We start from the raw sequence: 46,331 nt of genomic DNA, 5'->3' as shown, positions 1-46,331 counted from the left end.
GTGCCATAGTCTCCTTGCGATTAATACCTGGAATTAATAATCAGCGCTTAGCCGCTGTCGAAATATTAATTAATACTCCTTATATTTCTGATTTGATTGAAAAAGGTAAAGTTGAAGAGATCAAGGAGGTTATGGCACGAAGTAATGAACAAGGAATGCAAACCTTTGATCAGGCATTACTTCGCTTATACAGAGAGGGTAAAATTACAAAAGAAAGTGCTATAAAATTTGCTGATTCTAAAAACAATGTTGGATTACAGATACGACTTAGTGAAGAAAAGAGTTTTGATTCAAATGATGATAATTTAACCATAGAATCAGATGATTTAAATAAGTTTTAGTTCTTAACCATCTAGATCTATTTGACCATTGTGGTAAAATTATGATCTTATTTTTTTCTGTATTCTTATGGCTACACCTTGTAATATTAATCATATCTCTCGTAGAGGGCGTTCAATTTCCGGGCATGAAGTATACCTGGATGCCGCATATTGCCCGCACGGTGAGAAAAACAATCGTGTAAATGTTATTTTCAAAAAAAATAAATACGGAGATCCTCAGTTTTCCCGATTTGAAGTAGCATTTAGTCATTTAGCTCGATTATTTTTGCCATACAATTCAACTCCATGGCAGAAGCTGGTAGTAGATGATTCTAATAAAATTCTTGGATTGGTAATTGAGCATCTTTGCTATGTCATTGAAAAAAATGAAGGTTTGGGAAGAGCTTTTTATTCTTTAAAAAATGCAGCATCGCCTTTTGAATTGAAAAAAAAGAAGGTGAGTTGTGCTGAAAAAATACCGATGTATTTTCTGGATAAATTACCTCATGGCTTTTTTCACTCATTGATAGATGCGGAACAATTAAATTTATTGAGTATTGATTATTCGTCTCTGGCAAATATTTTTACCAGTGCGTACACCCTGGAAGAAGATGATCTGCACAAGGGTAATTTTGGTTTCTATCTCGTAGAGCATGAAGAAAAGCCAAGGGCTGTATTTTTTAAAATTGATAATGATTTAATGTTTGCAGACAGTATTATGTCGTTTTACTCTTCAAGACCGACGCATTGGGGTAATAGTGATGATGCTTTTGATATTTCGGCATATGACTTACTCAATTTTCCCAATATTAAGGATTCCTGTAATTCATATTGGCCCACCAAATACAGTTTTTTCCCCAATCCCTGGAGTTGTAAGGAATATCACAACACTAAAGAAGTTCATGCTTTTTCTCATTTAAAAGATAAGCCTGAATTCAAGAGGGCCAAATGGCTGGCTTTTTACAAACATGTATTAGTCCCAGAAGAGCTGCTTGTTAGAGAATTAAAACAATGCCTTGATGAGAATGATTCTTGTGATAGAGCTCAGATAGCATTAATTGCTGAAGCAACCATTGTTCGCCAGGCACGCTTAAGGACCATGTTATTTTCATTGGATGAGTTTCGCTTGTTTGTTGCTGGTTTAAGTTTTGAGGATAAGTCTTCTTTGGTTGGAGAAATAACGCAGTCTTGTGTTGCTAGTGATAAAGAGCTTTTGAGTTCTCAACTCCAGAGCATTATTGCCCATCAACAAACGCTCTGTGTATCCGAGCATGGAATTAATGACGAAGACACCCCACTTCATATTGCGATTAAGCTGGGGGATTATCGATATGATGAAACTATGCAAAAATACGGCGGTTTCATTAACCAAAAAAGTAAAGGGAAGACTCCATTGGATGTTGCTTTAGCTATGCTGGATTCCAATACAACGGATTTTTCTGATGTGCGCCAAGATCTGCGTTTTACCATGCGACATTTGTTAAGGCATGGTGCCAAACAATCCCCTGAATTTAAGGCATTTAATCGTAACGAACAGGTGGAGCGCTATAACTTTCAAACCTCTTATATGCAAAAAACAGTTGAGGCTAAAACCTATCAGGAATTTAAAGACATTCTCAGGGATATCGGTGAGGATCATCGTTTTTGTTTGAAATATAAAAAGAATTTAGCTACAGAATGTGTCAGTAAGTATGTAAAAGAAAATCGAACGAATCCTGAGTCTAGGAAGAATCTGCTTCAGCTAAAAAAAGACATCGGTGGAGAATCAAGCAGGTCTGAACGGTCTGGTTTGCAATATATTCGGCAATTGAGTAGCAGATTTTGGATTATTAGACTCATTTACGGTTTATTTGGCTGGACACCGGCTCAAGGGGAAATTAATAATATTATTGACAGGGAGTTGGAAAAACTCAGACCACCAGAAGTCGATTGGTTTAGTTTCTTTAATTATAATACGCCACCTGACCCTCAAGATGCTCTCTCGTCTACTCTTAAATTGAACTGAGCCTTGTGCGTAAGCTTAACGGTTAATAAAACCGAAGTTGATTTTTGTTATCATTGTTTCATTGCTACGTAGTAAGCATGCCTGAAAAGAAACGCTTACCACGTGAGCGTTGATGGATTTTTATTAAATTAATCCATAGATGATTGCTGATATTGAAATAAGACCCATGACGGTAATAAATACATTACTGATTTGATTGCCGTATTTTTTCATTGCAGGTACTTTGGCAATGGCATACATGGGCATAATAAACAATAAAACGGCAATAACTGGCCCACCTAAGGTTTCAATCATTTTCAGAATGTTAGGATTGATGGTCGCAACAATCCAGCAAGTAATAATCATAAATACTTCAATTACCCGTTGCAAATTGCTTTTGCTGATTGTTTTTCCTGATGATTGCAGCGCTTTTACAATAATTCCGCTTAAACCTTCTTTGGCACCTAAATAATGCCCAAGAAATGATTTAGAGATAGCGATGAATGCAATAATTGGGGCAATGTAGGCAATCAGTGGGGTATCAAAATGATTGGCGAGATAAGATAAAATGGAGATGTTTTGTTGTTTGGCCTGCATTAGATCCTGCGGTGATAAGCTAAAAACACAGCTAAACACAAAAAACATTACTGAAAGTACCATTAATACATGGCTGTACTTCATAATTAAAGAACTGCGTTTGTCTGCCTGATTACCATGCTGTTGCTTCTGGCTCACAGCAAAAGAGGAAATAATAGGGGAGTGGTTAAAAGAAAAGACCATGACTGGAATAATCAACCATAAGGTCATTAATAATCCATGGCCTCCATTTGCCTGTAAGGAGTTACTTTGCTCTAAAATCGCGCTATTCCAATGTGGAATTAAATACAATGACAGCAGTAATAAGATAGTGGCAAAAGGATAAACTAATAAAGACATTGATTTTACTATAATTTCCTGGCCAAAACGCACTATTGCCATTAGAGCCAATATTAAAACCACGGCTAAAAGAGCTCGTGGGGGCGCATTGAGCCCCAATTGGTTCACAATAAAGCTCTCAGTCGTGTTTGTTATTGCTACACTGTACATTAAGAGGATGGGGTAAATAGCAAAGAAATATAAGGCAGTTAACATTCGACCTGCAAAAGAACCAAAATGTTCTTCTACCACCTCAGTAATGTCGTTATTAGGTTTTGAGCTTGATAAAACAAATCGGCATAAGGCACGATGAGAATAGTAGGTCATCGGGAAGGCGAGCAGGGTCATGATTATTAAGGGCACGATCCCATTCAGTCCAGCGTCTATAGGTAGAAAAAGAGTGCCCGCCCCAATGGCTGTCCCATAGAGACTTAACATCCATACTGTGTCCTGTTTTCCCCAGGAGGAAGATTTATTGTCTGATACAGGTGAGACTATTGCTGCGGATTCATTTAATGACATGAAAACATCCTCATTTCTTTGCAAGTATTTTAAGAGCCATTTCCCTATAGCTGTACAATAATAACACTAAGGGGGCCAGTATTTCAACAATTTTGGTATAAAGCATATCCAAGTAGTTTAAACAAAGCAAGCAAGGGCTAAGGGAAATATAGTGCAATTATATGAATAAAATAACGAATATTGTTCGAATGAGTTAAAAATCACTCATTCGTCAAGATTTTATTTTCCGATCCTTTTTTCATCACGATGATCGTGATACGGCGATTTTCAGGATTTAACGGATTGGATTTATCTAAAAGTATAGTAGATGAATATCCTGAAACGGTCATTACTTTATCTTCATTCATCCCGGCTTTAACGAGTGCCCTTCGTGCTGCGTTTGCTCTTTGAGCGGATAACTCCCAGTTCGTGTATTCCAGTTCCTCGGGGTTATTATAAGGGCTTGCGTCGGTATGTCCTTGAATGGTTACTTTATTAGGGACTGAATTGAGTAATTTAACAATATTGGCTAGTATGGGTTCAATTTCTGGGCTGATTTTATCTGACCCAACATCAAACATTGGTTTATTCTGATTATCTATAAGTTGAATTCGTAAGCCATCGGATACTACATCCATCCGTAATTGCTTCTTTAGTCCAGCCAGAGAAGGATCTTGCTCTATGCTTAGGTTAATTTCCGATTTTAATTCTTCCATTTTTTTTATTTCAGCCTTATTCGACTCAACAACCTCTTTGCTGGTGGCCTGTTTTTGCGTATAAAGTGGCTGTGTAGTGGCAGATACCTGCCCATCAGTTTGATCCAGATTTGGCCCGCCACCTTTAACATTGATTTGCCTGTTTCCCAGGCTTTCTCCGCCGAAGAGCGCTATTTTCATCGGCTGTTTGAAATATTCTGATATTCCAGCTTTTTGTGCTTTGTTTAGTGAAGAAACCAACCACATCAGTAAGAAAAATGCCATCATAGCGGTAACGAAATCTGCATAGGCAATTTTCCAGGAACCTCCGTGATGCTGGTGCTTGTGCTTTTTTATTTTTCGGATGATGGGGGTGGTTGCCGGTTTATCTTTTTTATCTTTTTTCTCTTTCTTATCACCCAGATCATCACCATCCAGATCGCTTATATCATTTATTTCACTCATGCTCTTCTCTAACTTGGAGTTGGTTCAGCTGCTTCAGCAGAAACAGCGGCGGAAGCGCCGGGTTTTGCATTCTTTATTTCATCATTTAGTTCATTAAACGTTGGTCGTTGAGCAGAGAACAATACTTTTCTCCCGAATTCAACAGCTATAATAGGTGGATTGTTATGTAAACTTGCTAATATGGTGACTTTAATGCATTGAAGCATTAAATGGGTTTGGTTTACTCTTTGTTCCATTGCTGTTGCAATGGGGCCGACAAAGCCGTAGCCCAGTAAGATACCCAAGAACGTTCCTACTAGCGCATGTGCAATTAATACCCCTAGTTCTGATGGTGGCAAACTAATCGACTCCATGGTGTGTACCACTCCGAGAACCGCAGCAACAATACCAAAGGCAGGCATCCCATCTGCAAGTTTGGTGATTGCATTCGCCGGGATCATTTCTTCTTCATGATGCGAATCAATTTCCATATCCATTAAGGCTTCAAGCTGGAAGGGCTGCATGTTGGAGGTAATGATTAATCTGAGATAGTCGCAGATAAATTCAATTACGTGATGATTTTTTAGTAATGCCGGATAATTGCTGAAAATGGGGCTATTTTCAGGGGCATCTATATCCGTTTCCAATGACATCAGCCCTTGTTGCCTTGCTTTATTCAATAGATTGTATAACAGTGACAATAAATCGATAGACGTTGTTTTTGCCGCTTTTTGGCCGCGAAACACACCAGGGAGTGCCTTTAAAACTGCTTTAATAACTGTAAGATTATTTCCCACGATAAAGGACCCTATAGCTGCCCCACCGATAATCAGCAATTCAAGGGGTTGAAAAATGGCAGCCAGATGTCCTCCTGATAGAGAAAAACCACCAAATACACACAATAAAATTACGATATAACCTACAATTATTAGCATCTTTTATCATCCTGAAGCAGTTGTTTGTTATTTGTCCATATAGTCATGAATGACTGTTCCATAGGGCAAGGTCAAATCGGACAATATGTGAACAGCACTCACTATACGGTGAACAGGCAAGCTCGCCACCGGAGCCAAAGCATGGTGTGCCAATTCAATCTGAGCGGGTCCTTGCCAGGCACCTTTCACTGAAATATCCGCCAGATGATATTCAACCAGCTCACACATCCGTGTTGTACCGTCGACATGTGGGATAATTTTCAGTAAATAATTTGGCGCTGCCATTGATTCTGCTACTTGTTTGGCATCAAGTGTTTCATATTTGTATCCCATAGTGGCTGTAGCAATACGACATGGGCCATATTCCAGAGTACCGAGCAGTGTTTCATTTACTACTTCAAGTCTGGGTTGAGCAAGTTTTTTGGGAAATCCCCAAATTTCTCGCCCTCCAGCAATTGGAGGCTGATCATCTAAGTACATAGCATGAGTATAGCCACCTTGTTTGCCTTTATAGCGTACGGGAATGACTTGTCCCGATTCGGTGTAATCGCCAAAGCCCGTTGAATCAGGCATGCGAATGAATTCAAATTTGACTAAAGGTTCTGTTACTTCCAGTGGAGCTGGAACAAACTCTTGCAGCAGTTCTATATCCGTTTCATAAGTAATAATAAAATACTCTCTATTTATAAAACGGTAGGGGCCACGGGGATAGGATGGGCTGGCAATGGGCATGGCAAAAGCTTTTTTTAGTACCTCTGCTTCATTCATTTTAAAACCTCCTTTAGTTTTTTGCTTTTCGACATGTCATATAATTTAATACCTTCGGTGATAGGAATATGTTTTAACCACGGTGATTGTTTCATTGCATGTATGCCATCCTGATACCCATGTGCTGCTCGTTCATGGATGGATTTACGTGAAAACTCATAGTCTTTTGAAGACAATTCCGTTTCATCATGAGTATATAAGAATCGCACTATAGAAATAGTAGATTCATGTCCTCTTGAAATGCATAATTTTATTTTGGGATCTGATTTTTTTTCTTTTGGCACATGTTGGGCTAACACATGAATGCTGTTTTTTAACTCTTGAATTTGCTTGTACAACTCCACCATTTTTGCAAAGCGACTGGAAAACTCTATATCTTTTTTTCGTTTAATGATTTCGTCAAGAGTGGTCGGGTTTAACCCATAGGAATCAAATAAATGCACCATAAAACACAGTAAATTCTTATTGTCCTGATGATTCAATACATAATTTATTGGGGTGTTGCTGGAAATACCCCCATCCCAATAAAACTTGCCATTGATTTCAATTGCAGGGAAACCTGGAGGTAATGCGCCGCTGGCCATAATGTGTTCGGGACCAATTTTTTGTTTAAAACTATCAAAATAGGTCATTTGTCCCGAGCTGATTTCAACTGCCCCCACACTTAATCGAACTATTTTATTATTGTTTATTCGATCAAAATCAATAAAGCGTTCCAGGTTATCGCGCAGGGGGGCTGTATCGTAATAGCTGATGTTATCTGGACGATTATGACAGCTTAGAAATGGTGGAGTCACACGCGGGGTAAAAAAGCCAGGCTGACCCAGCCACAGGGCAGCATGGGAGGATAAAAGATGATGGGCTTTCCTACTGAAGGGATCATCAGAAAAGAGTGAATCAATATCAACAATACACTCAGGGGTTGCAATAGAATCCCAAAATTGCATTATTTTTTCAACACGTATTTTTTCCGGATTTCCCGCAGCGATTGCGGCATTAATTGCCCCAATCGAGGTTCCAACATACCAATCAGGATAATATCCTGCTTCGTCCAAAGCACGCAAAACTCCAGCTTGATAAGCTCCTAAAGCACCACCTCCCTGGAAGGTACAGACAATACTTTTATATTGAGCTCGAGTTTTATGACTTTTGGTGTTTGCCATGTCTTACTCCATGAACCATCCATGACTGACTACCAGTGATTGGCCCGTCAGTGCGTTGGATTCAAATGATGCGAAAAACAATGCGGTCTGTGCTACATCATCTGTGGTAGTAAATTCACCATCCACGGTATCTTTAAGCATTACTTTTTTTATTACATCCTCTTCACTGATTCCTAGTTCTTTGGCCTGTTCCGGGATTTGTTTATCTACTAAAGGAGTGCGTACAAAACCTGGACAGATAACATTGGCTCTCACATTATGAGCAGCACCTTCTTTTGCCACTACTTTACATAACCCGAGCAATCCATGCTTGGCAGTAACATAGGGAGCTTTGAGAAGAGAGGCTTCTTTTGAGTGGACTGAGCCCATATAGATAACACTTCCGCCTTTACCTGAGCTGTACATGTGTTTTAGAGCTGCGCGAGTGGTTAAGAACGCACCGTCCAAATGGATAGCTATTAATCTTTTCCAATCAGCAAAGGCCAACTTGTCTACTGACTCGATAATCTGAATTCCTGCATTGCTTACCAGAACATCAATTCCGCCAAAATGTTCTGCAACAGCATCAATGCCTTCATTAACTTGTTGTTCATCGATAACGTTCATTGCTACGGCCATGGCTTGGCCGCCCATTGCATTGATTTCCTCTGCTGCAAGATTTGCTTGAGAGAGATTGAGATCTGCTATAGCGATTTTTGCTCCTTCCCGGGCATAAACGAGGGCTATTTCTTTACCAATTCCACTGGCAGCACCCGTAATGATCGCTACTTTATTTTTGAGTTTCATGATTACATTCCTTGTAATTTTTTTTCTATCTGGAGAGTATAGCAATGTAATTTTTATATTGCTGTATGATTTTGCAAGAATATTTTTGATTAGGGTCAACAAAATTTTTCGTATAAGTAAGAATAATCACCTTTCAGCCTTTCCTCTCTCAAGGAGGAAACAGGGCTGGAAGGTAAAGTTAAAACTACGTAAGATGATTTATTTATTTCTCAGGTTCTAGGTTCTGCACAGCAGAACTATCAGCCTTAGTAATAGTAGGGGCGCCCATAGTAATAATATTCACGCCGGTCTTGTTCTCGACCAACTGAATTACCTATTAATGCACCTGCTCCAGCACCTATTGCTGTCCCCAACCCTGAGCCGCCAGAGACAGCATATCCTAATCCAGCCCCCAGAGCAGCACCTCCTGCTGTACCAACCTGAGCATTGGTGCAACTGATAAGCATTAGGCTTGATGCTCCTAACAGAACCAACGTCGCTATTGTTTTTTTCATGGTTGACATCCTCTTATGATTTGTCCTTCATTTGAAGGATAGTACAAAATGTGGAAAACATGTAGAAAATAATGCCATTTAGTTTGTTTGATAAAACTATAAGACTTTAGAAATATTTTGGTCAATCTGTTAATTTTTAGCGTTGCAGAGTTGACCTCGTCAAGATGAAGGAGAAATGCAATCCCCAATCCCGACTTATAATAAGCAATGCAGGTTTTACGCAAGTCAGATATATAAATTTACTCTGACCCCGGTTTTCCAGTACTATAAGGGTCACGAATAATAAGAATATAGAGGGAACCATGTTTAGAGGAAGTATTGTAGCTTTGGTAACTCCCATGAAGGATGACAAAGTCGATGTGCATCATCTTCGGGAACTGGTTGAATTTCATATTGAAATGGGGACTCATGGCCTGGTTGCCGCAGGAACTACTGGCGAATCAGGGACCTTATCTCATGATGAAAAATTGTTGGTCATTAAAACAGTCATAGAGCAAGCGAAAGAACGAGTCCCTGTCATTGCCGGGACCGCGATGAACGCAACCAGGGAATGCATTGAGCTGACGCAGCAGGCGATGGAGTGTGGGGCTCATGCTGCACTCATTATGACTCCCGCTTATATTAAACCTACTCAGGAAGGATTGTTTCAGCATTACAGTAGTATTGCTCATGCAGTACCCATGCCTATTATTTTATATAATGTACCAGGAAGAACAGCCTGTGATATGTTGCCTGAAACAGTTGCGCGATTATCAAAAATTTCTAACATTGTGGGAATTAAAGAAGCCACAGGCCAAATGACTCGTTTGCAGCAAATTCTACGTCTGTCTGAAGGGCGTATTGACGTGTACAGTGGTGATGATGTGACTGCTGCACAATGGATGTTAGCTGGGGCTAAAGGCGTTATTTCGGTCACTGCCAATGCTGCTGCTAAATTAATGGCTAAATTATGTGATTTGGCTATGGATGGAGATCATGCTGCCTGTTTGCGCCTGCATGAACAGTTAATGCCGTTGCATGAGCTGATGTTTGTGGAAACTAATCCGATTCCGGTGAAATGGGCAATGAGTAAAATGGGTTTAATGAGTGGCGAAATAAGACTGCCACTTACCGCGCTATCAGAAACTCATCATCAGGCATTAGAAAACGTATTAAAAAGTTTAGAGTTGATTTAATTGGGGAATGTTGTGAAAAAATTGAGTTTTATCGTTCTTGCTGCACTGGCGCTATCTGCCTGTAATTCTCGTTATACCAGTAATGGTGAGAATGTATATTTACACAGTCGTAATGGGGTACAAATTGTAGTACCACCTCCATTGACTAATGCGAATATCAGTAATTTTTATAATTTACCCCCACAGAACCAGGATGCGCGAGTGAGTATTGCGCCACCAGGTGATGTGATTATAACTTCATAAGGGTTTAAGTATGACACCATCAGAATCAGGAGAGTTGCTCATTATACAGGAGCTATCCAAGCGTATTGTGGAAGCGCAACGCAAAATCAGGATTCTGGATAGTATTAAATGGGATGAAACGGTAAAACAGGAGTTTTTTAAATCCAAAGCCCAAAAACTCCCTGTTGTTGATAAAGAGTATTACGATAAAAAGCCACTGCCTTTTGATGTCGGAGAAAAGCAAGAGGAGTTCAGGCTTATATTGCGTGATGCTCAAAATCAATTAGGTCAATATTCGACTCTTACTCGGTTAATCAGACGTCAATGCGAAGAGTACAGCCGTGCAACGCACATGTTGGCTGTAAGAGGTACCCCATCATTTAGTGAGATCGCGATGGAACTGTATGGCAGTCCGGATGATGTCTTCTATGCCGGGGGACCAAGAATGTGTCAGATGGGGACTTTGTTATTTGATGTCTTGACCGATCTGAATGTGCAACTGCAGTCGGACGCTGATTTGAAACGTTATACTCCTCAGCAAGCGCAGGAGATTTTACAGGCACGCTTGGGGAGTTTTTTTACCAAACATCCAGGCAAAGTTACGGTAATGGTCAGTGATGATATGGTTGCTGATGCTGCTGCTGGTGCTGATAACATCAAATTGAGCCAACAGGCCATGTTCAGCGACCGGGATTTGCGTTATTTGGAAGTTCATGAAGGTTGGGTTCATGTTGGCACAACGTTGAATGGGGCAATGCAGCCTAATTGCTTTTTTCTGTCCAAGGGCTCTCCATCCAGTAGTGTAATCCAGGAAGGCCTGGCTGTAATCACTGAGGTTGTTACCTTTTCTTCCTATCCTGCCCGTTTATTGAAAATAACCAATCGGGTAATTGCTCTGGATAAAGTAACAAACGGCGCTGATTTTTTAGATATTTATCGCTATTTTATCGATTGTGGGTTAGCAGAAGAAGACAGTTACAATCAAACGGTTCGTATCTTCAGAGGCAGCACTCCCACAGGTGGGCCTTTTACTAAAGATTTGTCTTATGCTAAAGGCTTCGTTTTAATCTATAACTATATTCGTTTTGCGATTAGCCAAAAACGAGTAGATTCTATCCCCTTACTGTTTACTGGGAAGCTGATTTTGGATGATTTACCTTTATTAGGTGAGTTAAAAGAGCGAGGCATACTAACTAACCCTGTTTATTTACCACCTCCTTTTCAGGATTTGGCGGCATTAAGCGCTTGGATGAGTTTTTCTCTTTATCTGAATCAGTTTGACCTCAATGAAATACAGAGGAATTTTCGATTTTTGTTGAGCTAATGCTTTAAAATCCCTACATTTTCTGCACAAGGCATGGGATGTAGGGGGATAGGGCCTTTCAGCCAAGTATGATAAAGTCAGAGGGCAGTTCTTCAATAAAATGCTTGTATACTTGCTCCCAAAATGGCTGGTATAGCGTATAAAATAGCGGATGTTCTTCCTCTATAGGAAAACAGGGGCCATGATTCACCTCCAATAACCAAATTTTTTCATCAAAAGCGTCTACCATAAAATCGAACCCAAAACAGGAAAAACGAGGCACGTTATCGTTCCAAAGAGTTGTAAATTGTTTTTTTAAAGTCATTACCATGAGTTTGCATAGAGCAATAATTTTCTCTTTATGGGGTTGATAAATTTTCATTTCATTGGATAAACGTTGAACTACATTAATCCGTTGCTCATCAAGATGTTCATTGGTTAAATGAGCGGCTAACAGATCATAGTTTCCATATGAGTAAGGCTTTAAGGCGATATTCAAATAGCCATTGGGAAAGAGAACTGAGTCTGTGTGAGTAGATAAAACAACCAATTGACGTATAGAAAATTTATGGCCTGCTATGGGGCCTGTAATTAATTGTGGTTTATCAATATAACGTTGCAGCACTTGAGGTCCTCCCATTCGATGAGGAGAGCTAAAATGTGCTTTAATGGCATTTAAATCAGAAAATATGTGAATATGTTGCCCATTGTTTAACATGGAAGGCTTTAATATCCATGGTGTATCGATAGAGAATGATGCTTCAAGCGTTTCCAGTACAGCAGGCCAAATATTGTCGTCAATAAAGAAGGTTTCTGGCATTAAATGAGCTAATTGGTTCGTTTGTAAAAAAGAAGCAAGCAGATGTTTATATTCTAATGTATTGCTGATTATCGGGGAGAATTCCAGCCATGATTCATTGAATAATGTATCTGTTGCTGAATTGCTTGATTGCCATCCGTGTTCTTTTAAGATCCGCACCAAGTTAAAATGTGTTGGTGACTTATTTTCTTGTAAATGAAATTTTTTCATTGTTAATTAGTTGAAGCAATCATAGTGCAGTAAGATACAGTTAAATACGATGCGGGAGTAGTACGTCTATCATCTGTATTCTTGTTATCTAGCATAATCATAAACAGGTTAAATAAGCAACTATTGGGGGCTATTGATTTTCTCATGCATCTCCTAATGAGTCTGCATTTGCCCCAGCTGGAAAGGATAATCATGTCTGCAACGAGCAAATGCTTCTCCTATTTTTGCGGGATTAGGATAGAAGGCATAATGAATTGCATTATAATTGCAGCAGGGAACGGAGCTTATAAAGCAACCGCGCTTTGCGTTCCATACGAATCCTGTTTCGGTGGGTTCTAAGGTTCTGCCATCGAAACACACATAGCGAGGCTGTGAGGGTTTTTCACCCTGAATGCAGCCCTGAGCATAAGCAAAGTTGGCTAGAATCATTCCTGCCAGTATTATTTTTATTGTCATCCAATTGCCCTTAAACTTGCTATACTTCTACTAATAAAGTTAGCGTTAAGTTTTGATCTATTCAAGCCAGATGAAATAAATAGATACAAAATTTAAGGTTAATTTAATAATTTACGCTTAAAATGAATAAATAAAAATTCTCGGAGTATATCTATGCCAAAGAATCAGGCGCTTAAAGCTGCACTTGCTAACAAAGATATATTGATGACAGTGGATCCTGCGGTTCGTGAAAAGGCTTTAGATGATTTGCTAAAAGCTGATTCTAAAGATACATCTCAAGTCAGGCTAGCAATTATTACTAACAAGGCTTTTTGGGAATTATTTCCTGATTTAACAGTAACTGATGGCGATGATTTTTATACTGATAGCAGGAAGCTTCTTTCTCCAAGCGGAGTGCTTGGTCTGCGTCAGGCGGCAGCTGAACAACGGGTATTATTAGGATTAAAAGATGTTAAGGATGACGTTTTGATTAACATCCTCTCTAATAATCAGGATGAATGTCGGGCTTACCTGGCTTCAAAACCTGAATTGGGTACTCTTCAGGGATCGCATGGCTGGAGAGCGGATGAAGTACCTGATCCTTCAATACAGCCTCCACCTCCACCCAGTAATAAAACAACCAATATTTTATCTAATGCTGCCGTTGATGAAATCCAAATGCAATCCAGAGATCTTTTATTATCCAGATTAATAGAGAATAACGAAAATAAGGCTTTTTTAGTTCAGCTACTTACTGCAACTGATAAACCTATTCTGGAAGCTGCGGCAAATAATTTAGGTTATCCTCAAGAGCTAAACGATAAAATAACTCACCCATTGAGCGATGAAGTAAAAACGACCTTAAAGCAACGCATGACCGTGTTGAAACAGACGGAAGGTAAAGCGGCATTTACAACTCATGTCGAGTCACTTACTTCAGATATTTTATTGAAAAAAAATTCATTACTGGAGGAGAATGCGCAAGATTTTTATGACGGATTACCTCCTAACGTAAAAATGTATATGGACATACAACAGGTAGATTGGGCTAAGGGTGTTCTCGGCGCTCGTTATTTACAAGCGCATTTAGCACATACCGAAGAAAACGTACTTCCTGCTCTTAATGCCACTAATGAGAATGATTTTAAAGTAAAATTAAAAGCAATGGCAGGTGTAGGTGATCATCCGTATGTTGATCACGCAGTCATCGGTAATCTTGCAGCAATGAAAAAAGCGCTGTTACAAAGCCATATTAGCAATCAGATAAATGGCCTTGATGCACTGAATAACCTGGATAAAGCAGCAGATCTAGATCAATTTAGACGGGTGCTTACTACGGCTGGAGTTACTTCTGTTGATTGGATTAATGAATCAGATTTAAAAGAGATGAAACAATGGGTTCGTTCTCATTTATTTGAATGTCAGCTTAATTTGATATCCCAGTTGGGTGCTAAACCACATACGCAATTGGCCAAAGTGTTCGCCAATTTACCTGTAGAGAAACAACGAAGCCTGCTAGCAGATCCAATTCATCATTATCATGTGCTCAATGCAACAGACGTTAATTCACTGCAGACTTATTTAGGAAAAGGTACTCCAGGGCTGGATACGGTCGTGGCGGAAAATAAAAGCCTGGCTGTTTTTCAACAAATTCAAAATGCAACAGTGGCGAAAATTTTAGTTAATTTTAAACCTGCAATCAATTTAGCTCCTGCGCGGATAAAAGAGATTAACAAAGAGTTACGTGAATCTGCTATGGCCATGGCCGCTACTGATCTTAAAGATCCTGCCAATTATAAAGCATTAATTGATAAAATCAGACCACACTGTGGGCCTGTAGATGCAGGACTTTTTTATGAAGCTTTTGGTTTGAATAATAATGGGCTGGCGTTTAAAGCCGATACATCGCTCAGAGATGGAATTATAAAACAAAATACTCATAATCTGGCTTTATTGCCTGCATTTATCTTGCTTCCTGATAACGACCCAAATAAAAAATTATTGGGCGTCTTTCTAACGCTGAACAAAGAGAGTGCTCTGGATCCTCAAGCTATAAAAGATAAGTTTAAAACAGCGAAAACATATAAGGAGTTTATTGAGGGAGTTGCTCCAACTACAGCGTTGCGGGCCAGATTCATTGCTCAATTATCCTCTCAATTATCCAGTACAATGTTTTATGATTTAAAAGTCAACGCTATTAATAGGAAAGTGCTGAGTAACTCTTCCCGAGTAGTAAATGAAGGGATAACCGCTATTCATCAAGAAATTGATGCAGTACAAAAAAGTCGTGAAGTATCAACCGACAGCAAGAAGCACTTTAAGTTTATAGACAAAATTGAACCCAATTACTTATATAATCCTACATTTAGAGGTGAGGCACGCCTTAAAGCTGTGGAAATGAAGGATAAATATCAATCCCTGTCAGATGATTGTGACGCTATTGTGGAACAATTAAAGCGGAATCAGAGCAAATTGGAGAATTTTTTCAATTTGCGTGGTTCTTTAGATCCCGGCTTGTCTCAAGCGGATAAAGATAAATTAACCGAAGTAAACGAAAAATTAGTTGAGGAATTGGCCGCAATTAAATCTGATTTACGATTTTATGAAAGAATACAAAATAAATTATCTGGTACTAATGGTATTCTCTCTGCAATCAATGATGCTGCGGATAATAAAAAGGCCTATGTATTTCACGCCGAAGGAGTGACTCGTAAATTTGTTACCCGAGAAGGACTTGCTGAGTTAAGCTACACATCTTCTGCTCCTACGACTATTCCAGGTAGTGCTATAGCTACAGAGGTGGATGAAAGTGCCAGTAATCAACAATTTAAGCTGTCAGGACATGTTGTACCTGAGGGACAAATTGAGGCTGTAGACGTAGTGCGTACGGACTATAAAGACGATGGAGTCACTAAATCCTATGAGACTGTTGGCCGCTACACTATTGATCGCTCGCCTCCTACTCCAGTTACTGTGGAAGGGGAGAAGATAAATAAAACTCCAGGTGCGAAAGTTGAAGTTCGCGAGTTTCCCAAGCAAACTATTCCTGTTCCAGCAGCCAACTCACCAGCAGATGCAAAGCTGAGGCAAGAGCGAATTAAATTCGCTTTGACTGTTGCTGCCGAAGCACTAGCACTCCTGGACGGGCCGCCAACCAAAGAAAAACCATTATGTTTATACGGATCAAATGAAGAAGAAATGCGTCATTTATGGACTGCTTTAATTATTCTCGGTGAAAAAAATCCTCATTTGAAATTTAGCGAAGAGGCAATCAAACTGGACCGATTTGGTGATAATCAGTTTGATCCTGCTAAGGAAAGAAAATCGTCAATTTTTGGATTTAAACGAGACTTTCATAATCTGTCGTTATATTACGAAATGAATAGTCTTGCGCATCAATCCGAAGTGGATAGAAAAAGTGCCGTCGTAAATGAAATGAGTAAGGCGAAAATGGGTCAGTTTGAGCAAAGGAGTAAGGTCGATCCGCAAGCCATGGAAGCCGCAGCTGCGCTTAAAAAGAATAATAAGGAACTTCGGAAACAAGTCAATGAAACTAAAGATGCTGAAGAGCCAGTAGTAAGGAATACAGGACCAAATAATGCATGATAGGATTAAGAATAACAAAAAAGGAGTATTTTAATTGAACTCTAAACAATTGGCTATTGGTGTATTTGATTCGGGCATGGGGGGATTGACCGTTTTAAAAGCGTTACGAGCCAATTTACCACAAGAATCGTTTATTTATTTAGGTGACACAGCCAGACTTCCTTATGGTACCAAGAGTCCTGATACGGTGAAGCAATACGCCATGCAAATGGCGAGAATTTTAGTGGAACGACGTATTAAAGCCCTGGTTGTTGCCTGTAATACTGCAACCACAGCTGCTTTGCCTCATTTGCAAAGCATGCTGACAGACATCCCTGTACTCGGTGTGGTGGCTCCAGGAGCGGCTGCTGCGGTAGCCGCAACCAAAAACAATCGTATTGTTGTTTTGGCAACTGAAACTACTATTGCTTCTAAGGCTTATCAGCAGCTGATTGTAAAAAATCTTCCCGAGGCTGTAATTAATACACGAGCCTGCAGTGTATTGGTTGCCTTGGCCGAAGAGGGGATGGTCGATAATTTGGTCGCTCGGGAAGCCTTAAAACATTATCTGGATGATTTTTCCGATGAAGATGCAGTGCTTTTAGGCTGCACCCATTTTCCTGTCTTTAAGCCTCTGTTATCCAGGATCTTACCTGAAGGTGTTGCCATCGTAGACTCAGCTCAAGCAACTGCTTTGTCATTACATGAATTATTGCGACATAAGGATTTGCTGAATGATGAGTTAACTCGTTCACCTAAAGCCAATTATTTGGTAACTGATTCGGTTAATCGCTTTCAGAAAGTCGGTGAAATATTTCTTGGTGAGCAATTATTTATTGAAGACATCGAGTTGGTTGACGCCAGGAGTTGATGATGCGCTCTGATAGAGCGCATCATGTGTACTGTTCACTACAGAATAGTGCATCCATTATTTTCTGGCGGGACAAAATCATCCTCATCATCCAAGTTGATTTCCTTTGTCTGCATGTCCTTATAGATCAATAGAGACGATTGTAATAATCCATTCCCTGCACCCCAGTATTGATGTAAGCTGGATGACGCCGCCAGATTGTTCAGCATGATAAGACTGGCTTGGTGATAGTCATTTATAGGAGTTATCGCGGCAAAGTCACCTGGATTTGCCTCGGTCGGATAAGGTGCATAAGGTAAGGTGGATAGGTAGTCGACTAACTCAGAAAACGGTTCTTTACTGAGGACTCCTAAAATACTTGCTGTACGAAAATGTAACGGTGCCGTCTTATGTTCCAATATTTCGCTAAGCAGTTGGACTAAAAAATTCTGTTGTGTTGGATCGAACACTTCTAGAATGCTTCGTACTTTATCTCGCGAGCGTTCCAATTCGGTTACAGCAACTTGCCATTCAGAGAGCTTCTGATAAAAGCTTGGTGGGATATATTGGTGAATCGAATCTTCGTTGGGTTCGGTGAGATAGCTTGCCATTAAAGATTTAAGTTGCTCAATTGATTCAATCTTTTTTAATTCAGCAATGAGATTCGTTGATATTTGAACACATGAGGTGTTGCGTGCATTCGACTCTCTGAATTTTTTGAGCCAGATAATGTATCCCTCGGTTACCAGATTTTTCATATACCATACCTCATAAGCATTTAAGTTTGAAAAGCAACTTATTATTCGTAACGTCCCAATAAGTCTGAAAACTCTTGTTTCCTATGTTGGAATATGAACAATTCCTCAAGTTATTGAGATGTTACTACTATTCTTCCTTTGCTGGACGGCTCATTAAATTGATTACTGCTTGTCTGGCAGTGATTTTGTTTTCTAACAAAGCATTTATTTGTTCACAAATTGGCATTTCTATTTTATGTTTTTTTGCAATTGCACAAATTTGTGCTGCATTATGTTTTCCTTCCACTACTTGCCCAACTTGTTGTTCTGCTTCTGTTATCGAGATATTATCTCCTAATAATAGACCAAATCGTCTGTTTCGGGATTGGTTATCAGTACAGGTTAATACCAAATCTCCTACGCCCGCTAACCCCAGGAAGGTATCTTGACGAGCTCCAAGGCTTAAGCCTAAGCGACTCATTTCAGCGAGTCCCCGGGTAATTAATGCTGCTTTGGCATTCGAGCCATAGCCCAGGCCATCACTTATTCCACAGGCGATTGCTAAAATATTCTTCACCGCGCCGCAAAGCTGTACACCAATGAGATCCTCACTTAAATAGACACGAACATTATCATGATGGAATAAACGGTGAGTGCTTTTTTGGTAATCTGGATTATTGCTGGCCAAAGTTAATGCCGTAGGCAAGAACTTGGCAACTTCTTTGGCAAAAGAAGGGCCAGATACTACTGCAACAGGAAAATCAGCGCCAAAGCGCTTCGCGACCAGTTCACTGAGTAAATGATGACTGACTGGATCAACTCCCTTGGTAAGCCAGGTTAATCCTTTGGGCTTGGGTTTTATTTTTGCTAACAGTTCTGCAAAAGCATGCGATGGGACAGCAATAATGACATGATCCGCATCGTTAATGCATTGTTGCAAATCTGCTGTTGGAATGAGTGTTTGAGGAAAATTCACATCGGGAAGATAGGCAGAATTAGAGCGTTTTGTTGCCATTAATGAAACATGCTGTGGGTTATGCCCCCACAGCAAAACGCGATGCCCTGTTTTTGCCAGGTGAATTGCAACAGCGGTGCCCCAAGAGCCGGCACCTAACATGGCAATAGTTTGCGTTTTCATTGATTAATGAGTTGTTTCGTCAGCAACTACTTCACCTTTTTTCTGTTTTTCTTCAAGTTGTTGCATGTACAATGCATCAAAATTAATCGGGGCCAGAACCAGTTGCGGGAAGCTGCCACGAATAACTTGTGATGTAATTGCTTCACGAGCATAAGGGAATAAAATGCTAGGGCAAAAACTATTCAGCAGATGATCCAGTTGATTTGTCGCTGCACCTTGAATAGTGAATATACCGGCTTGTTTTACTTCAACAAGGAATGCCGTTGTTTTTTGATTAGCGACAGTTGCCGTAACCGATAAGACTACTTCAAACACGCCTTCTTCCAGTTTAGTACTGGTAGTATTCAAGTCTAAAGTAAGCTCAGGTTCCCATTGTTGTTGAAACACTGCTGGTGTATTTGGTGTTTCGTAGGATAAATCTTTCACATAGATTCGTTGAATCATGAATTGAGCTTCTTCATTTGATTGTACTGTATTAGGTTGGTCAGTCATGAAATTCTTATCCTTTTAAAAGTTCGTTCAATTTCCCCTGATGTTCCAGGGCATGTAAATCATCACAGCCTCCTATAGCTTGGCCGTTAATGAATATTTGCGGTACGGTATGTCTACCGCTTTTAATTATCATTTCTTCACGTCGTTCGGGGTGCATATCAATCCGAATGTCGGTGAATGGAATATTTTTCCGATTTAATAACTCTTTGGCTTTTATACAATAGGGGCAATAGCCCGTACTGTACATGATTACTTCACTCATGGATTTAACCTTTATTTTTTAACTAAAGGAAGATCGGCATTTTGCCAGGAAGCGATACCACCGCCAAGTACCATGGGTTGGTAACCCAGGGCCGTAATTTTGGCAGCCACTGCTGGAGATTGCAAGCCGCGAGCACAAACCAGAATAATTTTTTTATTTTTATACTTGTTCATTTTCGCTTGTTCAAAATCGTCTGCAGTACAATTAATGGAATCGATAATATGGCCATTTTTAAATACCTCTTTATCGCGCAGATCGAATACCACTGCATTTTCATTATTGATCAGATCAACAGCTGTTTGCGGATTAAGTTCTTTGGCTTTCTTTTTCTGCGTAATTAATTCATTTATAGATATTAATACTAGTATAGTGATAAAAGCTAACCAAAGCTCCCAGTGATTTGTGATAAATTGTCCTAAGTGTTCCATATGGTACTCAACATATTTTTGTAATTGACGAATTATCCTCAGATTAGTTGCTTAACGCAAGTAATGTAGGATTTTCTAGCAATAATCCGTTGTTTATTTTTGACATTCAGATATTTTTCTACGGGGTTGCAGGTTTATCACGCGGGATATACCTCAATACACTGCCATAAAGTTAAGAACAGTACGTCATCTTGAGCCTAGCGATCTCCTGAATCCAGGGAGAGCTTTCGTCGCTAGCTCCTCAGGATAATGGTCGAGCCAATCACTTTTCGGTTTTATTTCTTTTGAGCAAGACATATATTGCACCATGGCCACCATCTTTTGCCAATGCACTATGAAAAGCCAGGACTTCGCTAAATTGAGGTAGCCATCTATTGATTAAATTCTTAATTACTGGGGGGGCGCCAAGGTGTCCTCCTTTTCCATGGATAATAAGCAAGCAGCGCTTGTTATTCTTGGTTTGATTCTGGATAAAACGACAGAGCGACTCACGAGCATCCTCGGTTTTCAACCCATGTAAATCCAATCTTGCTTCCCAGGGGATTAAGCCATGTCTTAGTTCACGAAATCGTTTACTAGGAACACTAGGATTACAATAAGTCAACTGGGTATGAGAAAGAACAGTCTCGCTAATGTAATCAGATAAATAACGCTCACTTTTTGTTTGAGATTGTTCCTGATTCCTTTTTCTTGCGGAGTATTGTTGCTGAGTGCGTTCAGGTGCTTTGGTTCGTTTGGTCGCGTCATTTAATGGCTTTACTGATCGCATGTGTTCACGAAACAGTGCCTTGTCCTCATCGGACATGAAATCATCAGCCATTTTTTACAAGAATTTAATAATTATAATCAAAGTATAACTTAGGTTATGACATATTTTCTAACATAGAGTACAATTTGTTCTTTTTATCTCGAAAAATGAACATTAAGGACTGAAGTACCCATGAGCAGTTACATCATTAAAGAAACTGAAGAATTGGTTAGTATTCTTGATTTTTTACGATTTAGTTTGTCCTGTGCCATTGATGCGCAGCTCTATTATGGGCATGGCACTGATAACGCCTGGGATGATATGCGCTCATTAATTTTGAGGAGCTTGTCTTTACCCTATGATGTCGATCCTTCATTGCTTAACGCACGATTGACCAGTAGCGAAAAGAAACATTTGTATCAACAATTAGATAAACGAATAAATCAGCGCGTTCCCGTGCCGTACCTCATCAAAGAGGCCTATTTCTTTGATTTACCTTTTTATGTTGATGAGCGAGTGCTTATCCCTCGTTCACCGATAGCTGAACTAATTGATGAGCAATTCTCTCCATGGATAGACGCAGAGCAAGTACATCATATTCTAGACTTATGTACCGGCAGCGGTTGTATTGCAATTGCTTGTTGCTATGCATTTCCTGATGCTCAGGTTGATGCTGTAGATATTTCCAGTGAAGCTCTTGCCGTAGCCGCTATTAATTGTGAGCAATTAGAGGTGGAAGACCAGCTTTGTTTAATTGAGTCGGATTGTTTTTCCAATGTTCCAAAAATTAAATACGATCTGATTGTTAGTAATCCTCCGTATGTGGGGAAGGAAGAAATGCAAACCTTACCCGATGAATACCGTCATGAACCGGTTCTGGCATTGGAGACCAGTAATAATGGTTTGGCCATTGTTGAAAAAATCCTCAAGAGTGCCCATGATTATTTAAGCGAACATGGTATTTTAGTGGTCGAAGTGGGGAACAGTGAAGAAGCGTTATGTGACGCCTATCCGGAAGTTCCATTCACCTGGCTTGAAATGAGTAATGGAGGACACGGGGTGTTTCTATTAACGAAACAACAGTTAGAAGACTATTTTAAATAAGAGAGAACTGCATGTCCGGGAATACCTTTGGAACATTATTTACGGTGACAACCTTTGGTGAAAGCCATGGGCCAGCTATTGGTTGCATTGTAGATGGTTGTCCGCCAGGTATGCCTTTGCAGGAAGAAGATATTCAACCTTTTCTTGATAAGCGTAAGCCCGGCCAGTCGAAATATACAACGCAACGCAGAGAAGATGATAAAGTACAGATCCTTTCTGGTGTATTCGCAGGAAAAACTACTGGCGTTCCTATTGCTTTATTAATCCAAAATACGGATCAGCGTTCCAGTGATTATGAAGAAATTAAAAATTTGTTTCGTCCTGGGCATGCTGATTACACCTATCACCATAAATACGGTCATCGCGATTATCGTGGGGGCGGACGTTCTTCGGCTCGTGAAACGGCTGCACGAGTAGCAGCAGGTGCTATTGCCCGATTGTATTTGCAAAAGACCCTGAATCTGGAAATAGTTGGATATTTGCAACAAATGGGCGATCTGGTTTTATCTTATGAAAATGAAGCTGAAATAGCTAATAACCCATTTTTTTGTCCTAATGACAAACAGATTCAAGAGCTGTCTGATTATATCGACAAACTAAGACGCCAAGGGGATTCTGTAGGAGCACGGGTAAAGGTTGTTGCCAGAGGAGTCCCTGTTGGTTTGGGAGATCCTGTGTTCGATAAGCTGGATGCTACTCTTGCTTATGCTATGATGTCAATCAATGCGGTGAAAGGTGTCGAAATCGGGGCAGGTTTTGCTGCTGTTGAACAACTCGGTAGTGTACATCGTGATCAAATGTCGCACCATGGCTTTTTAAGCAATAACGCCGGTGGAATTTTGGGCGGCATTTCTACTGGTCAGTTTATTGAAGTCAGCATGGCTTTAAAACCTACTTCAAGCATCATTACTCCTGGTAAAACAGTGAATGTTGAAGGGGATGAGGTGAGTGTGGTAACCAAAGGTCGACATGACCCTTGTGTTGGTATCAGAGCAGTACCTATCGCTGAAGCGATGATGGCTCTGGTATTAATGGATCATTATTTAAGGCATAAAGCCCAGTGTCAATAAACAGTTTATAATCATTGTACTATCAAATAACGAGGCAATAATGAGCAGAAAATTAAATATAGCCATAGTAGGCGCAACAGGCGCTGTGGGAGAAACGTTCCTGACTGTATTGGCGGAAAAAAAATTTCCGATAAAGACTCTGTATCCTCTGGCCAGTGCTCGTTCTGCAGGTAAAACAGTACATTTTAAAAATGAAGAAATAGAAGTTCTTGATTTAGCTGAATTTGATTTTAGCAAGGCTGATATTGCTCTGTTTTCTGCTGGTGGTTCTGTATCCAAAGAATTCGCTCCCAAAGCAGTTGCTGCAGGCTGCATTGTTGTTGATAACACCTCCTGTTTTCGTTATGAAGAGGATATCCCATTAGTGGTTCCTGAAGTGAATGCGCATCGTATCGCGGAATATACTAAAAGAGGAATTATCGCTAATCCCAATTGTTCAACCATTCAGATGGTTGTTGCTTTAAAACCCTTATATGATGTGGCGGGAATCGCTCGAATTAACGTTGCTACTTATCAATCGGTTTCAGGCACAGGTAAAAAAGCAATTTCTGAATTGATTGCCCAAATGGGTGATCTTTTAAATGGGCGTCCGGCAAAATGTGATGTATATCCAGAGCAAATTGCATTTAATGCCTTACCTCATATTGATCAGTTCGAAGACAATGGTTATACCCGTGAAGAAATGAAAATGGTTTGGGAAACCCAAAAAATAATGGAAGACAAGAACATTATGGTAAATCCTACGGCCGTCAGAGTGCCTGTCATCTATGGCCATTCTGAAGCAATCCATGTTGAATTAAAAAATCCAATGACCGCTGCCGAAGCACGTATAATTTTATCTAAAGCTCCAGGGGTTAAAGTAGTTGATAATACAGCTAAAGCCAGTTATCCAACCGTTTTAAAAAATGCAGTGGGTCATGATGAAGTATATGTTGGTAGAATCAGACAGGATATATCTCATCCTTGCGGATTAAATTTATGGGTTGTGGCTGATAATATTCGTAAAGGTGCTGCAACTAATGCGGTGCAAATTGCCGAAATTTTGCAAAGAGACTATTTGTAGGGAGCTGAGGCTGTTGTTCTTTTCGTTGTTATTCAAACAAGAGATAACTGATTAAAACTTCAGCCTTTTATTATGCGTGCCAACATGGGCTTTATCTGGATTTGAGAACTAAATCCTAGTTCAGTGTACATTAATTAATAACTTATATTCTTTAATAGAAAAAGTGCACTCTTTTTATAACCTAAGTTATACTTTAAGCATAACTATTTAATGTTTGAAAAAAATGGATGATGAATATTATTTATCTGATGACATAGACAACACAGTTTTTTCAGATACTATTTTATCCTACACCAAACCCAGCGTCTCTGGTAAACGATTTCATGAATTAAAAAATGGATCAATTAAATGGGATGCCGTTTTGGATGTGCAAGGATTAAAAACTGAGGCTGCGCGCGGAGCATTGTCCCAGTTTCTTCATACGCAAATTAAAAATAATAAACATTGTGTTCTCATCATTCATGGTACAGCTGCTCCTAAAAATGTACCACCATTATTAAAAAATTTGATCAATCGTTGGTTGCCTCAGATTAAAGAGGTTCAAGCATTTCATAGTGCTAAAAATCATGATGGGGGCACTGGTGCAGTTTATGTCTTACTAAAAAAAGGGCTCCAAACCGATGCTCCGCGACTGCCTACCGCTGGAGGCGGTTCCTTTTTGGTTGCTGAAACCAAGGCTATGGAGCGTAAGAGGAGGCTTGCTGAGCAACAAGGTGAACGACAAATTGCCCCTGTAAAAGCTCGTGAGCATTCTGAAGTAGAGAATCAAGCCAGTCCTGAGGGAGAATTACAAAATAATATTTTACAACATCCCGCTTTGGACAGTCAGCGGTTCGATGGCGTTGACCCTAATTTAAATCCCGAGCCACCACTAAATACCGAAGCTCGTCGGGAATTTGATAATGAAAAAAGAGAGCAGGAAAAGGAAAAACAACTGCGTTTAGGTAATATGCCTAAATTTACCACTGCGCCCACACCACGGGGACCATAAATGACTATTGCGAACGATATTATCAGTCACAAAATGCCTGAATTCGAAGCTTATCTTCGTGAGGGCGAATCTTTGGATGATATTGATGAATATGGTTTTACCCCTCTGATTGAATGTGCGATTACTCGGCAACCCAAAATTGCAGAACAACTCCTGCTTCGTAAAGTGGATGTGAATAAGCCAGATGTAACTGGCAGAACCCCTCTACATTGGGCTGTTGATAATAATGATGTTGATATGGCTCGTTTATTACTGGCTTATGGAGCGGATTCAAATGCTTATACCCGTAATGGACTGTCTGTTTTGGTTTATCCGGTTTTAAGAAGTCAGGATGTTTTGAAACACTTGCTCTATCATCATGGCGCCAAACTGGATTTTGCTCTTGATTTTATTAATGCAAAATTGCTGGGGCATCGTTTCGAGCTTCAGGGTGATGTAGACATCGTGAATGCGAAAGGTGAGTTCATTGAATTGGATTATGAAGGATTCATTCTGGAATTTACTGTTGCTGTGGTGAAAGATTCTTTACGTCGCTTCATCAGTAGTTATTCTACCCGCCATTTAAGAAATTACTTTCCATTAATTCATACTATTATGGATGCATTTGGAGATGCTGCGGAGCTTTTGCAATTTCAACATCAGCCAAGATTAACAGACGTTCACCTGAAACGACTCAATGAATTATTAAGATCTCCGATGATGATTCTTCCTGCTGCCAGCCGTGGGCACGCTCTCTGTTTCATTCGTTTTCATCAATGGTGGGCTAAAGTTGACAGAGGTGAGAACAGTTTGAAAGAGGGAAGCGTTACTATTTATAGGTTAACCAGACCTGAAGCGTTAACTGTTAATTTTATTCAGGATTTTCTTTATAAGAAACAAAACCGACGTTATTTTCATCATGTCATTAACCAGCAATTGGGCTTGTTACCTATTGCTCAGATGCCGATTAGTTCGCAAATTAGCGGTAATTGCTCTTGGGCTAACGTACAAGCAGTTGTTCCAGTAGCTTACGCTATGCAGGAGTTCACTACTGCGGAAGCATTTAATCCTGAATTGGCATTGCTCTTATACAATGAGTGGGTTGAGTGGGATAAAGACAGAGCTCTTGATGAATGCATCCAGCGTTTTTATTTAGCCAGTCCGGAACGCAAAGCCAGTATTGCCGCTATGTTAGGAGGGGTTCTTTTCCAGGCCTGCGATTATAAAAACAAGCAGCATTTGGAACGAGCGGAGAAGATACTTAATATATTGACCTTGCCTGATTATTATTATGTATTAAAAAGCTATTTGGATGAATATTGCATCAAACGATTAACGCGCAAAGGTAATAATCTGCTCAAACTTCTTGATGATTGTGGTGTTAATCCTAATATAGGCGTAAATCCTGTCGCAACTGACTAGCCAAGGTTTTGTACCTCTACACAATCATTTTTTTGATGATTCCTTGTACTCAATGATTTCTTTATATTCCATGTGAAAAACACTGGTTGTTCATAAGTAATACAAGTTATAATAGAACGAAGACGAATGCGTCGATCACGGTATAATGCTTAGTGGCAACGCTATATTTAATTGACTTGAAACATTCAAGAGGTGGTCGGGTGAAAAATTACTCCTGGATTTTATTTGATGCAGATGAAACCTTGTTTCATTTTGATGCCTATCGTGGGCTGGTTCTTATGTTTGCCAAATTAGGAATTCTATTTACTCGAGAAAACTATGAAGAGTATGAACGGGTCAATAAACCTTTATGGACTGAGTATCAGAATGGCCAGATTAATGCCCAACAATTACAATCTCGCCGCTTTGCGCCCTGGGAGGAAAAACTACAGACTCCTGCTCAGGAACTAAATCGTGCTTTTATGACAGTGATGGCCGATATATGTGCACCACTGGATGGGGCACTTAGTTTATTGAATTCTTTAAAAGGGAAGTCGAAGCTTGGGGTTATTACCAATGGTTTTATTGAATTACAACAATTGCGCCTTGAGCGGACTGGTCTAAAAGATCATTTCGATGTATTTGTTATATCAGAAGAAGTAGGACATGCTAAACCTCATCCACGAATTTTTGACCATACACTTTCCTTAATGGGGGATCCATCACGTGAGGACGTATTAATGGTTGGAGATAATCCGGACGCAGATATACTTGGAGGATTAAATGCGGGATTGGATACTTGCTGGCTCAATGTTCACAATACGGTGGCACCGGAAGGAATAACCCCTCATTACGAAGTGCGCTCGTTAGCAGAGCTTGAGTCTTTATTAGTAAGAGAAGAGTGGATGACAACCTGCGACGCGTAAACAGAGGAATTGCCTCTGTTGGTTTTGTTTCCAACAGAGGTATTGCTGTTATTTATTAATGACGACACGTAATGCCTGAAGTGTTAAAGTGGCTGAATTTATAAACAGTTCACTGTCAACGATTTGCTGTTTAAAGAATTCAATTTCTTCACTCCTAATCGTAGGATTAATACGCTGTAGCGCTTCGAGCCGTGCCACTTCCTGTCCTATACTCGCGAGCATTTTCACCTTTGCTTGCTCCATTATTTCCAGCATATTATGTTCTGCAATCTTATTGGTGTTTTGCAAAATTGCTTCGATATCGGTGCTTACTTGTTTGATGATAGGATAGCCCAGATGGCGCTTTACCGGTTCACACATTGAATTAAGCTGTTGATAGTCTAATACCTTCGATAGATTTTTACCTGTTCGATCCATTAAAATTCTAATCGGGATAAACGGTAAAAAACGATCGAGTTGCAGGTATTTGGGCGCGGCACAATTGACAGTATAAAACGTTTCCAGAAACAAGGTGCCAGGAGCAATGCTTTTTACTGAAATAGTGGCCAGCGTTGCATTCCCTATTTCAGAATTAAGAATCATCTCCATTGATTCATTAACCATAGGATGTTCCCAGCTTAAGAACTCCATATCTTCACGGATGAGCGCTTTAGTTCGGGAATAACTGACGGTCACGCCATCTTCTTTAAGTCCAGGGAAGTGGCTTGATTTCATATGCTCTGTTGGCCGTAATATTTCGGCGAATTCTGAATGATATTCATGATCGACCCCAAACTCATGAAATACCTTTGCCATATAATTTTCCAGCTCAATACTACTTTCTTCTGCCTCTATTTCTTCAATCAGTTCTTGAGCTACGTCGTGATTACAGGAGTTTAACTCCAACAAACGATCACGCCCTTCCTGTAATGCTTTGTTAATTTCCTGAGTATAGACTTGCGTATCGTTTATGAGTTGATTTAAATCATCGTTATCTATTGAGCTGCTCTTTTGGTTGAGAATTGGCAGTAGTCTGTCTTCAAATTGCTCGTAAATGGAAAAACCAACGGAACAACTCTGGGCAAACAGATTGATTCCTTCATTATACCAGCGGAATAACAGTTCCTGAGCACTGTTTTCCAGGTAAGGGACATGAATTTCTATGGTGTTCTTTTGTCCTATGCGGTCCAGTCGTCCTATCCGTTGTTCTAATAAATCAGGATTAAGCGGAAGATCGAATAAAACCAGATGATGGGCGAATTGGAAGTTTCTGCCTTCACTACCAATTTCAGAACAAACTAATGCTTGCGCTCCTTGTTCTTGTTCCGAAAAATAAGCCGCGGCACGATCACGTTCGATTATTGATAATCCCTCATGAAACGCCGTACTTCGAATGCCAGCTTTTAATTTCAGATGTTGTTCCAGATCAAGGGCGGTTTTTGCTTTAGCGCAAATAACCAGCACTTTTTCAGGATGCAGTGCATCAATTTTACTAACTAACCATTGAACTCTGGGATCACTTGCAAGCCAGGCTCCATTCTCCAATAACTGTTCCGGATAAAGATTAACGGTATTGGATATGTGATTCAATGCCGCGTAGATTGGGGGTAGGGGCAGTGGGTAGGCATGTAACTGACGCTCAGGAAAACCTTTAATTGCCGCGCGAGTATTTCTAAATAGAACGCGACCAGTACCATGTCGGTCTAATAAATTTCTAATAGTATTGCTGATACTGGGATCTATATCTTTTCCTAAAAAAGGAAGCAACTGTGCTTTTAATTCAGCATTTAATTCATCACTTTGTTCATGTTCCTGGTGAGCAATTAAATTCTGAACTAATTTATTGATCTGTTGATAATTTTCTTCTTCCTTTTTAAATTCCAGAAAATTATAAAAACGTGAGGGATCAAGAAGCCGAAGGCGGGCAAAATGACTCTCTATACCCACTTGTTCGGGAGTAGCTGTTAATAACAGTAATCCTTTACTTTGCATGGATAATTGTTCAATACATTGATATTCAGAGCTTTGAGATTCCTCTGACCAATGCAAGTGATGTGCTTCATCCACAACCAAAAGATCCCATCCTGCTTCTATTGCTTGTTGGCGTGCTGTTTCATTGTTCATAAGGAAGCTAAGACTGCATAAAACAAGTTGCTCTGATTCAAAAGCATTGCTTTCCACTGCTGGAGAGTCGCTGTACTCATCATCAATGTCGTCATCTTCTTCAGTGCTCTGCAGCAGTTCAAATCGCTTTTGATCAATAATGGAAAAATACAGGTTAAATCGTCTCCTCATCTCAACAAGCCATTGATGGATAAGAGTATCTGGCACTACTATCAGTACTCGGCTGGCTCGACCAGTATGCAGTTGATAATGCAAGATCATTCCAGCTTCAATTGTCTTTCCCAATCCTACTTCATCTGCGAGTAAAACGCGTGGGGCATGCCGTTGTGCAATTTCACTGGCAATATAGACTTGATGCGCTAAATGATTGGTTCTGGAGCCTAATAATCCCCTTACCTTTGATTGTTGTAATCTGCTGGTATGATTCAGAGTGTCAATGCGTAATTTGAAAGAGTTTAATTTATCGATTAAACCACTAAACAGTCTTTGTTGTGGTGTGCTTAATTTGATAAAACAATTAAGTGCTAACTCCGTAATTTGACGCTCTTCCCCTGCTTCATCGTGGCAGGTATATACTATGAGTCCTTGTTTATCATGCACTTCAGTGACCATTAATTTATTTTGATCATTGGTGGTAATTGTTTCGCCTACCTTATAAATAATTCGGCTCAGTGGTGCATTGTCTATGGCATAAATTCTGTCTTCTTCTGCTGCTGGGAAGATGATACTGACTTGTCTGCCATTTAGTTCAGTTATAATTCCCAAACCCAGTTGCGATTCAGTATTACTTATCCAGCGTTGGCCCACGGTAAATGTCATAAAAGGGAACATCCTATCAATAAAAAGGTTAAATATGAGATACATCTATGCAGTAAAATACTGCGATTAATAGAATCTGTTTTTAGCAGAGTGCTATTATTTAGTTAGTTTATTGTATCAATTTTTAATACAATAGACATTATTTTCTCATGTTTAACTTCCTATTCACTTTAGCGCCTAATCCTTAATAATTACAAAACAGAGAGGTCATTTGTATCGCAAGTTCATTTCAATTGCTTTGTTCTAAACGAAATATTGTTACCATAGTGTTCGGTTTGTTGACATGAATTCTTCTTGACCTGTATGATGAATTCGTCTTTCTATACTTATCTGTCGAACGAAGGAGATTACTTATGTTAACTCAGGTCAAAATTAAAGACATGCTTGCCAGAGATACTTGGAGAGCCAATCGGGATCGGAGGTATCTTTTTAAGGCCTAGAGTTCAAATCCTCCAAGCAAATCAACGATTCTTCCATTCTCAATCTGTCCCACGTTCAGCTAAAGATATCTCAACGCAAATCAGAACCTATTTTCTTGATAGCCATCGCCATTATGCAGGTTTAGAACCTTTAAAAGATATTGATTTTGTTACCATCTATCTCAATGGTTCTTTATCCCTTTGGGGTAAAAAAAACGATAATAAATTGTATGAGATTAATTCTCAGGAAACCCCAGCGCTTCAAGATGAGTATAATATAATCAAATCTGTATCTCATAGTACTGTCTGGTTACATTTGATTTTGCAATCGATTATTGGGCATTCAAAGATTAATAAGCATCATCAGATTGATTTACAAAGGCTTGAATTCAGTTTGTTGGATCTTTATGCGCTCAGTCAAAGAATGAGTCGAGAACGTACGGTTATTCAACAAATCTTAAATTACGTTTACCTAATTCCCGAAATGAAACATTTAACTGAATTTCAGGCTCTATATACTCAATATCTTGTCGCAGTGAAATCAGTTAATGAAGTTTATGCTTCAAAGGCAACACAGTTACAGCTTAATGGAATACATCACATCATGTCGCAATGGACAGATGCATATAAAATCCAATTGGGAGCCATGCGAGTTTTGATTGTCACCGCTCATGGCCCAAGAAATGATTTGATTGAAAAACAATATTTTCTGGACTTATATGAAAAGCAAGGCTTCATGGATGCGGAATGTGGGAGTGCTCATATCCTCTGTGTTGAGATGATGCCGGAGCAGAGTGCAACAATCAGTAAAGAATCATTAATTGATTTTTTAAGAAAACATCAGATTAATATGCAGATTGCTGCCAATATGCTGGGTGACCCAATGGCAATGGACAAGGATATTTTGGGGCAATATGCTCCTGGGGTATTAAAAAAATTATGTCCTTTTCATGAAACCACTTCGACAAATAAAGAGGGCCGTTTTTCCTTTTTTCCCCGCAGTCGGGACTTGGAACAACCGAATTTACTTGCTCCTCATGCGATGCAATTAAAAGAATAACGCTCTGGCCAAAATTAAAAAAAGTACTCTAAACTTTAGAGTACTTCTTTTTAAAATTTCAATAGTAATGCCCAGTATAAATATAAAAAAAAATTCGATAATACTTGTTTTATTGATACGTTTTGATTAAAAATGATGATCAAAGGAAGATTTTTATTCGCAAGGAGCGTAATTATGTCTATTCAAGAAACAGTGCTTCAGGATTTACTTAAGAACGAAATCAATACACCCATTGCTTCTGATTTGGCGGCAGCCCAAACTCATCCTCTGCAAATTGAAGCTCTTCCAGAACATTTATATGATCTGAGCGCTCTTGAAGAATCCAAAATTGATTTGGAAAGCCTGCAAAAAATTACCTCAGTTAAAGACGATCTTTTAAAAGTAAAAGGTACCCTTGTCGGCATAGTGGATACTATGGCCAATGATCCTAGTATGATTACCCGTTGGTCAAAGTCTTGGGGGGAATTGCCTCTGTGGCAAAAAATACTGGGTGGCGTTGCTCTGTCTGGTCCTACTGTTGCTGCGGGGCTTTTCGCACATGTTGCAGCACTTATGGTAATTGGCGGTGTTACAGGTGTGGCTTATACGGCAAGCGGCATTATTCTTGATGATCACCACATTCATAATGTAAACATTGCACAGCGTCTGAAACAGGGGGTTTCAGATCTTGCAGATCTTTTAATGCTTACCATCAATGCATTGGAAAAAATAGCTCATGATTTAAAAGTAGAAATAGGTAAATTTGCGATTGAAAATACCAAACTTGCTGATAGCGTAGTTGAGTTGCGATCAGAAGTCGAATCACTGACTAACCAGGTTGAGGTATTTATGAAAACTCAGGAGTTATTGCGCGAAACCAGAAATGATCTTGAAAAGACAGCAGAATCTCTGAAAAATTCTGTGGTAGAACAAACTGAATTACTTAATAAAAATCAATTGTTGTTGAAGCAAGTTAAAGTAGATTACGAAAAAAATGAACAGCAATTAAGTGCTAAAATTGCAGAGTTACTGGCCGTCAAAAAATCAATGGACTTAGAGGTCGAACGAGCTAAACTGGTGGCTAATACTTTAGAAGGAACGGTTTTAAGTCTTACTGGAACAGTAATAAAAGATGGAGAACAGCGAGCTCAATTTCAACAGAATCTTGATTTGTTTCTTAAAGATAAAGAGGGTGGATTTGATAAAGTGGCCACTCGAATTTGTGATGCAGAAAAAGAACTTGAAGAAGTTAAGAAGCAATTATCTGAAAGCACCGATCGTTATAAAGAATTACTCGATAGACAAGAAGAACAAGTCGCGCGTTTGGAGCAATTAGGTATTGAGAATATCCCTCCCCAAAATTACAGAACAAGCACAGGGATTATGAGCAGCACAAAAGCACTGCACAAAAACAGTATCTATAATGTAAAAAGTCATTGCACTGCTTCTGTTCCCGTGGTGGACCTGGTTCAGGGAACACAGCTAATGGTGTAATGCTTTATGAAACCGTTTTGATTACAAACAGCAGGTGCAGTCATGTAAGTGATAAAGAACATGGCTGCTTTATTTGTATGTTTAAAAACATTTTATTGTTTGGGACAGTCTAAGCTGATTTTTTGCTCTCGTTCACATGTGTCTATTAAAACTAAAACGTTATCTCCATTTTAGGTTGTGCGAGAAGTAAGTTCTTGCGAGCGACTTAACATTACAATTGGTCAAAAAAAACAATTGGCTTACAGAATCTAACGAGGCGGTGAAAATTTAAATTTTTTGAAAAAGGCAGGACATACGAAAAAATAATTCATATGTCCTGAGATGTACTGGCTTAGCTTTTTTCTGACTGTTCTTTAGCTAAAGAAGGTTCTCTTTTCTTGTTCCCTTCATTTTTTGGAGCACTGGATCTATTACCTTGAGGTCCATTCTGGCCTTGTTGGTTTGGATGCTGTCTCTTACGTTGTTGATTAGGGTTGGTATTCCCACCAGTACTAGCATTTGTCGCAGGGTTGGTTCTCTGCTGCTGTTGTTGGTTACCGCCTGGACGGCGTCTACGGTTAGGGTTATTTTGCTGTCTTCTATCCGTTCCCTGTCCTTTAGAAATGTGTCTGGATTGGTTTTGATTGCGGTGGTGTGGTGTTTTTTTCGCATTATCAGGCGCCGATGTAGTCGATTCAGTATGTCCACCAAATAAACTGGTCCATAAACGTTTGATAAAACTGTTTTGCGGATGTTTTCTTGTATGATGTTCTGCAAAAGACTTAACTGCTGGTTCATCATGCACGGCAGTATCTTTATCACTGCTTGTAACCTGTAATTCGGGTTGTTGAATTAAGGTATAGCTGGGTTTTTTGGATTTGCCGACATTATCTTCTTTTAGGCGAGTGATCGAATATTGTGGGGATTGCAAATAAGGATTGGCAATAATAATTACACTCACGCCATGCCTTTTTTCAATGTCTTTAATGAAATTACGTTTTTCATTCATGATAAACGTCGCCATTTCAGCAGGTAGCTGAACCTGGATTTCAGCGGTCTTTTCTTTTAATGCTTCTTCTTCAATCAAGCGTGTAATCGATAAACCATGAGATTGAATATTTCGTACTGTTCCTCGACCTTCGCAACGAGGACATATCTCCTGCGCCGTTTCGCCCAGAGACAGTCTCAGGCGTTGACGAGACATCTCAAGAAGACCAAAACGAGAAATACGGCCAACTTGTATGCGTGCTCTGTCAGCCTGTAATGCTTCTTTCAAGCGGTTTTCAACATCGCGTTGGTTTTTGCTGGAGCTCATATCAATAAAATCAATAACGACTAATCCACCCAAATCACGAAGACGTAATTGGCGCGCAATTTCATCTGCAGCTTCAAGATTCGTATTTAAAGCCGTTGCTTCAATATCAGAGCCGCCAGTTGCTTTAGCAGAGTTAATGTCTATTGAAACCAGAGCTTCCGTTCTGTCGATAACCAGTGCACCACCAGAAGGCAGCATCACTTGGCGTTGATAAGCAGTTTCTATCTGACTTTCAATTTGATAAAAATTAAACAAAGGAATGCTGCTGTTGTATAGTTTCAAATTAGGAAGAAACTCAGGTTTTACTCGTTCAATGTACTGCTTCGCTTTGATATAGGAAATTTGGTCATCAATAATTATTTCACTGATTGATTTGCGCAGATTATCACGAATTGAACGGATAATAACATCACCTTCCTGATGTATCAGGCATGGAGCAAGTTCTGAATTATAAGCTTGTTTTATGGATTGCCATTGATTACACAGCATATTCAGGTCATCTTGTAACTCTTCCTGGCTCTTGCCAACACCTGCTGTTCTGATAATCAGTCCCATATCGTCAGGCAGAGTCAGGGCGTTCAGGGTTTCACGTAATTCATCACGCTCATCACCTTCTATACGTCTGGAAATACCGCCGGAACGAGGGTTGTTGGGCATCAGAACCAGATAGCAACCAGCCAGAGTAATGAATGTAGTAAGAGCCGCACCTTTATTACCTCGCTCTTCTTTATCTACCTGGATCAGTAATTCTTGTCCTTCGCGTATTAGTGTTGTAATTGGAGGTTTGTCATCTCCGAAATCGTCAGGATTTTTGCTTAAATATTCAGGTGCAATTTCTTTTAAAGGTAAAAAACCTTGTCGTTTTGAGCCGTATTCTACAAATACAGCATCAAGGCTTGGTTCTCTTCTTGTGACGACTGCTTTGTATATATTGCCTTTTTTCTTTATCTCACCAGGACATTCAATATCCAGGTCAAATAAGTGATTGTTTTTTATGAGTGCAACACGAACTTCTTCAGTTTGCATTGCATTGATCAACATTTTTTCCATCTGTAACCCCATAATTAAGGCGCGGGCATTTAAATCAAGATAGTGTAAGGCTCGGGAGCGTCATTGTTTTTAACGGTTTCGAGACCAGGTGTTGGTTACCTGTTTCTGTATCCGGTAAATTAATAACAACTCCTACCCAAACAGTCAAACATCGTGTTGAAACACGTTGATTGAGCGGTAAAGGAGGTGATCTTTAAGCGGACCCATGACCTTGTGGACAGACCATACGCATGTTCCCTGGATAATCAAAGGTGCACACTGTGAAATATATCGTTTACGGATTAAGTGGGTTGAAATAAGAAGCCTTTTTATGAGGCGTGTGAAAGCCCGGAAATAATTCGTAATTGGTATAAAGCATGTCTGACATGCGTAGGTATCTGTCGAAATAATAATCAATTTTGCTCTGGTATTGGGTCGCTTCCTTATATCTTCGACTTAAATGAAAGCGCAACTTGTTGTTCTTCAAGTATCAATCCGTTCATTTGGAATGAGTAAACAGATATAATTTCAGGACGTTAAGGTGCGGTCGTAACTAAAATTCAATCTGTTTATACTAACCTGGATCAAAACTTCGTGTGTTGGATTTGTTATCAATTGAACCAAGTTCATGTTATCCTGTTAATTTTTTATTCTATGTTTGATAAAAAATTATAGCGATTGCACGTATTTTGGTGAATTAATGACAAATCTTTGTCGATAATTAATCGACTATTAAACTTTTTCTCTGTTTATACGTTATAATTCGGTCGCTAGGGAACATTCCCACGCGATATATAATCATATCAAAAAATTCACGCTCAGCAAACAGGTTTATTGACAATGAGTGAAGTAAGCTATAAAGAAATAGGTAACGAAGAAGACGGACAACGCCTTGATAATTACTTAATCAGGATTTTAAAAGGTGTACCTAAAAGTCATATTTATCGGATTATCCGAGGTGGCGAGGTTCGCATCAATAAAAAAAGATCTCAGGCCAGCTCTCGTTTGCATACTGGCGATTTAGTGCGAATTCCTCCCATACGAACATCAGAGTCCAAAGAAATATTTGTTGGCGATGCTTTGGCAAAACGTTTAAATGAATGTATTATTTTTGAAGACTCTTGCCTTCTGGTATTAAATAAACCAGCCGGTATTGCGGTTCATGGTGGCAGCGGTTTGAGCTTGGGAGTTATTGAAGCTTTGCGTAAAACCAGACCCGATTTACCTTATCTGGAATTGGTACATCGATTAGATAAGGAGACTTCCGGATGTTTGCTTCTGGCGAAAAAGAGAAGTACTCTCAGGGCAATTCAAGCCTCTCTTGAAGCACGTGAGGTTCAAAAAACGTATTGGGCTTTATTAACTCATCCTTGGGAGGGCAAAAAGAAAATCACTGTGAACGCTGCTCTTGAAAAAAACACTCTGAAATCAGGAGAGAGGGTGGTGACGGTGAAAGATGATGGAAAAGCTTCTGAAACAGATTTTAAATTATTGGAAAATTATCAACAGGCTTGCTGGGTAGAAGCAAGTCCTAAAACAGGGCGTACTCACCAAATTCGGGTCCATAGCGCTTATTTGGGGCACGTTATTGTAGGAGATGAAAAGTACGGATCTCTTGCGGGCGAAGTCGAAGGGATAGATAATCATCAAAATCGTCTTTTTTTACATGCGCGTTCTATTCAATTTAATTTAAATGGAACCAAACAGCTTTTTCAGGCTAATGTAGATGATCGATTTGCTAATACACTAAAACAGTTGCGTGCAAGGAGCGTGGTAGGCAATGAGTAATCCATATCAATTGGTCGTTTTTGACTGGGAAGGCACTATTTCAGACACTTTAGGGCTGATATTGCATACCGTAGCCAATGAAGCAAATATACTGGGATTTGGGGATATTGATCCATACCAAGCTAGAAAATATGTAGATCTGGGTTTATTACAGGCTTTGAAAAAATTATTTCCTCAATTATCTATTGGTGAGCAAGAGCAACTAATACAGGCGGTTCAACATGCCATGATTACCCGAACAGCTGAAACCTACTTGTTTCCGGGCACGTTAGAATTTATACAGCAGCTTCATCATGCAAAAATAGATTTAGCAATTGCAACAAATAAAGGACATCAATCATTAGTTCGAGCATTGCAAGCTACAGGCCTTGATGAATTCTTCAAGGTTACGCGTGCAGCAGGCCAGGTTCCAGCCAAACCCTGCCCACAAATGCTGGAAGAAATCATGGAGGAGTTTGGCAGAGATCATTCTACGACTCTAATGATAGGTGATTCAGCTACTGATATGGAAATGGCAGCGAGCATTAATGTTGCTGCTATCGGGGTGGATTTTTACCATCAACAGGAAGCGTCTCTTAAAGATGCTGGCGCTTTGGCAGTATTTGATGATTATAAGCTATTGGCTGACTATTTGAAGCTGCCAATTATGTAATAGGGAGTATTAATGAGTACATTAACCAGTTTGCCAAATTTATTAACGTTGTTGCGTATAGTTCTTATTCCAGTCTTTATCATTGTTTTTTATCTTCCTTTTAAATGGGCTAGTGCTGTTGCGGCAACAATTTTTGCAGCGGCATCTTTTACAGATTGGTTAGATGGCTATTTGGCTCGCAAACTTAAAATGATGTCACCTTTTGGTGCGTTTCTTGATCCTGTTGCGGATAAATTATTGGTTTCGACCAGTTTATTGTTGTTGGTTGGTGCTAAAGACATTAATTACATTACTATTCCTGCCATCGTAATCGTTGGACGAGAGATCGTTATTTCCGGGCTAAGAGAATGGATGGCTGAAATCGGACGTCGTGCAAGTGTTACAGTCGGTTATATTGGCAAAGTGAAAACAACGTTCCAAATGATCGCTTTGATTTTACTGCTTGCGTTTAATCCAGTTAATTCCTGGTGGGGTTCTATTGGTTTTATTCTGCTATATGTGTCTGCTATTTTAACTATTTGGTCTATGGTTATTTACTTAGCGATTGCATGGCCAGATTTAATGAAAAAAAATTAAATTTTTTGTTGACAGTGTCTGGATTTACGGTAGAATCCCATCCCGTAGAGACGCGGGAATAGCTCAGTTGGTAGAGCACAACCTTGCCAAGGTTGGGGTCGCGAGTTCGAGTCTCGTTTCCCGCTCCATATTTAAAGCGACGAAAAGTCGCTTTTTTTATTAGAGCCGCAGAGAAGTAATAGTAGCAAAAGGCTGTGTGGCAGAGTGGTCATGCAGCGGCCTGCAAAGCCGTGTACGCCGGTTCGATTCCGGCCTCAGCCTCCATATAAAAGATATGCCCAGGTGGCGAAACAGGTAGACGCAAGGGACTTAAAATCCCTCGGTGGTAACACCATGCCGGTTCGATTCCGGCCCTGGGCACCAATTACACATTTTGTAATTGTTCGCAAGAGTTCAAATTAGTACGTAACTGATTGATTAATAATAAAATAACACTGACTTTTCTCTCTCAAATCTTTCTCAACGATTCGTGGCTCTTTCCCATTTAAGGGGGCAGCTTTAATCATCCGCAGAGCACCTTAACACGCACTCTATAATTTGGCTCTTTCCCATTTAAGGGGGCAGCTTTAATCATCCGCAGAGCACCTTAACACGCACTCTATAATTTTCAAAATTCCTAAACCCATAAGCCCTTCTTTGTATTAGCTTCATCTTACGATGGAAGCCTTCAGTTATTCCATTTGATTTAGTAAATCGCCACATTCTAGCTACTTCATCTTTCCAGGTAGTCAGCGTTTTACCTAAAGAAGCCAAAGCTTTAAAAGGGCTTTGTTTTAAATCACGAAGCATATCCAGGAAGATGGGTATTACTTCACGACACTTATTTTGATTTAAAGACTTGTTCATTAAAAGTTGATGAAGTTGTTGTTGAAATTGATAAATAGCCTCTATGGCTGGATTTTGAGCTAAGAAGGCGTCTCGTTTCTTTTGTTTATCAGGAGTGAGGCGGTCTGCTCTTGTTCTTAATAGTGCAAGGATGCCCCGATTATTTTTGACCTGATGAGAAAGTTCTCGATAGGTCATCATGCACTGGTGTTGCATTAGACGTATGACATGAAACCTATCGGCTACTATAAGCGCATTAGGAAAATATTTTTTTACCAGTGAACGATAAATACTGCTTAAATCCATACAAATCACCTTAACTTTTTCTTTGCCGGGCAATTGATTTAAGTAGACTGATAAGTCCTGTTCACTGCGCCCAAGAACGACATCAAAGATTTTATGTTTCCTTAGGTCGCATAAAGTAGTAGCGAAGCCCTGTTTTTTACTAAAAAAATGCTCATCGATACCTAAGATTTGCGGGCAAGGTTTATTAAGTAATTCTTGATGCTCGAGACGATAACGGCGTTGATACCAGCGTTCTATAGTCGCTTTCCCTTTCTTATAATAGCTCGCCAAGTCTTTCTGAGACACGCCTTTAGTATGGCTGTGGAATACCTCTCCTTGTAAGCGCTCAGTCGACCTTTGGTGTTTGGCTATCCCTGGAAACTGCTGATTCCCGTAGCGTTTACAGACTTTGCAATACAGCTTATAGGCTTTAAATCGCAATAAAGTTCTTCTATGCCCAATTAACTCGTGATGAACTTCTCTTATTTTGTTGGATTTCTTCCTTACTTCTTTGCTTTTACAATGGGAACAACGTGCTGTTCTTTGATACACCACATCTAATATTAATGGGTGATAACCACTTACTTTTACTATAGAAAATCCAGGTAAATTTAGGATAAGATTATATCCAGGCACTTTAATCTCCTTTTGATCGCTAAATCAAGGACTTAGTTTAGACTATTTTGATTAAAGTGCCCCCTTAATTGGTGTAGAGCCAGAAGCCCGTGAAATAGCCCTAGCTTATCGAGCTCTAGTTGATAAAGGGATTGACCCCAGAGCAAAAAATGTTGATGCAGAGCAAACCAAGATAACGTTCAGTATGGTTGCTGAGCAGTGGTTTCAAAAATATAAATTCTCATGGAAAGATTTTGCTCGCAATCGTCATGAAAAAAGTCTTTTGCGTGATATTTTACCTTTAATTGGTGAAAAGGCTATTGATGAAGTAACAAAAGCAGATTTATTAAACGTTATTAAACCACATGAAGATGTAGGGCATCATGATGTCGCTCATCGTTTATTTGCAAGACTACAAAGCATTTTCGAGTTCGCAGTAGGAGCGTCTCTTACCGAAAATTATCCATTTATTGGCTTAAAAAGGGTTTTAATGCCAAAGCCGAAAGCTAAAAACCAGCCAGCGATTAGTGCAAGCGAGGCTCATGAAATGATGTTGGTTATTAAAAACACCAATTCTACAAAAATCGTTAAGTTGTATATGGAGTTGTTAGCTCATCTATTTACAAGGCCGTCAGAGTTACGCGAAGCAAAATGGTCAGAATTTGATTTACAAAAAGCAGAATGGAATATTCCCTCAGAGCGAATGAAGATGGGGTTAGCCCATTGGGTACCTTTAACTCATCACGTTTTAAATTTATTAAAAGAACTCAGATTACTTACTGGTTTTACACCCTATTTATTTAGCTCACCAGCGTTAAAAAAACCTCAGCCTATTAGTGAAGCAAGTGTTCGTAAGCTTCTGCACAACGCAGGTTATAAAAATCGTCATACAGCACATGGTTTCCGTTCTTTAGCCTCTAGTGTCTTGCATGAGCAAGGAGACTTTAAAGCAGATGCTATTGAAGCTCAGCTAGCTCATAAAGTGCAAGGGGTACGTGGAATATATTTGAGGGCTGACTTTAAACAGGAGCGCAGGTTGCTTATGGAATGGTATAGCAGTTGGTTACTGTGTAATAACAAAGGCCAGCTTAAGATAAATCAGCAGTAGGAAAACTATAATGACAGAACTTTACGAAGACCCTGCACGTTCAAAACAAATGATAAATCGTGTATTGAATTCAGATGTTACAGTTAATGCTAACAGCTTACTATTAATACCAGTTTATTTACAATTATGTGATTTGATTAAGAATGACATTTCAATGGAGCACGTAAACATAATCAATAACACTTGGTATACTTATCAAGTTTTGATAAACATGAGTAATAAAACTGATTTAAAAGGGTTAAAAAGAAAGATTAAGAGGTTTATCACTCTTCGTGATGAAATTCTTCAGGATATGTTTAATCAAGATATTAGTCTCTTTGAGCAGACTGGCAGGCCTTTTACTCTATTTGGTATAAGGGACGATATAATCAAATTTTCTCAAGGTTTAACCCGTAAAAATGGGTCTCGGTACAGTACAAATGTACTAATAAAAAAATGCTACTTTGAGCTGCTATTCATCGCGGAATCCTTAGGATTGGTTGCTCCAACTCAACATTATCAACGAAGCGAGCTAAAATCTTTTTTAGAAATTGTCACAACTCCTCTTCTTGCAAGCTCCGAAAGCCCAGAGGCAACAGATAAGACGCTAAGGTATTATTGCCAAGAGTATGAGAAGGCGAAAAACCATCCTAATGTAAAAAAATTAATATCCGAATTAACAAAACACTGTATCGAATATCGATTAAATGCAACTTTATGGCAAAAGCTTTTAACCATTTATGAAAATGAAATTGCGCCACTCATGTTAACTCAATAAACCAAAAGTACTATGGCACAAGCCCTTTTTTAATGCTGTGTCATAGGCACCAGCGATAAATAATTATTTCCTTCATAATTTCTTGTGAATCCTTGAGAAAGATTCAAAAAGAAAAGTCATGTTTTATAAATATTTTTTTGAAGGAGATATCATTTTGAATGAACAAGCAATCCTACTTTACCCTAAGCAGGCTCAAAAGCTTTTAGGGATTGGCACAACTAAATTTTATGAGCTTGTAAAACTCCCTGATTTTCCTAAGCCAAGAAATCCTTTAGGCAAACGCCCCATGTACCTCAGAAAAGAAATTGAGGATTGGGCGCATAACCTCAATACAAATTGCCATTTATAAGGAAGTAATAATGGAGCGTATAACGAATCACCCAGTCAAGCAACTGGGCAATCCAAAACATGAAAAGCCTTTATATAGTAATTTAACCTCTCCAGAAAGAGCAAGATTATTAAAGTACTATAAGGAACTAAAGCGTGAGCAATCGATTTTATATGCAGATATTTTTACTGAGCATAAGCTTTCAGCGAATCTAGAGCGAGAGTTAATTGAGTCTAGGGGCTTACTAGAGGATCAGCTTAATCAAATTTTTGGGGGTAAGCATGCCCAGAAATAGAATGATTAAACCAGAATTCTGGACAAGCGAGCAGGTTTTAAATTGTTCGCCTATAGCGCGATTATTGTTTATAGGACTTTGGAATTTTTCTGATGACAACGGTGTGCACCCTGCTGCTTATAAAAAACTAAAAGCAGAAGTGTTTCCCACAGATGATTATTCCACAAACGATATACAGTCGTGGGTGTCCGAGCTTATACAACAAGGGCTGTTAAATGAATATACGGTGGCCGATAAAACATATTGGGTGGTTACCGGATGGAAAAAACATCAAACCATTAAATATCCAACTTCTCTCTACCCTGTAGAGCCCATTAATATAGAGCAAGTTACCAATATGGAGAAAGATTCCGGTAGTATTGAAGGAATAATTCCGAGGCATTGTAACATTGCTTCCTCAGTGTTGACGGAAGACTGTGGAAGTCCTGCTGCCCAAATTAAAATAAATAAAATCAAACAAAATAAAGAAAAACATTTAAGTGAATCTGACGATTCACCTCTCTGTGTTTCTTCTACCCCATCCAATGATGCTAGCGCACAACTGTTTGATTATTGGCAGCGCACTATGAACCACCCTCGTGCGATATTGGATAAGAAAAGGCGGCGAGTAATCGAGCAGGCTATCAAGCAAGGTTACACCATACCAGAGCTTCAAAAAGCCATTGATGGCTGTAAAAACACCCCATTCAACATGGGAAAAAATGACCATCACCAAGTCTATGATGATATCACTTTAATTTTTCGTGATGCAGAACATATTGAGCGATTCATGAAGAGTGCCCATAAAGATGAAGCTCAACTAACTTGTATGAAAAGCGATGATATTATGGCAGGGGTAATTTAATATGATGATGGCAAAGGAAATTGTAAGAAATTTATCTCAACGTGCTGAGGACGTAGCGCGGTATTTATTACCTAACGGCAAGAAAATTGGTAATGAATGGCGAGTTGGTAGTATTGATGGTGAATCTGGCCAATCTTTAGGAGTACATCTGACGGGCGAAAAAGCAGGTGTATGGGCTGATTTTGCCACAGGGGAGGGTGGTGATTTACTTAATCTCTGGGCTCAATCACGTAATCTAACTAACTATGAAGCCATGAAAGAGGCTAGTAGCTACCTAGGTATATTAGAACCTCATTTCGAAGCCTATAAATTATCTAAATTTGCTAGACCCAAACAAAATTTAGACTCATTAGGTGATAATTCGCCTGTAATGAATTACTTAACGCAGATACGTAAATTACAACCAGAGATTATTCAAGCATTCAGAATAGGACAAAAGGGTAATGAAATTGTTTTCCCTTACCTTTGTAATAACGAACTCATATTCGTAAAATACCTGGGCCTAAAACGCGTTGATGGTAAGAAACAAATGCGTGTTGAGCCTAATTGCGAACCTTGTTTATTTGGTTGGCATATGCTTCCTAAGCAAGTCCGTTCGGTCGCTATTTGCGAAGGTGAAATTGATGCTATGTCTTTATGCCAATATAGTATACCTGCATTGTCAGTTCCATTTGGTGCCGGAGGTGGTAAGAAACACGCTTGGATTGAATATGAATTTGAACGCTTGTCCATTTTTGATGAAATTTTTCTTTGTATGGATGATGACCAAGAAGGTTATATTGCAACAAAAGAATTAATCGAACGCTTAGGTCGTCATCGCTGTAGAGTTGTTAAACTGCCACTTAAAGACGCTAACGAATGTCTGCAAGCAGGAATTGCAGAGGAGGCAATTAAAAATTGCTTTGATTTAGCAAAAACACTTGATCCGGATGAATTAAAGCCAGCAAGCCACTTTGTGGGGCAGGTGATTGATGAGTTTTACCCTAAGCCAGGGACATTTATAGGATATTCATCTCCTTGGGAAAAAGCCACTGATAAAATACTTTTTAGACCTGATGAGCTTTCAGTGTGGACTGGCATAAACGGTCATGGAAAAAGCCAATTTCTCGGACAAATTATTTTGAGTATGATGCAGCAAGGTGCTCGTGTTTGCATTGCTAGCCTTGAATTAAAACCTAAGCGGCTATTAATGAGATTAACACGTCAAGCTGCTGCCTTAGCTAACCCCTCGATTGAGTATATAGAAGCGATTCATAGATGGTATGAAGACAAACTATGGCTTTTTGACCTTGTTGGCTCAGCGAAATCAAAGAGGTTGTTGGATGTTTTTTTGTACGCTCGTCAACGTTATGGAGTTGATGTTTTTATCATTGACTCGCTAATGAAATTGGATATTGCTGATGATGATTACAGCGTCCAAAAAGTGTTTATTGACCAGTTATGTGACTTTAAAAACCAGCATAATTGCCAAGTACATATTGTAGTTCACCCTAGAAAAGGATTTGATGAATCAAAACCCCCAAGCAAATTAGATATTAAAGGTACCGGGACAACCTCAGATTTAGCTGATAACTGCTTTATTATTTGGCGTAATAAAGAAAAGGAACGACTGATACAAGTCAAGGCTAGTGGTGCATTATTAGACGAAAAAGAAGAAAAAATTGTTAATTCAGCAGACTGTAAATGGATTTGTGATAAACAGCGTAACGGAGACTGGGAGGGAGTATTGGGTTTTTGGTTTCATGCTAACTCTTTACAATATGTGTATGCTCCAGATAAAAAACCGATGCGATTTGTTGAATACTCTTCAAAGCAAACTATTACTACTGAGTAATAGAGGTTTTTGAAGTTTTTATTTTTCAGGCTATAAAAAGGAGGTCTCGATGAAAAATAAAGGTGGCAGGCCACGAAAATTAACCCCTGAAATAAAAGACGCTATCGTTGAAGGAGTCGAAAAGGGCTTCACCTTAAAAGCTGCGTGTAAATATGCAGGGGTTTCATACGGCTCATTAGCAAATTGGAAGAGGCTTGCGAAAGCAGATGATGTGGATGCCGTACTATATCAGGATTTAATCACCAGCATAAATGTAGCAACACGCTTACTATGGTGTCAACAT

At 39.4% G+C, this 46,331-nt stretch carries 43 protein-coding genes, 3 tRNA genes and 1 pseudogene; 28 read left to right on the top strand and 19 right to left on the bottom strand.

The window, feature by feature from the left end; all coding sequences use genetic code 11:
* Both Q0495_RS10295 and ankK read left to right on the top strand, forming a co-directional pair.
* Nucleotides 1-341: pseudogene (locus tag Q0495_RS10295) on the top strand (type IV pili twitching motility protein PilT); the annotation flags it as partial.
* Nucleotides 342-408: 67 nt separating this feature from the next.
* Nucleotides 409-2,325 (top strand): Dot/Icm T4SS effector AnkK/LegA5, encoded by a 1,917-nt coding sequence (ankK, locus tag Q0495_RS10290; RefSeq protein WP_298625761.1) that lies wholly within the window; start codon nt 409-411, stop codon nt 2,323-2,325.
* A gap of 123 nt (nt 2,326-2,448) precedes the next feature.
* Here the strand turns inward: ankK and Q0495_RS10285 are convergent, their stop codons facing one another.
* The 7 genes from Q0495_RS10285 to Q0495_RS10255 form a co-directional block, all read right to left on the bottom strand.
* Nucleotides 2,449-3,741: a serine/threonine transporter gene (locus tag Q0495_RS10285; protein WP_298625760.1), complete on the bottom strand. Its 1,293-nt coding sequence runs from the start codon at nt 3,739-3,741 to the stop codon at nt 2,449-2,451.
* 200 nt (nt 3,742-3,941) lie between these two features.
* Nucleotides 3,942-4,880, bottom strand: a complete 939-nt coding sequence (motB, locus tag Q0495_RS10280) for a flagellar motor protein MotB (RefSeq protein WP_298625758.1) — start codon at nt 4,878-4,880, stop codon at nt 3,942-3,944.
* A gap of 8 nt (nt 4,881-4,888) precedes the next feature.
* Nucleotides 4,889-5,794 (bottom strand): flagellar motor stator protein MotA, encoded by a 906-nt coding sequence (gene motA, locus Q0495_RS10275; RefSeq protein ID WP_298625756.1) that lies wholly within the window; start codon nt 5,792-5,794, stop codon nt 4,889-4,891.
* Nucleotides 5,795-5,821: 27 nt separating this feature from the next.
* A complete protein-coding gene (locus Q0495_RS10270; protein WP_298625753.1) occupies nt 5,822-6,562 on the bottom strand; it encodes an acetoacetate decarboxylase in 741 nt (246 codons plus the stop codon).
* On the bottom strand, nt 6,559-7,725 hold the full coding sequence (locus Q0495_RS10265) for a patatin-like phospholipase family protein (protein WP_298625751.1): 1,167 nt from the start codon (nt 7,723-7,725) through the stop codon (nt 6,559-6,561). The genes Q0495_RS10270 and Q0495_RS10265 overlap by 4 nt, the downstream gene beginning before the upstream one ends.
* A gap of 3 nt (nt 7,726-7,728) precedes the next feature.
* The gene (locus Q0495_RS10260) at nt 7,729-8,511 is read right to left on the bottom strand and encodes a 3-hydroxybutyrate dehydrogenase (RefSeq protein ID WP_298625749.1); all 783 of its coding nucleotides are present in this window, start codon (nt 8,509-8,511) and stop codon (nt 7,729-7,731) included.
* Between the two features lie 245 nt (nt 8,512-8,756).
* A complete protein-coding gene (locus tag Q0495_RS10255; RefSeq protein ID WP_298625747.1) occupies nt 8,757-9,005 on the bottom strand; it encodes a glycine zipper domain-containing protein in 249 nt (82 codons plus the stop codon).
* 302 nt (nt 9,006-9,307) lie between these two features.
* On the opposite strand from Q0495_RS10255, the gene dapA reads away from it, so the two are divergent.
* From dapA to Q0495_RS10240, 3 genes are read left to right on the top strand one after another with little or no spacing between them, the layout of a single operon-like run.
* The gene (dapA, locus tag Q0495_RS10250; protein WP_298625744.1) at nt 9,308-10,180 is read left to right on the top strand and encodes a 4-hydroxy-tetrahydrodipicolinate synthase; all 873 of its coding nucleotides are present in this window, start codon (nt 9,308-9,310) and stop codon (nt 10,178-10,180) included.
* 12 nt (nt 10,181-10,192) lie between these two features.
* Nucleotides 10,193-10,423 (top strand): hypothetical protein, encoded by a 231-nt coding sequence (locus Q0495_RS10245; protein WP_298625742.1) that lies wholly within the window; start codon nt 10,193-10,195, stop codon nt 10,421-10,423.
* 10 nt (nt 10,424-10,433) lie between these two features.
* A complete protein-coding gene (locus Q0495_RS10240) occupies nt 10,434-11,726 on the top strand; it encodes a flavohemoglobin expression-modulating QEGLA motif protein (RefSeq protein WP_298625740.1) in 1,293 nt (430 codons plus the stop codon).
* Nucleotides 11,727-11,784: 58 nt separating this feature from the next.
* Here Q0495_RS10240 and Q0495_RS10235 read toward each other — a convergent pair whose 3' ends face one another.
* The 3 genes from Q0495_RS10235 to Q0495_RS10225 are packed head-to-tail and all read right to left on the bottom strand — an operon-like array spanning nt 11,785 to nt 13,191.
* Nucleotides 11,785-12,735, bottom strand: coding sequence for a tubulin-tyrosine ligase (locus Q0495_RS10235; protein WP_298625737.1), 951 nt, complete (start codon nt 12,733-12,735; stop codon nt 11,785-11,787).
* 2 nt (nt 12,736-12,737) lie between these two features.
* Nucleotides 12,738-12,881 (bottom strand): hypothetical protein, encoded by a 144-nt coding sequence (locus Q0495_RS10230; protein WP_298625736.1) that lies wholly within the window; start codon nt 12,879-12,881, stop codon nt 12,738-12,740.
* 7 nt (nt 12,882-12,888) lie between these two features.
* Nucleotides 12,889-13,191, bottom strand: a complete 303-nt coding sequence (locus Q0495_RS10225; RefSeq protein WP_298625733.1) for a hypothetical protein — start codon at nt 13,189-13,191, stop codon at nt 12,889-12,891.
* Nucleotides 13,192-13,344: 153 nt separating this feature from the next.
* Between Q0495_RS10225 and Q0495_RS10220 the strand changes: the two genes are divergently transcribed.
* Together Q0495_RS10220 and murI are read left to right on the top strand one after the other, a co-directional pair.
* Nucleotides 13,345-16,776: a hypothetical protein gene (locus Q0495_RS10220; RefSeq protein WP_298625730.1), complete on the top strand. Its 3,432-nt coding sequence runs from the start codon at nt 13,345-13,347 to the stop codon at nt 16,774-16,776.
* Between the two features lie 34 nt (nt 16,777-16,810).
* Nucleotides 16,811-17,626 carry a glutamate racemase gene (gene murI, locus Q0495_RS10215; protein ID WP_298625727.1) on the top strand — a complete coding sequence of 272 codons (816 nt, stop codon included), beginning with the start codon at nt 16,811-16,813 and terminating at the stop codon, nt 17,624-17,626.
* Between the two features lie 38 nt (nt 17,627-17,664).
* Here the strand turns inward: murI and Q0495_RS10210 are convergent, their stop codons facing one another.
* From Q0495_RS10210 to Q0495_RS10185, 6 genes are all read right to left on the bottom strand, one after another.
* On the bottom strand, nt 17,665-18,363 hold the full coding sequence (locus Q0495_RS10210) for a hypothetical protein (RefSeq protein WP_298625724.1): 699 nt from the start codon (nt 18,361-18,363) through the stop codon (nt 17,665-17,667).
* Between the two features lie 127 nt (nt 18,364-18,490).
* Nucleotides 18,491-19,480, bottom strand: coding sequence for an NAD(P)H-dependent glycerol-3-phosphate dehydrogenase (locus Q0495_RS10205; protein ID WP_298625721.1), 990 nt, complete (start codon nt 19,478-19,480; stop codon nt 18,491-18,493).
* A gap of 3 nt (nt 19,481-19,483) precedes the next feature.
* Nucleotides 19,484-19,972 (bottom strand): protein-export chaperone SecB, encoded by a 489-nt coding sequence (gene secB, locus Q0495_RS10200; RefSeq protein ID WP_298625718.1) that lies wholly within the window; start codon nt 19,970-19,972, stop codon nt 19,484-19,486.
* 7 nt (nt 19,973-19,979) lie between these two features.
* Nucleotides 19,980-20,234 carry a glutaredoxin 3 gene (grxC, locus tag Q0495_RS10195; protein ID WP_298625716.1) on the bottom strand — a complete coding sequence of 85 codons (255 nt, stop codon included), beginning with the start codon at nt 20,232-20,234 and terminating at the stop codon, nt 19,980-19,982.
* A gap of 11 nt (nt 20,235-20,245) precedes the next feature.
* Nucleotides 20,246-20,662, bottom strand: coding sequence for a rhodanese-like domain-containing protein (locus tag Q0495_RS10190; RefSeq protein ID WP_298625715.1), 417 nt, complete (start codon nt 20,660-20,662; stop codon nt 20,246-20,248).
* Between the two features lie 262 nt (nt 20,663-20,924).
* Complete coding sequence (locus Q0495_RS10185; protein ID WP_298625714.1) at nt 20,925-21,482, bottom strand: Smr/MutS family protein; 558 nt, start codon at nt 21,480-21,482, stop codon at nt 20,925-20,927.
* 120 nt (nt 21,483-21,602) lie between these two features.
* Between Q0495_RS10185 and prmB the strand changes: the two genes are divergently transcribed.
* The 6 genes from prmB to yjjG all read left to right on the top strand — a co-directional run bounded on the left by prmB (nt 21,603) and on the right by yjjG (nt 27,944).
* The gene (gene prmB / locus Q0495_RS10180) at nt 21,603-22,514 is read left to right on the top strand and encodes a 50S ribosomal protein L3 N(5)-glutamine methyltransferase (RefSeq protein ID WP_298625711.1); all 912 of its coding nucleotides are present in this window, start codon (nt 21,603-21,605) and stop codon (nt 22,512-22,514) included.
* An 11-nt stretch (nt 22,515-22,525) separates the two neighbouring features.
* Nucleotides 22,526-23,584, top strand: coding sequence for a chorismate synthase (aroC, locus tag Q0495_RS10175; RefSeq protein WP_298625708.1), 1,059 nt, complete (start codon nt 22,526-22,528; stop codon nt 23,582-23,584).
* A 40-nt stretch (nt 23,585-23,624) separates the two neighbouring features.
* Complete coding sequence (locus Q0495_RS10170) at nt 23,625-24,647, top strand: aspartate-semialdehyde dehydrogenase (RefSeq protein ID WP_298625704.1); 1,023 nt, start codon at nt 23,625-23,627, stop codon at nt 24,645-24,647.
* Nucleotides 24,648-24,870: 223 nt separating this feature from the next.
* Nucleotides 24,871-25,638: a Smr/MutS family protein gene (locus tag Q0495_RS10165; RefSeq protein WP_298625701.1), complete on the top strand. Its 768-nt coding sequence runs from the start codon at nt 24,871-24,873 to the stop codon at nt 25,636-25,638.
* On the top strand, nt 25,639-27,039 hold the full coding sequence (gene ankH, locus Q0495_RS10160) for a Dot/Icm T4SS effector AnkH/LegA3 (protein WP_298625698.1): 1,401 nt from the start codon (nt 25,639-25,641) through the stop codon (nt 27,037-27,039).
* 200 nt (nt 27,040-27,239) lie between these two features.
* Nucleotides 27,240-27,944 (top strand): pyrimidine 5'-nucleotidase, encoded by a 705-nt coding sequence (gene yjjG / locus Q0495_RS10155; RefSeq protein ID WP_298625695.1) that lies wholly within the window; start codon nt 27,240-27,242, stop codon nt 27,942-27,944.
* A 48-nt stretch (nt 27,945-27,992) separates the two neighbouring features.
* Here yjjG and rapA read toward each other — a convergent pair whose 3' ends face one another.
* Entirely contained in the window at nt 27,993-30,866 is a 2,874-nt protein-coding gene (gene rapA, locus Q0495_RS10150) for an RNA polymerase-associated protein RapA (protein WP_298625692.1), read from the bottom strand.
* Nucleotides 30,867-31,250: 384 nt separating this feature from the next.
* Between rapA and Q0495_RS10145 the strand changes: the two genes are divergently transcribed.
* Both Q0495_RS10145 and Q0495_RS10140 read left to right on the top strand, forming a co-directional pair.
* Nucleotides 31,251-32,345 carry a hypothetical protein gene (locus Q0495_RS10145; RefSeq protein ID WP_298625689.1) on the top strand — a complete coding sequence of 365 codons (1,095 nt, stop codon included), beginning with the start codon at nt 31,251-31,253 and terminating at the stop codon, nt 32,343-32,345.
* Nucleotides 32,346-32,519: 174 nt separating this feature from the next.
* Entirely contained in the window at nt 32,520-33,818 is a 1,299-nt protein-coding gene (locus tag Q0495_RS10140; RefSeq protein WP_298625687.1) for a LegC2/C7 family Dot/Icm T4SS effector, read from the top strand.
* 331 nt (nt 33,819-34,149) lie between these two features.
* Here Q0495_RS10140 and Q0495_RS10135 read toward each other — a convergent pair whose 3' ends face one another.
* On the bottom strand, nt 34,150-36,162 hold the full coding sequence (locus Q0495_RS10135) for an Rne/Rng family ribonuclease (protein ID WP_298625684.1): 2,013 nt from the start codon (nt 36,160-36,162) through the stop codon (nt 34,150-34,152).
* Nucleotides 36,163-36,981: 819 nt separating this feature from the next.
* On the opposite strand from Q0495_RS10135, the gene Q0495_RS10130 reads away from it, so the two are divergent.
* The 6 genes from Q0495_RS10130 to Q0495_RS10105 all read left to right on the top strand — a co-directional run bounded on the left by Q0495_RS10130 (nt 36,982) and on the right by Q0495_RS10105 (nt 39,520).
* On the top strand, nt 36,982-37,929 hold the full coding sequence (locus Q0495_RS10130) for an RluA family pseudouridine synthase (protein WP_298625681.1): 948 nt from the start codon (nt 36,982-36,984) through the stop codon (nt 37,927-37,929).
* Nucleotides 37,922-38,581: an HAD family hydrolase gene (locus tag Q0495_RS10125; protein ID WP_298625678.1), complete on the top strand. Its 660-nt coding sequence runs from the start codon at nt 37,922-37,924 to the stop codon at nt 38,579-38,581. The genes Q0495_RS10130 and Q0495_RS10125 overlap by 8 nt, the downstream gene beginning before the upstream one ends.
* A gap of 12 nt (nt 38,582-38,593) precedes the next feature.
* Nucleotides 38,594-39,157, top strand: coding sequence for a CDP-diacylglycerol--glycerol-3-phosphate 3-phosphatidyltransferase (gene pgsA / locus Q0495_RS10120; protein ID WP_298625675.1), 564 nt, complete (start codon nt 38,594-38,596; stop codon nt 39,155-39,157).
* Nucleotides 39,158-39,209: 52 nt separating this feature from the next.
* Nucleotides 39,210-39,285: transfer RNA gene (locus Q0495_RS10115), tRNA-Gly, on the top strand.
* Between the two features lie 62 nt (nt 39,286-39,347).
* Nucleotides 39,348-39,421: transfer RNA gene (locus tag Q0495_RS10110), tRNA-Cys, on the top strand.
* 12 nt (nt 39,422-39,433) lie between these two features.
* Nucleotides 39,434-39,520: transfer RNA gene (locus Q0495_RS10105), tRNA-Leu, on the top strand.
* A 207-nt stretch (nt 39,521-39,727) separates the two neighbouring features.
* Here Q0495_RS10105 and Q0495_RS10100 read toward each other — a convergent pair.
* A complete protein-coding gene (locus Q0495_RS10100; protein ID WP_298625672.1) occupies nt 39,728-40,903 on the bottom strand; it encodes an ISL3 family transposase in 1,176 nt (391 codons plus the stop codon).
* Nucleotides 40,904-41,087: 184 nt separating this feature from the next.
* Here Q0495_RS10100 and Q0495_RS10095 point away from each other — a divergent pair, with 184 nt between their 5' ends.
* From Q0495_RS10095 to Q0495_RS10065, 7 genes are all read left to right on the top strand, one after another.
* Nucleotides 41,088-41,990, top strand: coding sequence for a tyrosine-type recombinase/integrase (locus Q0495_RS10095; protein ID WP_298625669.1), 903 nt, complete (start codon nt 41,088-41,090; stop codon nt 41,988-41,990).
* A gap of 10 nt (nt 41,991-42,000) precedes the next feature.
* Nucleotides 42,001-42,747, top strand: a complete 747-nt coding sequence (locus Q0495_RS10090) for a hypothetical protein (protein WP_298625666.1) — start codon at nt 42,001-42,003, stop codon at nt 42,745-42,747.
* 154 nt (nt 42,748-42,901) lie between these two features.
* Nucleotides 42,902-43,096: a hypothetical protein gene (locus Q0495_RS10085; RefSeq protein WP_298625663.1), complete on the top strand. Its 195-nt coding sequence runs from the start codon at nt 42,902-42,904 to the stop codon at nt 43,094-43,096.
* A gap of 10 nt (nt 43,097-43,106) precedes the next feature.
* Nucleotides 43,107-43,370, top strand: coding sequence for a hypothetical protein (locus tag Q0495_RS10080; RefSeq protein WP_298625660.1), 264 nt, complete (start codon nt 43,107-43,109; stop codon nt 43,368-43,370).
* A complete protein-coding gene (locus Q0495_RS10075) occupies nt 43,357-44,214 on the top strand; it encodes a hypothetical protein (protein ID WP_298625658.1) in 858 nt (285 codons plus the stop codon). Before Q0495_RS10080 ends, Q0495_RS10075 begins: the two co-directional genes overlap by 14 nt.
* 1 nt (nt 44,215) lies before the next feature.
* Entirely contained in the window at nt 44,216-46,048 is a 1,833-nt protein-coding gene (locus tag Q0495_RS10070) for a toprim domain-containing protein (protein ID WP_298625655.1), read from the top strand.
* A gap of 49 nt (nt 46,049-46,097) precedes the next feature.
* A partial coding sequence (locus Q0495_RS10065; RefSeq protein WP_298625653.1) for a transposase occupies nt 46,098-46,331 on the top strand: 234 nt, incomplete at its 3' end.

The sequence above is a fragment of the uncultured Legionella sp. genome (assembly GCF_937871865.1).
Taxonomy (GTDB): Bacteria; Pseudomonadota; Gammaproteobacteria; order Legionellales; family Legionellaceae; genus Legionella.
This window is presented reverse-complemented; position numbering and strand designations above follow the sequence as displayed.

Coding starts and splice junctions, on each gene's coding strand:
- aroC (WP_298625708.1), top strand. CDS start 22,526: ATGTCCGGGAATACCTTTGGAACATTATTTACGGTGACAACCTTTGGT.
- Q0495_RS10185 (WP_298625714.1), bottom strand. CDS start 21,482: ATGGCTGATGATTTCATGTCCGATGAGGACAAGGCACTGTTTCGTGAA.
- Q0495_RS10235 (WP_298625737.1), bottom strand. CDS start 12,735: ATGAAAAAATTTCATTTACAAGAAAATAAGTCACCAACACATTTTAAC.
- Q0495_RS10080 (WP_298625660.1), top strand. CDS start 43,107: ATGGAGCGTATAACGAATCACCCAGTCAAGCAACTGGGCAATCCAAAA.
- prmB (WP_298625711.1), top strand. CDS start 21,603: ATGAGCAGTTACATCATTAAAGAAACTGAAGAATTGGTTAGTATTCTT.
- Q0495_RS10210 (WP_298625724.1), bottom strand. CDS start 18,363: ATGAAAAATCTGGTAACCGAGGGATACATTATCTGGCTCAAAAAATTC.
- Q0495_RS10270 (WP_298625753.1), bottom strand. CDS start 6,562: ATGAATGAAGCAGAGGTACTAAAAAAAGCTTTTGCCATGCCCATTGCC.
- motA (WP_298625756.1), bottom strand. CDS start 5,794: ATGCTAATAATTGTAGGTTATATCGTAATTTTATTGTGTGTATTTGGT.
- Q0495_RS10070 (WP_298625655.1), top strand. CDS start 44,216: ATGATGATGGCAAAGGAAATTGTAAGAAATTTATCTCAACGTGCTGAG.
- Q0495_RS10285 (WP_298625760.1), bottom strand. CDS start 3,741: ATGTCATTAAATGAATCCGCAGCAATAGTCTCACCTGTATCAGACAAT.
- Q0495_RS10125 (WP_298625678.1), top strand. CDS start 37,922: ATGAGTAATCCATATCAATTGGTCGTTTTTGACTGGGAAGGCACTATT.
- Q0495_RS10265 (WP_298625751.1), bottom strand. CDS start 7,725: ATGGCAAACACCAAAAGTCATAAAACTCGAGCTCAATATAAAAGTATT.
- Q0495_RS10240 (WP_298625740.1), top strand. CDS start 10,434: ATGACACCATCAGAATCAGGAGAGTTGCTCATTATACAGGAGCTATCC.
- Q0495_RS10255 (WP_298625747.1), bottom strand. CDS start 9,005: ATGAAAAAAACAATAGCGACGTTGGTTCTGTTAGGAGCATCAAGCCTA.
- Q0495_RS10140 (WP_298625687.1), top strand. CDS start 32,520: ATGTCTATTCAAGAAACAGTGCTTCAGGATTTACTTAAGAACGAAATC.
- Q0495_RS10220 (WP_298625730.1), top strand. CDS start 13,345: ATGCCAAAGAATCAGGCGCTTAAAGCTGCACTTGCTAACAAAGATATA.
- Q0495_RS10165 (WP_298625701.1), top strand. CDS start 24,871: ATGGATGATGAATATTATTTATCTGATGACATAGACAACACAGTTTTT.
- Q0495_RS10130 (WP_298625681.1), top strand. CDS start 36,982: ATGAGTGAAGTAAGCTATAAAGAAATAGGTAACGAAGAAGACGGACAA.
- ankH (WP_298625698.1), top strand. CDS start 25,639: ATGACTATTGCGAACGATATTATCAGTCACAAAATGCCTGAATTCGAA.
- Q0495_RS10135 (WP_298625684.1), bottom strand. CDS start 36,162: ATGGAAAAAATGTTGATCAATGCAATGCAAACTGAAGAAGTTCGTGTT.
- pgsA (WP_298625675.1), top strand. CDS start 38,594: ATGAGTACATTAACCAGTTTGCCAAATTTATTAACGTTGTTGCGTATA.
- grxC (WP_298625716.1), bottom strand. CDS start 20,234: ATGAGTGAAGTAATCATGTACAGTACGGGCTATTGCCCCTATTGTATA.
- Q0495_RS10170 (WP_298625704.1), top strand. CDS start 23,625: ATGAGCAGAAAATTAAATATAGCCATAGTAGGCGCAACAGGCGCTGTG.
- Q0495_RS10075 (WP_298625658.1), top strand. CDS start 43,357: ATGCCCAGAAATAGAATGATTAAACCAGAATTCTGGACAAGCGAGCAG.
- ankK (WP_298625761.1), top strand. CDS start 409: ATGGCTACACCTTGTAATATTAATCATATCTCTCGTAGAGGGCGTTCA.
- Q0495_RS10260 (WP_298625749.1), bottom strand. CDS start 8,511: ATGAAACTCAAAAATAAAGTAGCGATCATTACGGGTGCTGCCAGTGGA.
- dapA (WP_298625744.1), top strand. CDS start 9,308: ATGTTTAGAGGAAGTATTGTAGCTTTGGTAACTCCCATGAAGGATGAC.
- Q0495_RS10225 (WP_298625733.1), bottom strand. CDS start 13,191: ATGACAATAAAAATAATACTGGCAGGAATGATTCTAGCCAACTTTGCT.
- motB (WP_298625758.1), bottom strand. CDS start 4,880: ATGAGTGAAATAAATGATATAAGCGATCTGGATGGTGATGATCTGGGT.
- Q0495_RS10190 (WP_298625715.1), bottom strand. CDS start 20,662: ATGGAACACTTAGGACAATTTATCACAAATCACTGGGAGCTTTGGTTA.
- rapA (WP_298625692.1), bottom strand. CDS start 30,866: ATGACATTTACCGTGGGCCAACGCTGGATAAGTAATACTGAATCGCAA.
- Q0495_RS10230 (WP_298625736.1), bottom strand. CDS start 12,881: ATGAGAAAATCAATAGCCCCCAATAGTTGCTTATTTAACCTGTTTATG.
- Q0495_RS10095 (WP_298625669.1), top strand. CDS start 41,088: ATGGTTGCTGAGCAGTGGTTTCAAAAATATAAATTCTCATGGAAAGAT.
- Q0495_RS10090 (WP_298625666.1), top strand. CDS start 42,001: ATGACAGAACTTTACGAAGACCCTGCACGTTCAAAACAAATGATAAAT.
- secB (WP_298625718.1), bottom strand. CDS start 19,972: ATGACTGACCAACCTAATACAGTACAATCAAATGAAGAAGCTCAATTC.
- Q0495_RS10205 (WP_298625721.1), bottom strand. CDS start 19,480: ATGAAAACGCAAACTATTGCCATGTTAGGTGCCGGCTCTTGGGGCACC.